Origin of the sequence: Streptomyces sp. NPDC002476, from assembly GCF_042889785.1 — a bacterium.
Lineage (GTDB): Bacteria > Actinomycetota > Actinomycetes > Streptomycetales > Streptomycetaceae > Streptomyces.
Genome location: NZ_JBIARH010000032.1, coordinates 1 through 57,186 on the forward strand (window position 1 = coordinate 1; position 57,186 = coordinate 57,186).

The window sequence follows — 57,186 nt, forward strand, 5'->3', positions numbered from 1 at the left end:
AGTGCAGACCCGTGCACACAGCTGAGCTCAGAGCAGTTCTCAGATTCGCTTCACCACCGGGATGAAGCCCGGTGCACTGCGAATAAACCCGGTAGCGCCCGCCGTGGCAGACGCTCCGGCCCCGGCGCGGCCCGGCATGCCCCTGCGCGTCCCGGCTGTGCGCCACCTCGGCGCTGTGCCACTTCGGCCCGGGGCCACCCGGGAGCCCCACTCGCCGATGCGCGGGGAGAGCAGGGACAAGGGCGGGCAGGGCGGCTCCGGTGGCCAGCGGCGAGATCACCTTGAGCCGGTCCAGCGGCCGGTGATGGTTCTCCCGGGTGGTCGTGGGGGCGGGACGGGCCGGGGCGGGTAGGCAGGAGAGCGGTGGGTCGTCCGTCCCTTCCCGCGCCCGTCCCGTACCCGACCCCTTCGAGGAGCCGCCGTGAAATTCGGGGTATCGACCTTCATCACCGACCAGGGCATCAGCCCCACCTCGCTCGGGACCGCCCTTGAGGAGCGCTCGTTCGATTCGCTGTTCATCGCCGAACACAGCCACATCCCGGTGAGACGCGAGACGCCCTATCCCGGCGGGGGAGAGCTGCCGGACATCTACTACCGGACCCTCGACCCCTTCGTCGCCCTCACCGCCGCCGGGGTGGTGACCGAACGGCTGCTGCTGGGTACCGGCATCGCACTGATCCCGCAGCGCGACCCGATCATCACGGCCAAGGAAGTGGCCTCGCTCGACCTGGTCTCCGGCGGCCGGGTGATCCTCGGCGTCGGCATCGGCTGGAACCGCGAGGAGATGAGGAACCACGGCACCGATCCCACCACCCGCGGTCGACTCACCGATGAGCGGCTGCATGCCATGCGGGACCTGTGGACCGAGGAACAGGCCGAATTCCACGGTGAGTTCGTGAACTTCGACCCGGTCTTCTGCTGGCCCAAGCCCGTGCAGCGCCCTCATCCGCCGATCTACGTCGGTGGCGGCGAGGGTGCGTTCCGTCGGGTGGCGCGGTTCGGAGACGCCTGGCTGGCCCTCGGCGAGTCGCCCGAGAAGCTCGGTCCGCAGATCGAGCGGCTGCGGGACCTCGCCGACCGGGAGGTGCCGGTGGCGGTGTACGGCGTGCCCGACGACCCCGAGCAGGTCGAGGGGTACGGCCGTCTGGGGGTCGAGCGGCTGTTGTTCTACGTGCCGACGATGCCCGAACGGGAGACTCTGGAGCACCTGGACCGGCTGGCCGGGCTCGTCGCGCGGTACAGCTGAGGAACGGGGCTGCGCCCGCGTTGCGTGAGTGCTGTCCCGCGTTGCGCGTGCTGTCCGCACATGTTGTGCGTGCTGTGTTCGGGTGCCGTGTGCGCTGGGCTCGCGTGTCGTTCGTCCGTGCCGTGCCCAGATACCGCGTGTGCCCTGACTGCTCTGCGCGCGTGCCGTGACCGCTGGAAGGGGTGCGATGCCCGCTCTGACGAGCGCCGAGGCACGGGAGCTGTTCGCCGCGGCGCGTGTCGCCCGCCTGGCGACGGCCGACGCGTCGGCCCGCCCGCATCTGGTGCCGGTGGTGTTCGCCCTGGACGGCGATGTGGTGGTGCTGGCCGTGGACCACAAGCCGAAGCGGACGACGCGGTTGAAACGCCTGGCGAACATCAGGGCCAATCCGCCGGTCTGCCTCCTCGTCGACCATTACGAGGACGACTGGGAACGCCTGTGGTGGGTCCGGGCCGACGGGGAAGCCCGTGTGCTTCCGCGGCCGGACCGGTCCGACGAGGCGGCCCGGCGCGTCGGGGTGCTCGTGGCGAAGTACCCCCAATACGCGGACCGGCCACCGGAGGGGCCCGTCATCGAGGTCGCGGTCATGCGCTGGAGCGGTTGGCGCGCGGCGTGACAGGACAGCACCCGACAGCCGCTCCCTCACCGCACCCGCTTATCGCCCCCGCCGTGTCGAGGGCGCTCATCGGACGACGTTCGTTCGCGGCAGCGTGTTTCACGTGCTCGGAGCCCGACCGGTGCGACCGTGCCCGGGGACTGGAGCGCGGTGGCCGGTGCGCGGTGCTCTCGGTGCGGGGGTGTCGGGTGCACTCGTTCGGTGAGATGCTCACAACTCGCTTGTGAATCAAGTGTCTTGATGTGGAAACAATCCCGGCCTGAGTCCTTCGGGCCGGACGCGTGGCCGTAGCATCGACGCGGTGCCGTGGGGAGACGGTGCCGGGGGAGACGATTCCGGGGGACGGAGGTGTCCTGTCGTGTCATGGTCCGGTTCCGGGGCGAAGGCCAGGTACGGAGTCCTGGTGGCGGCCCCGCTGCTGGTGCTGCTGGCGGCGTGCTCCGGTGGCGGGGAGAATGCCGACGCAGCAGCGACGAGCGCCCGCCCGGCCGATGGTGCCGCAACGTCCCCGGCCGACGATGCGGGAACGGCCGACGATGCGGGAATGGTCGACGATGCGGGAACGGTCGGTGATGCGGGAACGGCCGAGGGTGCGGGAACGGTGGGCGGTGCGGGGGCATCCCCGACCATCGACGCGGACCCGGCCCGGCTGCCGGCCACGCGTGGCGCCGCGCTCGACCTCATCCGGCGCGTCATCGCGGACCCCGAGAGCTTCGGGCCCGGAGTGGTGCGGCGCAGCCCGTACGAGAGCGGCCCCGACACCTGGCCCGTGCTCGGGGCCGACTGCGTCTGGCGCCAGGAGAAGCCCGCGCCCGGCGTCCTCGCCACCCTCACCCGCTCCTTCGAGGTGCCCGCCGCCCGGGGGAAGGGGCCGCTGCGGCTGGCCGCGGTCGTGACCGTGCACCGGACACGGGAGGACGCCCGGTGGGAGATGGCCGAGTCCGTCGAGGAGACGATGCGCTGCCCGACACAACAGTTGCGGAAGGGCGAGCAGATCGGCTCCATGGTCGCTGGCCCATTGGCGCGGGGGGAGGCCACCCAGGACACCTCCGAGGACGCGCTGATGGAGATGGGCGAGTACCGGAGCACCGCGCTCGGCGGCCCCCATCCGTATCTGTGGGACCAGGCGCAGATTCTGCAGTTCACCGTGGCGGTGACGGGCAAGGGGGCCAAGGGGTGGTCCGCGGACGACATCGGCGACTTCATGTCCCCGGCCCTGGGCGCGATGGAGGTGCGGCTCGAATCCGCCGTGAAGAAGCAGGGTTGAGGAAGGCGGACGGCTGATGGACGCGTTGACGGCTTCGGACCCGTCTTGGATCGGCGGGCACCGGTTGCTGGGGCGACTGGGTGCGGGCGGGATGGGGGTGGTCTACCTCGGCCGCGCGGACTCCGGGGCGCTCGCCGCGATCAAGGTGATCCTGCCCGAGTACGCCGAGGACGACGACTTCCGGGCCCGCTTCCGCCGTGAGGCGGAGGCCGCCCGCCGGGTGGACAGCCCCTGGGCGGTGGCGGTCACCGATGCCGACACCGGGGGCGAACGTCCCTGGCTGGCCACGGAGTTCGTGGCGGGCCCCGCGCTGTCGGAGGCGGTGGCCCGGTGCGGACCGCTGCCCGCGCGGAGCGTCCGGGTGCTCGGGCGGCTGCTCTCCCGCGCGCTGGCCGCCGTGCACGCGGCCGGACTCGTCCACCGCGACGTCAAACCGGGCAACGTCCTGCTGACGGCCGACGGACCGCGCCTGATCGACTTCGGCATCGCGCGTGCCGTCGACGCCACGGCGCTGACCGCGACGGACCTGGTGGTGGGCACCCCCGGCTTCCTCTCCCCGGAGCAGGCCACCGGGGGCGGCACGGCCGCCGGACCCGCGAGCGACATGTTCTCGCTGGGGTGCCTCCTGGCGTACGCGGCGACCGGGCGGCCCCCGTTCGGCAGCGGTGCCGTCGAGGCCCTGCTCTACCGCACCGTCCACGACGAACCCGACCTCGACGGGATCGACGAACCGGAACTGCGCGCACTGCTCGGCGCGCTGCTGGCCAAGGACCCCGCGGCGCGGCCCGAGGCCGCCCGGCTCGACGAGCTGATCGTCGAGGACGCGCCCGACGGCTCCATCGACTGGCTGCCCGAGGACGTCGTACGGCTGATCGCCGTCCGGTCCACCGCGGTGCTCGCACTGCCCGACATCGACGCCACGGTCGCCGAGGAACCCACGGCGGCCGCACCCGCGCCGGGGCGACGGAGGCTTCTCCTGCTGGCGGGCGCCGGAGCCGTGGTCGCGGCGGGCGGCGGCGCGTTCGCCGTCCGGGAGTGGCTGGGCGGCGGCTCGCACGACCCCGGTGCGGCCGGCACGGACGGACCGGCCTGGACCATCGGCGTACAGGCCGATCTGTCCGGCCCCAGGAGCGCCGACGGGCGGGCGCAGGAGCGAGGCGTGCGCCTTGCCGTGGAACGGTTCAACTCCCGCGGGAACACACCGTTCACGCTTCGGGTGAAGGCGCTCGACGACCGGGGGGGAGGCGAGCAGGGCCGTGCGGGTCGCCGAGCGGTTCGCCCGCGACCGCGACGTGCTCGCCGTCATCGGTCCGACCGGCGACCCCGCCACCGAGGCCGTCCTCGGCGCGTACGACGAGGCGATGCTGCCGGTCGTCACCGTTTCGTCGTTGCTGATCGCCTACGCCGCCAGGTCCCGGAAGTCCTTCTTCCAGGCCGCCCCGTTCGATGCCGCGCTGTCCGTGCCGATCATCAGGCGGCTGCTGCTCCGGCCCGACGTCGAACGGCTCGGGGTGCTGCTCGACCGGTCCGGTGGCCAGGCCGCCTACCAGGCGGGCTACGCCACCCAGATGAACGCCGGTGTGCTCACCACCGGGACGGCGTATCCGAGAGTGGTGCCGACCGGGACACGGGACTTCGCGCCCGTGGTCGCGGACATGCTCGCGCACGCCAGCGACGCCTTCTTCTACGCGGGTGACGCGGCCGGAGCCGTCCACATGGCGCGCGCCCTCGCCGCCACGTCCTTCAAGGGGCCGCGGATGGCCATGCACACGGCCGAGTGCTCCTGGGCGCCGCCCGGGCTGTCCGCCCTGATCGCCGAACGCGCGAGCGCCGCCCTCGCCCTTCCCACCCCCGAACCGCCCACGGCCGTGACCGATCCCGGCCCGGGCCGCGACCCGGGTCCGCCCCGCCCCGCGCGGCGACGCTTCCTCACCGCCGCGGCAGCCGCCGCCGTCCTCCTGGCGGGCGGCGGAACCGCGGTCCGGGTGATGGGCCGACAGCGGGGCGGGGAAACCGCCGCACGCACACTCCCCACGCACACGGTCGGTCTGCACGCGGACCTGACCGGCCCGGGCAGAGCGGTCGGCCTGGCACACGAGCGCGGCATCCGGATCGCCGTCGCCGGCCACAACGCCCGCGCCGCAGCTGCCGGATTCCGGCTCTCCCTGCGCATCGAGGACGACGGCGGGGACGCGGCCCGCGCCCTTCGCGTCGCCGACCGGCTGGCCGCCGATCCGAAGGTGCTCGCGGTCATCGGCCCCACCGGGGACATCGCCGAGAACGCCATCGTCAGCCGCTACGAAAGGGCACGCCTCGCCCAGGTCGTCGTCGCGGCACGGTCCACCACCGCGCAATTGTCGGGTACCAAGTCCCTTTGCGTGACACGGAACTTCGACGACGTACTGCCGAACGCCCTGATCCGCTACGCGGCCGTCCGCCGGGTGCAACGTCTGGTCGTCGTCGAGGACCGCGCCGATCCCCAGGCCGGCTGGTCGGTCGCGAACCACTTCCAGGACACCCCGTTCCGGGAGACCGAGGTGACCGTGCGCCCGGTGGCGGCGGACTCCGCCTCCTTCGCCCCGGCCGCCCGCGCGGCGGTCGCGGCGGGAGCGGACGCCGTCGTCTACGCCGGATCGTCACCCGTCCGGGGCGCCCGCTGCGCCCTCGCCCTGGCCGACGCCGGATTCACCGGGACCGGCATGTCCGTCGGACCGGTCCTGGCGCCCGCCTTCCTCCGGGACGCGGGGAGAGCGGCCGAGGGATGGGTGTTCGCGGAGGCGTACACCGACCCGTCCGGGCTCCCCGCCGCGAAGGCGTTCACCGCCGCGTACCGGAGACGGTTCGGGTCCGCCCCGGCCCGCTGGGCCGCCGAGGCGTACGACGCGGTGGGGCTGATCGCCCGGGCGGTCCGGGCCATGAGCGCGCAGGACGCGGAACGCGGCGGCGTCGTACAGCGGCTGTTCCTCACCCGCCACCCGGGCATCACCCGGACGCTGTCCTTCCGGGCCAACCGTCAGGTGACGTACGAGACGGGGATGTTCCTCTACCGGATCGACGGCGGGCGGGCGCGCTTCCTGGGGCCGTACGAAGACGTGTGAAGCGCGTGAGACGTATGGAACGCATGGAACGTGTGCGGCGGGGGCGGTGGGATCGGCGGGACCGACGGGGCACGGGCTCCGGGCGCGGCGGGCTCGTTCCCGGGCCGTAGAGCGGGGCATGAAGCGGAGCTGCGGGCGCGCTTAAGAAATCCTCGATGGACCCCGGGCGCGGGGTGCGGCAGATTTTCCCCGGGACGGCGCAGGATGGTGCGCGGCAGCCGATCGACACGCTGCCATGCCGTCCCTCATCTACGTCCCCGGGCCCGCGGATTCCCCCACGAATGCGCCGGTCCGGGGCACTCGACGTCGTACAGCGCAGGGAGCCACCGCCGTGAAGGCACTCGTGAAGCAGAAGGCCGAGCCCGGACTCTGGCTGATGGACGTGCCGGAGCCGGAGATCGGTCCCTCGGACGTACTGATCAAGGTGCTCCGCACCGGCATCTGCGGCACCGACCTGCACATCCGGAACTACGACGGCTGGGCCCAGCAGGCCGTCCGCACCCCGCTCGTCCTCGGGCACGAGTTCGTCGGCGAGGTCGCCAAGACCGGCGCCGACGTCGTCGACATCGAGGTCGGTGACACGGTCAGCGGCGAGGGCCACCTGGTGTGCGGGAAGTGCCGCAACTGCCTGGCCGGACGCCGTCACCTGTGCCGCTCGACCGTCGGGCTCGGCGTCGGCCGGGACGGGGCGTTCGCGGAGTACGTCGCCCTGCCCGCGTCCAACGTCTGGGTGCACCGGGTCCCCGTGGACCTGGACGTGGCCGCGATCTTCGACCCGTTCGGCAACGCCGTGCACACCGCGCTGTCGTTCCCGCTGGTCGGCGAGGACGTGCTGATCACCGGCGCCGGGCCGATCGGCATCATGGCCGCCGCCGTCGCCAGGCACGCGGGCGCCCGCAACGTCGTCATCACCGATGTCAGCGAGGCCCGTCTGGAGCTGGCGCGGAAGGTCGGCGTCAGCCTCGCCCTGAACGTCGCCGAGGAGACCATCGCGGACGGGCAGCGACGGCTCGGCCTGCGCGAGGGCTTCGACATCGGTCTGGAGATGTCCGGGCGGCCCGAGGCGATGCGCGACATGATCGCGAACATGACGCACGGCGGCCGGATCGCCATGCTCGGACTGCCGTCCGAGGAGTTCCCCGTCGACTGGGCCCACGTCGTCACCTCCATGATCACCATCAAGGGGATCTACGGCCGTGAGATGTACGAGACCTGGTACGCCATGTCCGTGCTGCTGGAGGGCGGCCTCGACCTCGCCCCCGTGATCACCGGACGGTACGGGTACCGGGACTTCGAGGCGGCCTTCGACGACGCGGCGAGCGGCCGGGGCGGCAAGGTCATCCTCGACTGGACTTCCTGACCCGCCACCGCCGTCCTCGAAGCCACCGACCGCCGGCCGAAGCTCAGGACCCGCCCGCCGAAACCCGGGGCCCGCCCGCAGGAGCTTGCGGCCCGCCCGAAGCCGCGCCCGACCGTCCTGCACCCGACGCCCAACACCCCACGCCCGTACACGGCGAACCCTCGCGACCAGCTGGGAGACACCCCTCATGTTCGACTCCGTACGCGACGACCTGCGCACCACCCTCGACGAGATCCAGGCCGCCGGACTCCACAAGCCCGAGCGCGTGATCGGCACCCCGCAGTCCGCGAGCGTCGCCGTCACCTCGGGCGGCCGTCCCGGCGAGGTGCTCAACTTCTGCGCCAACAACTACCTCGGCCTCGCCGACCACCCCGACGTCGTCGCCGCCGCCCACGAGGCCCTGGACCGCTGGGGCTACGGCATGGCCTCGGTCCGCTTCATCTGCGGCACCCAGGAGGTCCACAAGGAGCTGGAGCGACGGCTCTCCGCGTTCCTCGGCCAGGAGGACACGATCCTCTACTCCTCCTGCTTCGACGCCAACGGCGGCGTCTTCGAGACCCTCCTCGGCCCGGAGGACGCGGTCATCTCCGACGCCCTCAACCACGCCTCCATCATCGACGGCATCCGGCTGTCCAAGGCCCGGCGCTTCCGCTACGCCAACCGCGACATGGCCGACCTGGAGGCCCAGCTCAAGGAGGCGTCCGGGGCCCGGCGCCGCCTCGTCGTCACCGACGGCGTCTTCTCCATGGACGGGTACGTCGCCCCACTGCGCGAGATCTGCGACCTGGCCGAGCGCCACGACGCCATGGTCATGGTCGACGACTCGCACGCCGTCGGCTTCGTCGGCCCCGGCGGCCGGGGCACCCCCGAGCTGCACGACGTGATGGACCGCGTCGACATCATCACCGGCACCCTCGGCAAGGCCCTCGGCGGCGCGTCCGGCGGCTACGTCGCGGCCCGCGCCGAGATCGTCGCCCTGCTGCGCCAGCGCTCGCGCCCGTACCTCTTCTCCAACTCCCTCGCCCCGGTCATCGCGGCGGCCTCGCTCAAGGTCCTCGACCTGCTGGAGGGCGCCGACGACCTGCGTGAACGGCTCACCGCCAACACCAAGCTCTTCCGTACCCGGATGACCGAGGAGGGCTTCGACGTCCTGCCCGGCGACCATGCCATCGCCCCCGTCATGATCGGGGACGCGGCGAAGGCGGGCCGGATGGCGGAACTGCTCCTGGAGCGCGGGGTGTACGTGATCGGGTTCTCGTACCCGGTCGTCCCGCAGGGCGCCGCCCGCATCCGGGTCCAGCTCTCCGCCGCGCACTCCACCGAGGACGTGAACCGCGCCGTGGACGCGTTCGTCGACGCGCGGGCGGCGCTGGGGGAGTAGCCCACGCCTCCCGGAGCCGGGAACTTCCTCCCCCGGAGTCAGGACCTTGCTTCTCCCGGAGTACAGGACCTTGCTCTCCCGGAGTCAGGACCTTCTTCGTGACCTGGGACAATGAGGAACATGATCGATGCACGGCGGCTGCGCATTCTCCGTGCGGTGGCGGACCACCGCACGGTGACCGCCGCGGCCGCCGCGCTCTACCTCACGCCCTCCGCGGTCTCCCAGCAACTGGCCGCGCTGGAGCAGGAGACCGGGCACCGCCTCGTCGAACGCCATGCGCGCGGCGCCCGGCTCACCCCCGCCGGGGACATCCTGCTGACCCATGCCAACGCGGTGCTGGCCCAGCTGGAGCGGGCCGAGGCGGAACTGGCCGCCTACAGCGCGGGGGACGCCGGTACGGTCACGGTCGCCGCGTTCGCCACCGGCATCGGCCTGGTTCTCGCCCCCGCGATCGCCGGACTGGCCCGCACCGCACCCGGCATCCGGGTCCGCGTCCAGGACGCCGAGGGCGACGCGAGCGTGCCGATGGTGCTGGACCGTCAGGTGGACGTGGCGGTCGCCGTCGAGTACCGGGGCGCGCCGGGCGAGGACGACCGGCGGCTGACCCGGGTCCCGCTCTACTCGGAACCCTTCGACGCGGTGCTGCCGGTGGACCATCGGCTGGCCGGACAGGAAGCGGTGGCGATCGCCGACCTGGAGAAGGACCCGTGGATCGGCCCGTACCCCGGCAACCCGTGCCACGACGTGGTGGTCCTTTCCTGCGAGTTCGCCGGGTTCCAGCCGAGGATGGAGCACTCCTCGGACGACTTCCGCGCCGTCGTCGCACTGGCCGGCGCGGGCGCCGGTGTGGCGCTGGTGCCCCGCTCGGCGCTGCGCGGCATGGAGCTGACGGGCGTGGTGGTACGGCCCGTACGGGGCAGCGCGCCCACCCGCCGCGTCTTCGCCGCGGTACGGCACGGGGCGGAGGGACACCCGCTGATCGCACCGGTGCTGGACGCGCTGGCCGCGGCGGCGGAACGGGAGGCGGCGCTGCCGCTGCCCGCGTCGCCGTGACGCGCGGGCGGCCGGGCACACCGCCTCAGAGCCTGTCGGGCGACCTCTGACCGGGCGGCCACGCCCTGGCACGCACTCCCCCAAGGCCTTAAGGGCCAGGGGGGACCCCCTCCGGCGTTGCCGGGATGGCCTCGTAGCCCCACTACGAGGCCATCCCGGCGCCTTGGAATCGCACGCACCACGCCGTGTCCGCTCTCCGATCGAAGGTCACCCGACAGGCTCTCAGCCGGCCCGTCTCCCGAGGCGGCGTATCCCGGCTCCGCCCGGACGCATCGTGCCGAGTGCGGCCGCCGCCACCACGGCCAGGGCCAGTGCCCCGTAACGGGCCGGGGACAGGTACGGCAGCGAACCGGTCGTCGACACCGCGAAGGCCACCAGCGGCACCGCCGCGACCAGCGTGCCGATCGCCAGGCCGGCCACCGCCACCAGACCCGTCTCCAGGACCAGAGCCCGCCGCACCTGGCGGCGACCCGCGCCGACCATCCGCAGCAGGCGGAACTCCGGGGCGCGCCCCACCGTGATCAGGGACAGCGTGCTGATCACCGCGAGCAGGGCGAAGCCGCCGATCACCCCGACCCCGATGACCACCAGGGCGTCGTCCCGGTCCGAGGACGCCGGAGCGATCCGTACGTCGTCCGCCGTCGCGGCCCGGACCCGTACACCCGCGTACGGGGCGAGCGCGCGTCGTACCGCGGCGGCCGAGTCGGTACCGCCGTCCGCAGTGCGGACCAGGATCCGTGGCGCGCGCGGGGACTCGACGTGACCGGCCAGGGCCTCGCTCGGCAGCATGAACTCACCGAGCCCCACGGACCGTTCGTACAGTGCCACCACGCGGAGGCGTGCCCGCGTGCCGTCGCCGAGGCGGAGCGCCACTGTGTCGCCGGTGCCGATGCCCAGATCGGCGGCCCGGTCCCGGCCGACCGCGACCGTGCCCCGGCCGGTGAGATCCGCGAGGTCGCCCGAGGCGACGCGCGGATCGAGCGTGCCGGGCAGCCCGCCCGCCGTCACCCCCAGCACGGGGATCCGCTCCAGCACCGGATCGCCCAGCTCACGACGGGCGAGGACGACTCCGGAGCGCAGTACGCCGGTCGCGGCCGCCACCCCCGGGGCCTCCCGCACCGCACGGACCGCGCTCTCCGGCAGTCCGGCGGCCGGACCCGTCACCACCAGGTCCGCCCGCAGCGCGGCGGCGGCCTGCCGGCCGGCGGCCCGCTCCAGCGTCGAGGCCGCCGAGAGTTGTACGCAGACGAACGCGACGACCAGCACGATCGGGGTGATCGCCGCGCCGAGGCGCCGATGGTGCGCGCCCGCCGACCTGGCGGCCAGAAATCCGCAGACCCCGCCCAGCCACCGTACCGGCCCGCCGAGCACCCGCAGCGCCACCCGGGCGATCCACGGCCCCAGCAGCGCCACCGCGCCGATCAGCGCGGCCGCGGCCGCCGTCGCCCCGAACACCGCGGCTCAGGCACCGCGATGGGCCCTCAGCGAGCGCCGGGCGAGGAACGCCGAGGCCCGCCGCGCCCCTGAACGCATGTCCTTGTTCCCGGGACCGGACCCGGACCCGGTCCCCGAGCCGGGCACGCTCCCGGTCCGGGCGGCCTCGGCACCGGAACCAGCAGCGGTCACCGTGCCCGATACCGTGTCTGTTCCCGTGCCCGCGCCGGTCCCTGTGCTCGCGCCCGTGTCCGTCTTCGTGCTCGCGCCCGCGCCTGTGCCCGGTCCCGTGCCCGTGCTCGTTTCCGCGTCCGTGTTCCGCCGTTGTGCGTACGGAGTCATCGCAGCCGGCCGCCGTCCATCGTCAGTACGGTGTCCGCCCGGCTCGCCGCCGCCGGATCATGGGTGACCATGACGACCGTGCGGCCGTCGGCCCGGACCGCGTCCCGCAACAGCCCGAGCACCAGGCCCGCCGACTCCGGGTCCAGAGAGGCCGTCGGCTCGTCCGCGAAGATCACCTCGGGTGCGGTCACCAGCGCCCGCGCCACCGCGACCCTCTGCTGCTGGCCGCCCGAGAGCGTCGCAGGGGCCTGCCCGCCCCGGCCCGCCAGGCCGACCCGGGCCAGCAGATCACGGCCGCGGGCCAGCACCCGCTCGTCCGTCGGGCCGGCGCCCGCCAGCACCAGCGGCAGCACCACGTTCTCCTCGATGGTCAGCGAGGGCACCAGATTCAGGGCGTGCGACTGGAACACGAACCCGATCCGGTCCCGGCGCAGCCGGGTGAGCGCGGCCTCGGACAACGAGCCGAGATCGGTCCCCCCGACCCGTACCGTCCCCGAGGTCGGGCGGTCCAGGCCCGCCGCGCACTGCAGGAACGTGCTCTTCCCCGACCCCGAGGGCCCCACCACCGCGGTGAAGCTCCCGGCCGGGACCGTGCAGCTCACCGCGTCGAGCGCGAGCGTCCCCCGGCCGCCGCGCGGCCCATGGCGCCGGGTCACCGACTCCAGAGCGAGCGCGGTCGCCCGTACCCCCGTGACCGTTGTGACCGTGTCCACCCTCGAACCCACCGTTCCTCTTCCATTCCTTGGCTGACCTGCGTAGACGCTAGGAGCGCCGGGATCGGGGAGCGAGGGCGCGCACACCCGGACCGGGGTTCGGTCCGCTACACCGGGAGCCCGGGGGAGACCACCACTCCGGCGACGGGGGACGCCCCGTAACGTGGTGCGGCATGAGCACCACCCCCACCCCACTGGCGATCGCCGTCCGGCGCTCCTGGGACGCCTCGCGCCACCTGCTCATCGGCATGGGGACGGCCCTGGTCTGCTATGTGGGCACCTTCCTGGTGGTGGCCGTCCTGTTGTTCGCGGCGGTGCTCATCGGGCTGCCCGCCCTGCCCGAGGCCGTGAAGCCGCTGCGCCTGCTGGCGGAGTTCGAGCGCCGCAGGGCTGCCGAACGGCTCGGCGTCCCCTACGCCCCGGCCCCCTGGCCCGCCCCGGACGGCGGGGAACTCTCCGAACGCGTGCGCCGTGTCCTCACCGATCCGATGGTCTGGCGCGGAGCGCGCTGGATGCCGTTCCACGCGCTCGCGGGGAACGGCCTCGGATGTCTCGCGATGGTGCTGTGGCCGGTCGGGCTCTTCGTCGACGGGGTCGTGCTGCCGGTCCAGCATCTGCTGGACCGGTGGAGGGCCGACGAGTACGGCACGCCGCCGCCGGTGCGGCACGGCTGGGCCCTGCGCTGGCACGGTGTCCTCGCCGACCTGTCGGCGAGCTGGACCCGGTCCCTGCTCATCCCCTCGCCGTCCGCCGTCCTCGCCGGCCGGATCGATCAGCTGACCGAGAGCCGGGCCGGGGCGGTCGAGGCGCACGGCGCCGAACTGCGCCGCATCGAACGGGACCTGCACGACGGCGCCCAGGCCAGGATCGTCGCCCTGTCGATGCGTATCGGCCTAGCCAAACAGCTCCTCGACCGTGATCCGGACGCCGCGCGCAGGCGCCTCGACGAGGCCCAGGACGGGGCGGAGGAGGCGCTGGCGGAGCTGCGGCACGTGGTGCGCGGCATCCACCCGCCGGTCCTGACGGACCGCGGACTCGCGGGCGCGGTACGGGCGTTGGCCGCCGGCGTCGGCGTGCCCGTCACCACGGACGTGGACGGTGTGGACGACGGGCGGCGGCTTTTGGCCGCGATCGAGGCCGCTGCGTACTTCGTGGTCGCCGAGGCCCTCACCAACATCGGCAAGCACAGCGGCGCCACGGCCGCGACCGTGCGGATCGACCGGCCCCCCGGCATCCTGCGCGTGGTCGTCGGAGACGATGGTCGTGGCGGCGCGGACGAAGGCGCCGGCAGCGGGCTGGTCGGCATCAGACGGCGGATCGCCGCCCTCGACGGCACCACCCGCGTCAGCAGCCCCACCGGAGGGCCTACGGAGATCGAAGTGGAGCTGCCGTGCGGATCGTGATCGCGGAGGACAACGCGCTGCTGCGGGAGGGCCTGATCCTGCTGCTCACCAGCTCGGGCCACGAGGTGGTGGCGGCCGCGGCGGCCGGGCCCGAGGTGCTGCCCGCCCTGCTGGAGCACCGCCCGGACGCCGCCGTGCTCGACGTGCGGCTCCCGCCCACCTTCCGGGACGAGGGCCTGCGCGCCGCGCTCGCCGCCCGCGACCGGCTGCCGGACCTGCCGATCCTGGTCCTTTCGCAGTACGTCGAGGAGACGTACGCCGCCGAACTGCTCGCCCGGGGCGCCCAGGGCATCGGCTACCTGCTGAAGGACCGGGTGGGCCGGGTCGACCAGTTCCTCCAGGCGCTCGAACGGGTCGCGGGCGGGGGTACGGCGCTCGATCCCGAGGTGGTGACGCAGTTGCTGACCCGCAAGTCGTCGGCCGAGCCCCTGCAGAACCTCACCCCGCGCGAGCGCCAGGTGCTGGAACTGATGGCACAGGGCAAGGCGAACGGCACCATCGCCGACGAACTGGTGGTGACCGAACGCGCCGTGAGCAAGCACATCGGGTCGATCTTCCTCAAGCTCGGGCTGGAACCGGACGACGGCACGGTGCACCGGCGGGTGCTCGCGGTGCTGGCCTACCTGGAGGGCAAGGGCGCGCGCTGATTCCGGTCCGGAACCGGACCGCGCCGCACGGGGCGGCGGCGTGGGCGCCCCCTACCGGCCGACGGGCGCGGTCCACGGTGCGCGGGACGCGCGTGCCGTGGGCACCACGACGGGGGGCGCCGTCGCCAGGCGCGTCCATGATGTCCGCCTCGACCCCGTACAACTCCCGGACGAGGGCGGCGTCCACCACGTCACGGGCCGTGCCCCGGGCGACGATCCGGCCCCCGTTCATGGCCACGATGATGTCCGCGTACCGGGCGGCGCCCGCCAGTTCGTGCAGCACCATCACGACGGCGCGGCCGGCCGCCGCCACCTCCCTGACCAGTTCGAGGACCTCGACCGCGTGCCCCAGGTCGTTACGGGCATGATGCCGTACACCGTGTCATGTCTCGTCTTGACGTCCCGCGCCTGCCAGGAGGTCCGCATGCCCAGCCCGAACCAGCCCGTGCCCTTCACCGCCGACGACTACCGGGCACGGATGGCGCGCGCGGCCGACGCCGCCGCCGAGGCGGGGCTCGCGGGGGTGCTGGTCGCCCCCGGCCCCGACCTCGTCCACCTCACCGGCTATCAGCCCGTGAGCACCGAACGCCTCACGCTCCTCGTCCTCACACCCGGTCAGGACCCCGTCCTCGTCGTCCCGACCCTGGAGGCCCCCGACGCGGCGGAGGCCGTCGGAGGACCGGCCCTCACCCTGAGGGACTGGACCGACGGCAAGGACCCGTACGCCATCGCCGCCCCGCTCCTCCGGGACCGGGGGCGGTACGGGATCAGCGACAACGCCTGGGCCATGCATCTGCTCGGGCTGCGGCGCGCGCTCCCGGACACCTCGTACATCTCCCTCACCGAGGCCCTGCCGATGCTCCGCGCGGTCAAGGACGCCCCCGAGCTGGAGCGGCTCGCGGCGGCCGGGGCCGCCGCCGACGCCACCTACGAGGAGATCCTCAAAGTGCGGTTCTCGGGGCGCAAGGAGACCGATATCGCCGCCGAACTGTCCGACCTGCTCAAGCGGTTCGGGCACTCCCAGGTCGACTTCACCGTCGTCGGCTCCGGCCCGAACGGCGCCAACCCGCACCACGAGGCGGGCGACCGCACCATCGAGCAGGGCGACATGGTGGTGCTCGACTTCGGTGGTCTGAAGCACGGTTACGGCTCCGACACCTCCCGCACGGTCCACGTCGGCGAACCCACCGCCGAGGAGCAGCGGGTCCACGACATCGTGCGGCAGGCGCAGGAGGCGGGTTGCGCCGCGGTCCGGCCGGGGGTCGCCTGCCAGGAGATCGACCGGGCGGCCCGCGCCGTCATCACCGAGTTCGGCTACGGCGAGCGCTTCATCCACCGCACCGGCCACGGCATCGGCGTCACCACCCACGAGCCGCCGTACATGATCGAGGGCGAGGAACGGCCGCTGGTGCCCGGGATGTGCTTCTCGGTGGAGCCGGGCATCTATCTGCCGGGGCGGTTCGGTGTACGGATCGAGGACATCGTGACCGTGACCGAGGACGGCGGCCGACGCCTCAACAACACGGCGCGCGAACTGGCGATCGTCGAGTAGCCGGGCCGTTCCGGGCAGGCCTTCCGCCGCGGTCGGGGCGCCCACCGCGGCGGAAGGCAAGGTCGTGTCTCAGTCGTCGGCCAGCAGCGCGCACGACTCCGGCGGCAAGTGCAGCAGCCCGTCGCTCCCCGGCGCCTCGACGGGCTCCCACGCCGCCACCACCCGGCCGAAGCCGCCCCCGCGCCGCCCGTCGCCCAGCGGGATCGTGGCCGGTCCGCCGTCGAGGTTGACGGCGATGCGCAGATCGCCCCGCCGGTACGCCAGCCAGCGCGCGTGCTCGTCGAAGGCGGTGCGCACCGACGCCAGATCGGGGTCGGCGAGGTCGGGCAGCGTGCGGCGCAGCGCGATCAGCCGCCGGTACCAGGCCAGCAGGCGGGCGTGCGGCTCCCGGTCCGGTTCGCTCCAGTCCAGGCAGGAGCGGTCACGGGTGGCCGGGTCCTGCGGGTCGGGGACGTCGTCGGCGGCCCAGCCGTGCGACGCGAACTCGCGTCGCCTGCCGGTGCGGACCGCTTCGGCCAGGACCGGATCCGTGTGGTCGGTGAAGTACTGCCAGGGGGAGCGGGTGCCCCATTCCTCGCCCATGAACAGCATCGGGGTGAAGGGGCCGGTCAGCACGAGCGCGGCGGCGCAGGCCAGCAGGCCGGGGGAGAGCGTGGCGGCGAGCCGGTCGCCCCGTGCCCGGTTGCCGATCTGGTCGTGGGTCTGGGCGTAGCCGACGAATCGGTGGGCCGGGGTGCGGGCGGTGTCGACCGGTCGGCCGTGGGTCCGGCCGCGGAAGGCGGAGTACGTACCGTTGTGGAAGAACCCGCTGGTCACCGTCTTGGCGACGGCGGCCAGCGGGGCGGCGGCGAAGTCCGCGTAGTACCCCTGGGACTCGCCGGTCAGCGCGGTGTGCAGGGCGTGGTGGAAGTCGTCGTTCCACTGGGCGTGCAGCCCGATGCCGCCGGCCTCGCGCGGTGTGGTCGTCCGGGGATCGCAGCGGTCGGACTCGGCGATCAGCGGGAGCGGGCGGCCCAGCTCGGCGGAGAGCGCGTCGGCCGCCGCGGACAGCTCCTCCAGAAAGGTCAGCGCCCGGGAGTCGGCCAGCGCGTGGACCGCGTCCAGCCGCAGCCCGTCGAGCCGGTAGTCCCGCAGCCAGGCGAGCGCGCTGCCCAGCAGATAGGCCCGCACCTCGTCCGAGCCGGGGGCGTCGAGGTTGACCGCCGCGCCCCACGGGGTGTGATGGGTGTCGGTGAAGTACGGGCCGAAGGCCGGGAGGTGGTTGCCCGACGGGCCGAGGTGGTTGTGCACCACGTCCAGGACCACCGCGAGCCCCAGTCCGTGCGCCGTGTCGACGAAGCGCTTCAGGCCCGACGGGCCGCCGTACGGCTCGTGCACGGCCCACGGCGCCACCCCGTCGTACCCCCAGCCGCGGGTGCCGGGGAAGGGGCACACCGGCATCAGCGACACATGGGTGACGCCCAGTGCGGTGAGATGGCCGAGCCGGGCCGCCGCGGCGTCGAAGGTGCCCTCCGGCGTGAACGTACCGATGTGCAGCTCGTACAGGACGGCGCCCGGCAGCCCCCGCCCCGCCCATGCGTTGCGCCAGGCGTACGCCGAGTGGTCGACGACGGCGCTCGGCCCGTCCGGCCCGTCCGGCTGGCGGCGCGAACGGGGGTCGGGCAGCACACGTACCCGATCGGCCTCGCCCCCGCCACCACTTCGGTCCCCGCCCGCGCCTCGGTCCCCGTCCCCGTTCCGTTCCCCGTCCGCGCCCCCGTTCAGGACGAATCCGTAACGGTCCCCGTCGGACGCCTCGGCCTCCACCGTCCACCAGCCGGCCCGCCCGTCGTCGCGCGCCATCGCCCGTCGCGCGCCCGCCAGCCACAGGTCGACCGCGTCCGCGTCCGGTGCCCATACCTCGAACAGCATGCAACGCTCCTCGTCTTCTCGCGCACCCGTGCCCCGTCGTCGGCAGCAGCCGCGACGGCTGGCTCACGACACTGGATCGAGCCCGTTACTGGCGATTAAGGTCTGGTCCTGATCATTGCCCTGCCCGCTTTCGCTCAATACGCACTCCCTCTTACGGCTGTGGAGGCCGACATGAACGTGCCGCGGTCGAATGTGCCGATGCCGAACGCACCAGTGCCCGCCGCGCCGGCGCCGAACGGGTCCGGGACGAGCGGGTCCGCGACGACCGCGGCCGCGTCCGCCGTGCCCGTGTTCCCGCCCGGTTTCCTCTGGGGGGCATCCGCATCCGCGTTCCAGACGGAGGGGGCGGCCGACACCGACGGCAAGGGGCCCTCCGGCTGGGACGCCTTCGCCGCCCAGCCCGGACGCATCAAGGACGGCACCGACGTCGGTCGCGGCACCGGATTCCACCAGCACTACCGCGAGGACGTCGCCCTCCTGGCCGGGCTCGGCGCCGACGCCTTCCGGTTCTCCATCAGCTGGCCGCGCGTGGTGCCCGGGGGCAGCGGCGCCGTCAATCCGCAGGGCCTCGACTTCTACGACCGCCTCGTCGACGAACTGTGCGCCCACGGCATCACCCCCGCCCCCACCCTCTACCACTGGGACACCCCGCTGCCGCTGGACGAGGCGGGCGGCTGGCTCAACCGGGACACCGCCTACCGCTTCGCGGAGTACGCGGGCATCGTCGCCGAACGCCTCGCCGACCGCGTACCGATGTGGATCACCATCAACGAACCTGCCGAGGTGACCCTGCTCGGCTACGCCCTCGGCCGGCACGCACCGGGCCACACCCTCCTCTTCGACGCCCTGCCCGCCGCCCACCACCAGCTCCTCGCCCACGGACTGGCCGTGCGCGCGCTGCGCGGCGCGGGCGCCGACAACATCGGCGTCGCCGTCTCGCACACCCCCGTCTGGCCCGCGGGCGACCGCGACGAGGACCGCTCCGGGGCGGAGCTGTACGACACGATCACCAACTGGCTGTTCGCCGACCCCATCCTCACCGGCCGCTACCCCGACGAGAACTTCGCCGCGCTGATGCCCGGTCCGGTCGCGGACGACCTCGCGACCATCTCCACCCCGCTCGACTGGTACGGCGTCAACTACTACAACCCCACCCTCGTCGGCGCCCCCGACGCACAGGCCCTCGACTCCTTCTCCGGCTTCGAGATGCCCGCCGAACTCCCCTTCGGCATCCGGGAGATAGAGGGTTACGAGAAGACCGACTTCGGCTGGCCCGTCGTCCCCGACGGACTGCGCGAGACCCTCGTGCAACTGCACGCCCGCTTCGGCGACCGCCTCCCGCCGCTCTACATCACCGAGAACGGCTGCGCCGTCGACGAACCCGCCCGCGACACCCGCCGGATCGCCTACCTCGAAGGACATCTGAAGGCCCTGCACGCCGCGATCGGCGCGGGCGTCGACGTCCGCGGCTACTTCACCTGGTCGCTGACCGACAACGTCGAGTGGATCGAGGGAGCCAGCAAGCGCTTCGGACTGGTGCACATCGACTACGAGACGCTGCGCCGCACCCCCAAGGACTCCTACGCCTGGTACCGCGACCTGATCCACGCCCAGAAGAACGGACACGCGGCGGCCGGGGGCGCCTGACGGCGTCCCGCGCCCGGGTCCCTCACAGCCGTCCCTTCACGGCCGCCCGCTCCTTCTCCCACCCCCCATGTGACGGTCGGTCTTACGAACCGCCCCGTGCGTGATCAATACTTCGCGCCCTGGTCGCTTCGTGGTGGTCCCGGGCCCGACCGGGGATCTCCGTGCACGGGACGCCCGCCTCCGTGCCGGCTGCTGCTCGGCGTGGGGCCGCGCGGCGAGGACGCGACGATCCCCGCCGAACAGCGCCTGCGCCTGGGGCGGTCGGCGGAACTCGCCCGCCGGGGCGCTCAGTCCCAGACCATGTCGAAGGAGCGCCCGAAGTCCGCATAGCCGAGGCGGGCGAAGGACGCGGCCATCGGGGCGTTGCCGAGATCGGTCGCGGCCCGGATCCGGTCCACTCCGTCCTGCGCGGCCAGCAGCCGGGTTCCCTCGGCGAGGATGCCGTCCACGTACCCGTGGCCGCGCCGGGCGGGAAGGACGCCGATGTACGCGATGATCGGGTTGTAGTCGTTGCGCGCCGGGATCACGAACCCGACCGGCTCGCCGCCCGGCAGTTCGGCGATGCGCCACCACTCGCGCGGGGTGGCGTACCGGGCCAACTCCTCGTCGTAGTGCTTCTCGGCCGCCTCCCGGGCGCTGAGCCCGGACGCCAGATCGGCCCGGCCGTGGGCGTCCAGGGTGCCCTCCATCACCGCCGTCATCAGCGCGAGCAGATCTCCCCGGCCTTCCACCGGGCGGAACCGCAGCCGTCCGTCGTCCGGCGGCACCGGCGTACCGGCGCGCCACTCCAGGCGCAGCCGCTCCACCAGCATCCGCGCCCCGGAGCGCTCCATCACCCGGATCCGCGCCTCGACGCTCTCACGGGTGGCCGGGTCCTCGCGCCAGTCCGGTGGCACGTAGCGGCCGTACTCGGGGCGTTGCGCGCCGGCCGGTACGACCGCCGCCGTCGCCGTCTCCAGCAGCCGCAGGCCCGCCTCCTCGCGTTCGGGCCGTGGCAGGGCGTCGTCCAGGTCGAAGACGTCGAGGAGCAGAGGGGCGTCCCCGTCCCGGCTCCACCAGGCGATCCGGGCCACCACGTGCTCGCCGCGCAGCGCCACCCACATCCACCCGGGACGCCGGCGCCCGCTCTCCAGGTCCTCGGCGAGCTCGTCGTCGAGGAGGTAGGACAGACGGAGAAAGAGCCCGAGTTCGTCCGCGCCGGTCAGCGGACGGATGGTCAGTTCCTGTGATGTCGTTTCCGGTGAAGCTGGGGGCACGAGGTCTCCTCGACGGCTGGGGAAGGCAGCCCGGGGGACCACGGGCGGCGCGAGACGGGAGACGGTAGCAACCGCTCCCCGGCACTGCTCGCGGTTTTCGCGGCGGCGCGCGGCCCGGACGGGAGCGCGCCCGTGCGGGCCGGGGTTCTTCTGGACACTCCGGGGCGGTCGGGCCGACAATTGGGCGCGTGACGTCCCCCTTTGAGTCCCACACGTACCCCGCGCGGCCGTCGGACGCCCAGCGCGACCGTGTGATCGGCGTGCTCAGAGACGGCGCCGCACAGGGAAAGCTGTCGCACGACACGTTCATGCGCCGCATGGAACTGGCTCTCGTCGCCCGGAGCCCGGACGAACTGTCCGCCCTCACCGCCGACCTGGCGGGGAGCGAGGGGCGCTGGTCGCGGCGGGTGCTGAAGGTCGTGGGCGGGGTGTCCGGCTTCCCCGGCCGGGTGCGCCGGGTCTGGCGGACCGAACGGCTGCCGAGGCTCCTGCTTCCCGTCCCCGGTCCGTACCCCCTGCTGATCGGTCGCGATCCCGGCAACGGACTGCGGCTCAGCCACGAGTCCGTCTCCCGGCTCCATGCCGAACTCACCACGCGGGACGGCCGCTGGATGCTCCGCGATCTCGGCTCGACCAACGGCACCTGCGTCAACGGGCAGCGCGTCGTCGGAGTGGTCCCGGTCCGCGAGGGGGACCAGGTGAGCTTCGGGGGAATGAGTTTCCGGCTCACCGCGCCCGTCCCCGAACCTCCCGCCTGACGGCGAGCCCCGCCGCCCGGCGCGCGCCCGGTCCGCGATCCGGTCCGCGATCCGGTCACCGAGGTGATCGGGACCGCGCTGCGGCGGTCGGTGGCCTACTGGGTCCTGACGGGCGACCGGGTCCCTTGTTCCCGGGCCCACAGGGGCTCGCGTGCCCGGCCGGAGCCTTGCGCGGGACAAGGGAACGACCACGGGTTCCGCCGGACGGCCCTCAGCCGGTCCCGGCCCGGGCGAGCAGCGCCACCGGCCGTTCGGCGAACAGCTCGGCGACCGCGACCGAGGGCCCGGTGAACTTCCGGCCCGGCGTCAGCAGATCGGTCCACGGCCCGTCGTCCGGGAGCACCAGCTCCGTGTCGTGCCAGCCGCCCGACTCGGCCAGCCGCAGCGACAGCCGGGTCACCGCCGTGACCACCCCTCCCGAGCGGCTGAACGCCAGACAGTGCGCGGCCGCCGGACCGCGCGCGCTCAGCGGGACGTACGTACCGGACTCCCCGAACACCCCGGGCCGCTCGCGCCGCAGCCGCAGCACCACCGACGTGAGTTCCGCCTTCTCCTCGCAGGGGCCGTCCTCGGGCGGTAGGCGGAAGGGCCGCCGGTTGTCCGGGTCGACGAGCGCCACGTACTCACGTTCCGTGCCCTGGTACAGGTCCGGCACTCCCGGCATCGTCAGGTGCACCAGCGCCGCGCCGAGCACATTGGCCCGCGCGTACGGGGCGAGCGTGGCCGTGAACCGGTCCAGCGTCTCGCGCACCCGACCGCCGTCCGCCGCCGGTCCGGCCGCGACGAAGTCCGTCACTGCCCGCTCGTACCCCGGATCGCGCTCGGTCCACGTGGTGGACAGCCCCGCCTCGCGCACCGCCTTCAGCAGTGCCGGTTCCAGCCGTCCCGCCGCCTCCCCGGCCGGCAGTCGCGCGCAGCCCGCGGCCGTCTGCCACGCCTGCCAGGCGAACTGCTCGTCGGGCGCGGTCGCGGGAGTCGTCCGCGCCAGCTCCACCACCAGCCAGGACCACTGCTCCGGGCACTCCGTCAGCACCGCGACGCGGGCCCGTACATCGGCGCTCCGCTTGGTGTCGTGCGTGGTCAGGACCGTGCCCGTGGCGGGCCGGTCCCGGGCCAGCCGGGCACAGAACGCGTGGAACTCGTCCGGCGTCACGGCCGGCCGCCCGGGGTCACCGCCCACCTCGTTCGCCGAGAGCAGCGGGACGTACCGGTAGAACGCCGTGTCCTCGACCGACTTGGCACGCAGCGCCGACGCGGTCTGCGCGAACCGGGCGCAGAACGCGGCCCGGTCGGGCCCCCCGCCCAGCCGTCCCAGCGCCAGGTCCCGCACCACGTCCACCGCCGACGCCTCCTCCGGCACGGCGAACGCAGCCTTCGCGTCGCGTACGACCACGTCCGGCAGCGTCTCCGGGGGCGTCCCGGGCTCCACGTCCGGGGGAGCCCCCGGGCCCACCGCGGAGGCCGGCCTCGGGCACGGACCGCCCGCCGTCACATACGCGCGGTAGACCGGCATACGCACCAGCAGCTCGCGAACGGCGGTGTGCAGGGCCCACGGCGCGTGGTCGCGCAGCACGGGGTCCTCGGCGCAGACGCGTGCGGCGAGCCTGGTGAGCAGGCCGGTCTCGGCGGCCAGCTCATGCGTCACGACCTCGTGCGCGGCGCGCCGGACGGTCGCCTTCCACGACCCGCCGCGGTCCATGGCCGGTCCCGCGTGTTCCCGGTAACGTCCGATCAGTTCCGCGGCCCCCATCGGGTCGACGAAGAGGCCGTCGATCCGATGCAGCGCGTCGTACCCGGTCGTACCCGCGACGGGCCAGTCGGCGGGGAGCGGCTCGTCACCGGTGAGGATCTTCTCCACGACCGTCCACCGCCCGTCGGCCGCGGCCGCGAGTCGCTCCAGATACGCCCCGGGATCGGCGAGCCCGTCCGGGTGGTCGACGCGCAGCCCGTCGATCACCCCGTCCCGGACCAGTTCGAGAATCTTGCCGTGGGTGGCGTCGAAGATCTCCGGGTCCTCGACGCGTACCCCGATGAGACCGGAGACGGTGAAGAACCGGCGGTAGTTCAGTTCGGTACGGGCCAGCCGCCACCAGCAGAGCCGGTAGTGCTGGGCGTCCAGCAGTTCCGGCAGCGGCAGGTGCGCGGTGCCGGCCCGGAGCGGGAACTCCTGCTCGCCGTGGCGGAGCACCTCCCCCTCGACCCGCAACGCGTCCAGCTCGTCGCCGATCCGCTCGCCGAGCACCGGCAGCAGCACCCTGCCGCCGCCCGCCTCCCAGTCGATGTCGAACCAGCGCGCGTACGGTGACGCGGCGCCCTCGCGCAGCACCTCCCACAGCGGGCGGTTGAGGCGCGGCACGGCCGCCATGTGGTTCGGCACGATGTCCACGACCAGCCCGAGGCCGTGTTCCCGGGCCGTACGGGCCAGCCGCCGCAGCCCCTCCTCGCCGCCGAGCTCGGCGCGCACCCGCCCGTGGTCGACCACGTCGTAGCCGTGCCGGGAGCCCGGCACGGCCTCCAGGACCGGGGAGAGATGCAGATGCGAGACCCCGAGTGCGGCGAGGTAGGGCACGGCGTCCTCGGCGGCCGGGAACGGGAAGTCGGGCTGGAGCTGGAGCCGGTAGGTGGCGGTGGGCGTCATGCGCCGTTACGTACCCGGCCCGCGCGCCCCTGTGTCACGGAACGCCGCAAAGGGCCCGACCGGCGGTGTCGCGGCCCGCCCCGCGATGCGCCGGGGCGTGCACGCCTGGAACCCGCGCCCGATGCCCGCGCCGGGCGTGCATGCCGCGTGCGGACACCGCTCACGCCCGGCGCCGCGCGTACGCCGGACACCGTTCACGCCCCGCGCGTACGCCGGACACCCTCGCGCCCCACGTCCCCGCGTCCCGCCGCGCACCTACGCGCGGGCATGCGAGACGTCCGCACCGGGCAGCCGCGCGCCCGCCGGGGATTGCGGGACAGCCCTTAGGCCGGGCGCTGGAGCACCGCCATGCTCCGCCCGACCAGCGTCACCCGTTCGCCTGCCGACACCTTCGGCCCGCAGCCCGGCAGGACCCCGGCCGGGCGCGCCGTGTCGACGACCACCATCCACTGCCGCCCGTGATGCACCGGCACACGGAACTCGAGGGTCTCGGCGCTCGCGTTGAACATCAGCAGGAAGGAGTCGTCGGAGATCCGCTCGCCGCGCGGCCCCGGCTCCGAGATCGCGTGGCCGTTGAGGAAGACCGTCAGCGCCTTGGCGTGCGCCGCCTGCCAGTCCCGCTGCGTCATCTCCCGGCCCCCGGGCGTGAACCACGCGATGTCCGACAGCTCGTCGTGCGTGCCCTCGACCGGACGGCCGTGGAAGAACCGGCGGCGGCGGAAGACCGGATGGTCGCGGCGGAGCCAGACCATCGCCCGGGTGAACTCCAGCAGGCTGCTGCCCAGACCGTCCGCCTCGCCCGCACCGTCCTCCCCCGCACCGTCCTCCCCCTCGCCGTCCTCCGCCCCGGACTCGCCGTCCATGACGCCGCCCTGCGGTCCGCTCCGCGCGGCGTCGGCCGGGTCCGGCCAGTGCACCCACGACAACTCGTTGTCCTGGCAGTACGCGTTGTTGTTGCCGCGCTGGGTGCGCCCGAACTCGTCGCCGTGGCTCAGCATCGGCACGCCCTGGGACACCATCAGCGTGGCGACGAAGTTCCGCATCTGCCGCATCCGGAGCTCCAGGACCTCCGGGTCCTCCGCCTCGCCCTCCACCCCGCAGTTCCAGGACCGGTTGTAGCTCTCGCCGTCCCGGTTGCCCTCGCCGTTGGCCTCGTTGTGCTTGTCGTTGTACGCGACCAGGTCGTGCAGCGTGAACCCGTCGTGGCAGGTGGCGAAGTTGATCGAGGCGAGCGGGCGCCTCCCGTCGTCCTGGTACAGATCGGACGAGCCCGTCAGCCGCCCGGCGAACTCGGCGAGCGTCCGCGGCTCGCCCCGCCACAGGTCCCGCACGGTGTCCCGGTACTTGCCGTTCCACTCGGTCCACAGCGGCGGGAAGTTGCCGACCTGGTAGCCGCCCTCGCCCACGTCCCACGGCTCGGCGATCAGCTTCACCTGGCTGACCACCGGATCCTGCTGCACCAGGTCGAAGAACGACGACAGCCGGTCCACCTCGTGGAACTGCCGGGCCAGCGTGGCCGCCAGATCGAACCGGAAGCCGTCGACGTGCATCTCCGTGACCCAGTACCGCAGCGAGTCCATGATCAGCTGGAGCACGTGCGGCGACCGCATCAGCAGGGAGTTCCCCGTCCCCGTGGTGTCCATGTAGTACCGCTGGTCGTCCGCGAGCCGGTAGTACGAGGCGTTGTCCAGGCCCCGGAAGGAGAGCGTCGGCCCCAGGTGGTTGCCCTCGGCGGTGTGGTTGTAGACCACGTCGAGGATCACCTCGATGCCCGCCTGGTGCAGCGCCCGCACCGCCTGCTTGAACTCCAGCACCTGCTCGCCGCGGTCGCCCCAGGACGCGTAGTCGTTGTGCGGGGCGAAGAACCCGATCGTGTTGTAGCCCCAGTAGTTGGCCAGCCCCGCGTCCACCAAGCGGTGGTCCTGGACGAACTGGTGAATGGGCATCAGTTCGATCGCGGTGACGCCGAGTTCGGTCAGATGGGCGATCACCTCCGGATGCGCCAGTCCCGCGTACGTCCCGCGCAGCTCCTTCGGGAGCCCCGGATGGAGCATCGTCAGGCCCTTCACATGGGCCTCGTAGATCACCGTGCGGTGGTAGTCGGTACGCGGCCGCCGGTCGTCGCCCCAGTCGAAGTACGGGTTCACCACGACCGAGGTCATGGTGTGCGGCGCCGAGTCGAGGTCGTTGCGCGCGTCGGGCCGGCCGAACGGATAGCCGTACACCGCCTCGCCCCACCGGACCTGCCCGGCCACGGCCCTGGCGTACGGATCGAGCAGCAGCTTCGCGGAATTGCAGCGGACCCCGCGCTCGGGCTCGTACGGCCCGTGCACCCTGAAGCCGTACCGCTGTCCGGGCATCACCCCGGGCAGATAGGCGTGGCGGACGAAGGCGTCGGTCTCCCTGAGCTCCACCGCCGTCTCGGAACCGTCGTCGTGCAACAGGCACAACTCGATTCGGTGGGCGGCCTCCGAGAAGACCGCGAAGTTGGTCCCGGCGCCGTCGTACGTGGCTCCGAGGGGATACGCCTGTCCCGGCCAGACCTGCATAGCTTCGACTCTTCCACTTCTGATCCGGGTGCCTGGTGGTTATGGGTCGTTCGAGCACGGTCTCTCATGAATATTCCGTATCTTCCCGATCTTCTCGAATCTTCCCCGAAACGGGTGCGGCTTCCTAGGACGTCGCACGGGCCGGTCAACATCGGTCCGCTCCGTGTCGCCCCCGGGGCCGGAATCCCGGGCCCCGAAATCTCTCCGGCCCCGGAACGAAGCCTCGGGCAGGGGTCCAATCGCTATGAATCCGCTCACTACGGCGGATCTCGCCTGGGGGAACGCGCTTTCCCCGTTGGGGAGTTGATGAAAGCAGCCTGTGCATCCGGCTGCACCGGATCGCGCTCGCGGAGTACCCTTCCTTGATCGTTGGTGGGGGAGTGGAAGGCGGTGCACGGGTGAGCTCGGAAGGCTTCGAGCTGCCCCCGGGTGACACAGGTCACGAGGGGGAATCCGCCGATGCCCCACCAGGGGCGGTCTCGCTTGCCCGGCCCGTGGAGATCGGCGCGGAACTGGACTGGGGAGCGGACGCCTGGAGTGAGGTGCGCACCCGCGCCCAGCGGGCCGGACGCGCCTACATCTGGCTGAACCTCGTGGAGCAGCGGCTGCGGGCCGTGGTCGCGGCGGTGCTGCGGCCCATCTACGAGCCGGTCCACGGCGAGGAGTGGGTGGTGGCCGCCGCCGGGCCCGCCGGGCAGGAGTGGGTGCAGCGTGCCGTCGCCGTGCGCGAGGTCTCCCGGCGCAAGGGCTATCTGCTCGACCCGGCCGACGACAACGTGCTCAGCTTTCTCACCCTGCCCCAGCTGCGGGAGCTGCTGGTCCAGCACTGGCCGTGCTTCGAGCCCTACTTCGACGACCGCCGCGAGGTCGAACTGGCGCTCGACGAGCTGGAGGTCGCGCGCAACGTGGTCTCCCGCAACCGCGCGCTGAACGAGGCGGTCCTCGCCCAGGCCGAGCGCGCCTCCGCCCGGCTCCTGGAGATCCTGGGCGGCGGCGCCTCGGTCCCGTCGGCCGACCGGCTCCCGGTCGACGCCGTCGAGGAACTGGTCGGCGACCGGTACGCGGACGTGGTGTCGGTCCATCCCGACCGGGTGCGGCTCCAGCGCCAGCTCCCCGCCGAGGACCTGTTCGGCGGCTCACGGCGCCTCGACGCGATCGGCATCGGACTCAACCTGCTGGTGCAGAACTTCTCCGGCCGCAGGCTGATCCGGCTGGCCGAGTCCGGCTGCCGGGTCAGGCTGCTGTTCATCAACCCGGCGAGCAGCGCGGTCAAGCGGCGCGAGCGGGAACTGGGCCTCAAGAAGGGCGAACTGAGCCGGTCCGTGGAGATGAACATCCTCCACATGCGCCGCGTCCGTTCCAAGCTCCGCGACCCCGGGGCGTTCGAGATCCACGTCTTCGACGAGACACCGCGCTTCACGGCCTACCTCGTGGACGGCGACGGGACGGACGCGGTCGGGGTGGTGCAGCCGTATCTGCGGCGCGCACGCGGCATGGAGTCGCCCGTGCTGGTGCTGCGGGGCGGCGGGCGCGCGGTGGTGCGGGCCGGGCAGGACAGCGAGCACGGCTTGTTCGAGACGTACCGCGAGGAGTTCGAGTCCGTGTGGACGGACTCCCGGCCCGTCTCCTGAGGGGCCGTGGGCCCGTTGTCAGTGGTGCGTGCGAGGGTGGTCACCACATGGGGGAGGAACACGAAGGAGGTACCCGATGAGCTGGCACCGGGAGGCGCTGGTCGGCTTCGACCTGGAGACGACGGGCACGGACCCGCTGGAGGCCCGGATCGTGACGGCCGCGGTCGTGGGCGTCGAGACGGGGGACGGGGAGCCGGTGCGGCAGCGCACCTGGCTGGCGGATCCGGGCATCCGGATCCCCGCGCAGGCGTCGGCGATCCACGGCATCAGCAGCGAGCGGGCGGCGGCGGAGGGGCGGCCGGTGCGCGAGGTGGCCGACGAGATCGCCGACACGCTCACCGGCCACTGGCGCCGGGGCGTCCCCGTCGTCGCGTACAACGCGGCCTTCGACCTGACGCTGCTGACGGCCGAGCTGCACCGGCACGGGCTGCCGTCCCTGAGCGACCGGCTCGACGGCGCCGGGATCGGACCGGTCGTCGACCCGTACACCATCGACCGGGCCGTCGACCGCTACCGGAAGGGGAAGCGGACCCTCGAAGCGGTCTGCGTCGAGTACGGGGTGGTGCACGGCGGCGCCCATGACGCGGCGGCGGACGCGCTTGCCGCGGTCCGGGTGGCGTACGCGATAGCCGAGCGGCACGGCTCGGTGGCCGGGCTCACCGCCGCCGAACTGCACGAGCGCCAGGTGGAGTGGTACGCGCGATGGGCGGCCGACTTCCAGGAGTTCCTGCGCCGCAAGGGCACCGCGGACGCCGTGGTGGACGGCCACTGGCCGCTGCGGGAGCCCGCCCGGGTGACCGGCTGAGGGCGGGAGTGCCCCGGCCCGCCGGGGCTCACCGGCCGGCCTCCGCTCCGCCGGGATCGCACGACGGCCGCAGGCCCCGCCGGGAAGCCCGGGACGGTGTCTCAGAACGGATACCACCGCACGGTCGTGTCCCCGTCGCGCAGCGACGCCACCCTGCGGCGGAACTCCACGAGCGCCTTGGGGTTGGTCGGCGCGTGCTGAGACACCCACGCGCAGCTCGCCGTCTCCCGGGCGCCGCGCAGTACCGCGCAGCCGTCCCACTCGCGGACGTCCCAGCCGTACGCGGCGGTGAAGGCGTCGTACGCCTCGGCGGGCAGACCGTACCGGTCCCGCGACAGCGCGAGCACCACCAGGTCGTGCTCCCGCAGGTCCGCCGAGAAGGTCTCCAGATCGACCAGCACCGGCCCGTCCGGGCCGATGTGCACGTTGCGGGGGAGGGCGTCACCATGGATCGGACCGGGGGCCAGACGCGGGATCAGCGTCGCCGCGGCCGCGGCGAAGCCGTCACGGCGCTCCCGCAGATAGTCGGCGTCGGACGGATCGATCGCGTCGCCCGCGAGCCGTAGCCAGCGCTCGACGCCGCCCAGCAGCTCCCGGGGCGGAAGCGTGAACCCGTCCGGGGCGGGCAGGGTGTGGACCAGCCTGAGCAGCCCCGCCAGATCGCGTGGCTCGGCGGGGCGCACGGCCATCGGCAGCCGGTGCCAGAACGTCAGCGGATGACCCTCCACCAGCCGTACCCCGGGCTCCGCCGCCCGTACGGCGGGGACGCCGGAGGCGGCCAGCCACCGCGCCACCGCCACTTCGCGCTCGGCCCGGTCCCGCAGCTCCGGGCTGCGCACCGCGTCCCGGCCGACCTTGACCACCAGATCGTCCACGGCGAACACCGCGTTCTCGCCCAGCGCGAGCAGCTCCGCGCCGCCGGACAGTCCGGCAGCGACCAATACCTCACGCGCACGCATTTCGTTCATGGATCCGATTTTCGCACTTTTGTCGGCCGGGTTTGGTAAACCGACGGCCCCTCAGCGCGATGACGAGGATCACCTGAGCGTTCAGGGCGGTAAGAACCCGATCAAATGACGTAAAGGGGCCCATTCTTGACATCAGTCAGCGCGGGCGTGCGAACCGGGTGAAAGGGCCGTATCGGTGGCTTCCAGGGCCTGAACGCCAGGCTCCTGGAGGCATCCGGCGTCCGCGTGCCGACCCCTGCCCGTCCCTGGAGCTGGGGCGAGTTCCGCCGCGCGGCCAGGAAAATGACAGGCGAGGGCAGGTGCGGGGTCGCCCGGCCGCTCAAGGGACCGGTCTCCCTCACCCTCAACCTCGGGCTCTCCGCGGGCGGCAGGCTCTTCCGCCGCGGTCCCGACGGCAGGGTGGCCCTTTGGGCCGAGCCCGGCGACCGGGGCGTCCCCGGATTCGTCCACGACCAGACCGCCGTCGACTGCGGTGCCGACCCCACCGCGCTCGGCATGAGCGGTTCCGGCACCCTCCCCAGCTTCTTCGGCGCACCGTCGGGCCCCGGGTGCCGGGACGGCGTCGACGGCCGGGGGCGTAAACAAGCCGAGTCCTCGTCGGTGCGCGCGGCCCGGCGCGCTCCGCCTTCCCTCGTGCGAAGCGTACGGGCCCTCCTGGCGGGGGCGTCGGGGCCGTGCGAATGGTCCATCTTGCGGCGCCCGCGCCCGACTTGGGCCCGCCTGGCCGAATTTTTATTACAAAACTTTGTTGCGTAAGTCACAGCCGTAAGAAGGTCTTGATCTGAGCGCGTCAATCGGCAAGGGTTTCGAGCCAACCCCCGGAGATCTTCCAGCCGGGGGTCAATCCCCCCACAAAGAATGACGAGGAGACCCCTCTTCATGGCTATTCACAAGCGCGCACGCCGGATCAAGCTCACCGCCGCGATAACCGCTGTGGCGGCGGCCGCCGGAGTCACCCTGCTGAACACGCCCGTGGCCGGAGCCGCGTCCGCTCCCGCGATGGGTGTCGTCTACGGCGCCGGCGCGGCGGATGCCGTCCAGGGCAGCTACATCGTGATGCTGGACCACAAGGCCGACAAGTCGAAGCTGGCCAAGAAGTACGGCGGCAAGCTCGACCGGAACTTCAAGTCCGCCGTCAACGGCTTCTCCGCCAGCGGCCTCTCGCTCACCGAGGCCAAGCGACTCGCGGCCGACCCGGCCGTCTCCAAGGTGGTCCAGAACAAGAAGTTCCACATCGACGCCACGCAGGAGAACCCGCCGTCCTGGGGGCTGGACCGGATCGACCAGACCGAGACGGCCGGTGACGACGCGTACACCTACCCGGACAGCGCGGGCGAGGGCGTCACCGCCTACGTCATCGACACCGGTGTCCGCACCACGCACGACGAGTTCGAGGGCCGGGCCACCTCCGGATACGACGCGGTGGACGACGACGACAGCGCGGACGACGGCAACGGCCACGGCACGCACGTGGCCGGGACCATCGCCGGTGCCACCTACGGTGTCGCCAAGAAGGCGAAGATCGTGGCCGTCCGGGTCCTCGACGACTCCGGCTCCGGCACCACCGAGCAGGTCGTCGCGGGCATCGACTGGGTCACCGCCAACCACAAGGGCCCCTCCGTCGCCAACATGAGCCTCGGCGGCGGCGCGGACGAGGCGCTCGACGCCGCGGTACAGAAGGCCATCGCCTCCGGGGTCACGTTCGCCGTGGCCGCGGGGAACGAGTCCTCCGACGCGAGCCAGACCTCGCCGGCGCGCGTCCCCGAGGCGATCACCGTCGCCTCGTCCACGGTGGACGACGAGCAGTCGTCCTTCTCCAACTACGGCTCGATCGTGGACATCTACGCACCCGGCTCGGACATCACCTCGTCCTGGAACGACAGCGACGACGGCTCCAACACCATCTCCGGCACCTCCATGGCGACCCCGCACGTCGTCGGTGCCGCCGCCGTCTACCTCGCCGGACACCCGGACGCCACCCCGGACGAGGTCGCCACGGCGCTGACCGAGGGCGCCACCCCCGACGCGATCTCCAACCCGACCGAGGGCACGCCCAACAAGCTGCTCAAGATCGTCGAGTAGTCGCCCCCCGGGCGTGACCGGTGTCCGGACACCGGTCACGCCCGGGGCCCACGGCCGCCGTGCCCTCCCCCACGGGGCGCGGCGGCCGCTCCGTGCGGGCGTGTCGTCCTCAGGGCTGTCCCGTAATCCCTGGTGGATCGGCGTGCGGCGTCGGATGTGGTGCATCGCAAGGCGGAGGGGCGTCCGCATACCGGATGTATGCGGACGTTCCGACAATGCGGCGAGGTGCCGCAGCCGTCGTCGCGCGCCCGCGATGGATTACGGGACAGCCCTTAGGGTGTGCCCATGACGATGTACGCGGCGCTGTTGCGCGGGATCAATGTGAGCGGCCACAAGAGGGTGCCGATGGCCGAACTCCGCACGCTGCTCACCGAACTGGGCCACGGAGACGTCCGTACCCATCTGCAGAGCGGCAACGCCGTCTTCAGCAGCCCGTCGGACGACGAGGACCTGCTCGCCGCCGACCTGGAGCGGGCCATCGAGAAGCGGTTCGGGTTCGCCGTCCCCTGCCTGGTCCGCGACGGCGCGTACCTCGCGGCGGTCGCCGCGGCCTGCCCCTTCCCGGCCGCCGAGCTGGAGGGCAGGCAGTTGCACGTCACCTACTTCGGGCAGCCCGTGGACGCGGCGCGCTTCGAACGGATCGAGGCGGCGGACCACCTCCCCGAGGAGTTCCGGCTCGGGGACCGCGCGCTGTACCTCTACGCACCCGACGGGTTGGGCCGGTCCAGGCTCGCCGACGCGCTGTCCCGCCCCTCCCTCGCCCCGGGTATCACCGCCACCTCCCGCAACTGGAACACCGTGCTCAAGCTGGTGGAGTTGACGGCGGCCGGGGAGACCACGCACCACGGAGCCGGCGCATGACCGGGACGCCACCCGGCGTGGCCGCGGCGGTGGAGGGCGAACTGCGCCTTCTCGACCCGGCGGTACGCGCCTGCGCCTACGACCTCGCCCAGGTGCTGCACCCGGACTACCGCGAGATCGATTCCACCGGCCGGATCTGGGACCGCGACGCGATGATCGCCTCGCTCACCGGTCAGGGCGCCCCGCGCCCCGGCCCCCTCACCGCGTCGCGGATGCGCGGCGTTCAGCTGGACGGCGGACTGGTCCACCTCACCTACGACACCGAACGCAAGGGGCGCCTCGCCCACCGCAGTTCGCTGTGGCTGTTCACCGGGACGGGCTGGGCGCTCTACTTCCACCAGGCCACACCGTTCGCCGCGACGGCCACGGACATCGTTCCCCACGCCGACGACTGAGCCCGCGCGGCGGCGCGTCACGGGCCGCGAGCCGTGGCGTACGGACCCTGCGCGGGCGACCGCCGCGCTCGTCGGCGGGTGGTCACGGTCGTCGGTGGACGGCCGCGGACAGACGGGGACGGTCGCGCGGTCAGGGGCGGACCCGCTCGTTCAGCGGCGTGCGGCCCGGTGGGCCCGCGCCGTCCACCGGCCGTCCGTACGGGAGATCCGCACCGGATGTCCGAAGGTCGCTGACCAGGCCGGTGGTCAGCACCTCGTCCGCGTCGCCCGACGCCACATGGCGTCCGCCGCGCAGCAGAATCGCGTGCGTGGTGGACGCCGGCAACTCCTCCAGATGGTGCGTGACCAGGACGGTGGCCGGCTCCGGATGCTCCTCGCGCAGCGCGTCCAGACTGTCCAGCAACTGCTCGCGGGCCGCGAGATCCAGGCCCGTGGCCGGCTCGTCGAGCAGCAGCAGGCGCGGCTCGGGCATCAGCGCGCGGGCGATGAGCGTACGGCCCCGCTCGCCCTGCGAGAGCGCGGGCCAGCGCGACTCCGTCTTCCCGCCCATGCCGAGGGTCTCCAGCAGGGTCTGGCGGCCCGGTTTCGCTGCGCCCGGGTCGGGGACCAGCGAGGCACCGGCTCGATCGAGTTGGTCAGACCGGTCAGCACCACCTCGCGCACCGACAGCGGGGAACGCAGCGGATGCCGTGCGGTGAGGCCCGAGCCTCGGGCGGCCGTCGTCCGCCGGGGAATGGGCGGCCGGGGGTGGGTAACCACTCAGCGAGAGAGCGGGAGGCGCTGTGCAGTGTCCCAGATGCGGCAAGCAGATGAGCCGTAACGTCGGTGGCTGGTGGACCTGTTGGAGCTGCGGCAACACCCAGCCCGGATACGGGGCGCCCTCGGTGTCCCGGCCGGCCGCGCCGGTCACGGGCGCGGGCGTGTCGATGTGCCGCGTGCTCATATGAGACCGGCTACGGTACCCGCTGCGGGACCGGTTCCGGTACCCGCAGCGGGGCCGGCGAGATCCCTGCCGCCTGCATCGATCTCCCGCTTCCCGCCGTCCGGAGCCGTCCAAGTGCCCTATGGTGGTGCGGTGTCGACAGGAAACACCGTGGTCGCGCGCAACATGCGCTTCCTCAGAGAGCAGCGTGGGTTGTCGCTGGCCGAACTCGCCCGCCAGGCCGGGCTGGCCAAGCAGACGCTCTCCAAGGTCGAGCTGGGCACCGGAAATCCCACGGTGGAGACGCTGTTCGCGGTCGCGGCCGCCCTCGGCGTGCCGGTGACGCGACTGGTGGCCGAACGCGAGCAGGTCATGACCGTGCGTCGGGGCCGGGACGCGTCCTGGCAGGAGCGCTCCGGCTACGAGGTCCGTAGCCTCGACCATGTCTACGGCTCGGGCGTCATCGAGAACTACGTGCTGCGGATCCGGGGCGAGGGGCACTCGCAGCCCCACCCGGTGGGCACGCTCGAACATCTCTACGTCATCAGCGGCCGGGTCAGGGTGGGCCCGGAGGACAGTCCGGTGGAGCTGTCCGCCGGTGACTTCGTACGTTTCCCCGGCGATCGCCCCCATCTGTACGCGTCCCTCGACGAGGAGAGCGTGGTGCACATCGTGGTGAGCGTGCCGCGGGTCCAGCCGGGCACCGGCGGGGTGCACGGCGGTGTGCGCCGCGAAAACGGTGTGGCCACCGAGGACTGACACCCGACGGGCGAGCGACGCTGTCGGCGTTCAGGCGTTCAGGCGTTCAGGCGTTCAGGCGTTCAGGCGTTCAGGCGCCCCGGCGGCACGTCGTTGCGCGACGGTGCGCGACGGTGCCGGGGGCCGGGCCGGGCGGGGCGGCGAGGCTCAGGCGGCCGCGGGCTCCGCCGACGCCGGGCGGCGACGGCCGCGCGGGCGGGCCGCGGCGCCCAGCTCCCTGGCCGCCTCGAAGGCGACCCGGCGCAGCTCCGGCGCGACCCGGGCGGGTTCGAAGCGGTGCAGTGCGCCGGAGACCGAGATCGCGGCGACCGGGCGGCCGGCCGCGCCCATGACCGGCACCGCCACGCACGTGACGCCCGGCAGGATCTCCTCGCGCTCGTACGCGATTCCCTCGCGCCGGACCCGGGCCAGTTCGGCCCGGAACTCCGCCGGATCGGTCACCGAGTGCTCCGTCGGCGCGGACAGCCCCTGGGCGATGGCCAGCTCCGCCGCGTCGTGGTCGAAGGCGAGCAGCGCCTTGCCGACCGCGGTGCAGGACGCGGGCAGCCGCGAACCGATCCGGGTGGGCGTACGGGCCCGGCGGTGGCCGTGCAGCTTGTTGACGTACATGACGTCCGTGCGGTGCAGCACCGCCAGGTGCACGGTCTCGTGGGTGAGGACGTACAGCTCGGTGAGGAAGGGGAGCAGCCGTTCCTGGAGCATCAGCGGCGTCGGCCCGTAGGCCCGGCGCCCGATGTCGAAGAGCTGGGGGCCGAGCCGGTAGCTGCTCCCGACGCGCTCGACCACGGCGTTGCGCTGGAGGATGCCCAGCAGCCGGAACGCGGTCGACTTGGTGAGCCGGGTGCGGCGGGCGAGTTCGCTGACGCCGACCTCGCGGTCCTCCTCGGCCAGCGACATCAGCAGGGTCAACGCCTTGTCCACGGCGGTCTGCTGATCCTGCGAGGGGCCGGTGCCGGACGCGCTCCCGGCATCGGTGGTCGAGATGGGGTCGAGCATGTCCGCCTCCGCAACATTCTACGGCGACCACTTCAATGGACGCATGTCCACTTTAGATGACCGTCTCGGCACCGTGAAGAGCAAAGGCTCCGCAAAATGGAGAAAGCGGTGCCTCGCATGTCACATCTGAGGGGCCGGGTGACCGGGCGGACACCCTCCGTGTCCGGACGGTGTGCGAGACGCCTCAGCCGCGGAACCGGGCCGGACGGGCGTAGCGCTCGCCGTCGTCCGGCCCGTGCCCGGGGGTGCGGACCAGGTCAGGGGCGGACGATCACCTTCCCCGTGACCTCACCGTCGATCATGGCGCGGAAGCCGTCGTGGATCGCGGTCAGCGGGATCTCCCGGTCGATCCGGGGCCGCACCCCGGCACTCTCCATGAACCGCAGCAGCGACACGAACTCCTGGCGCGTCCCGCCGGTGGAGCCCAGCACCCTCTGCTGGAGGTAGAAGACCCGGTTCAGGTCGGCCGGCGGGTTGGCCCCGCTGGTCGCGCCGGCCACCACCACCGTGCCGCCGGCCCGCAGCGAGCGCAGCGAGTGGGACCAGGTGGCCTCGCCGACCGTCTCCACGACCACGTCGACCTTCTCCGGAAGCCGTTCCCCGGTGGGCAGCGCCACATGGGCCCCCATCTCCAGGGCCGCGTCCCGCTTCGCCTCCGACCGGCTGGTCGCGTACACCCGGGCTCCGGCCGCCCGCGCCAGCGTGATGGCCGCCGAGGCCACACCGCCCCCCGCGCCCTGCACCAGCACTCGGTCGCCGGGACGTGTCCGTGCCTGGGTGAACAGCATCCGGTACGCGGTCAGCCAGGCCACCGGCAGACAGGCGGCCTCCGCGAAGGACAGCGCGGCCGGCTTGGGGATCAGATTCCGCCGCGGTACGCACAGGAACTCGGCGAACGCCCCGTCGTGCCGCTCCGACAGCAGCGCCCGGCCGGGGTCCAGGGTCTCGTCGCCGCCCCCGGCCTGCGGGTCGCCGATGACCGGATGGACGACGACCTCGTTCCCGTCCTCGTCGTACCCGGCCGCGTCACAGCCCAGCACCATGGGCAGCCGGTCCGCCGGGTGGCCTACCCCGCGCAGCGTCCAGATGTCGTGGTGGTTCAGCGCGGCCGCGACCACGCGGACCACCGCCCAGCCGGGCGGGGCCACCGGAGCGGCGACCTCGCGCAGCTCCAGCCCGCCGAGCGGATCGGCGGGGTCCTGGCGTACGGCGACGGCGGCGAGCATCGGTCCTCCTGGGGGCGGGGCGTCATCGGGATCGGCGCACGGGCGCCTGCCGGCGCACCGCGCGAACCCCCGACCCTTCCCGGACCGGGCGTCCGGCGGCCAGCGGCCGTGCCGGAAAGCGGCACGAACGTCCGGCGGGCCCGCCGGACCCGGCCCGAACCGGCGGACGCAGGACGCAGGACGCGGGCGCGGCCGGTGACCGGGCGCCGGGCGGCGTGACCCGGACGCGTTCCACAGGGCGGCACAACGCGTGGCAGCGCCGCCCGGGACGTCGTCTGCTGGGTGCTGCCCGTACGGACCGACAGCCCGTCCGGCCCCGCCCGTACCCCCTGACCAGACCTGAAGGGACGGCCCGTCATGCAACTCAGCGGACTGGGATACTTCGGACTCCGCACCCGGCACGTCGACCGATGGCGCGCCTTCGCCGAGGACGTGCTCGGACTGTCGGCACGGACCACCGATGACGGGCTGCGGCTGCGTGCGGACGACCGGGCCTGGCGCATCGCCCTGCACGAGGCCGACACCGAGGAATTCGGCTACGTCGGCTGGGAAGTGCCCGGCCCCGCCGAACTGGCCGCCGCGGCGGCGGAGCTGGCCGCCGCCGGTGTCGAAGTGACACACGCCGACGAGCGGTTGCTGCGCGAGCGCGATGTGCTCGGCCTCTTCCACGTCGAGGACCCCGACGGCGTCCGGGTCGAGATCTTCCACGGCGCCCGTACCGCCGTCACGCCGTTCGTCTCGCCGACCGGCGCCCGCTTCGTCACCGGCGAACAGGGCCTGGGCCACGTGGTGTTCTCGGTGCGCGACTACGCCGCGACGCTCCGGTTCTACACGGAACTGCTCGGCTTCCGGATCTCCGACTTCTGCGACCTCGGCCGCAAGCGCATCGCGTTCCTGCACACCAATCCGCGCCACCACTCGCTCGCCTTCGCCGGGCTCGTCATCGAGCCCGAGCGCAAGCCGCGCAAGGACGTCGACCCGGGCGAGCTGTTCCACTTCATGCTGGAGGTCGACGACCTCGACACCGTCGGCCACGCCTACGACCGCTGTCTGGAAGGCGCCGCGCCCGTCGCGCTCACCCTCGGCCGGCACAGCAACGACAAGATGCTCTCCTTCTACGCGATCACGCCCTCCGGCTTCGAGATCGAGTACGGCCACGGGGCGATCACCGTCGCCGACCCGTGGACCGCGACCCGCGTCGACGGCACCAGCCTGTGGGGCCACCACCGCCCGCCCAAGCCCGCCCCCGCCGTGCCCCCGGCCGCCCCGGAAGGAGCCACGGCATGAGCGCCCTGAACCGCACCCCGGCCCCCTCCGTGGACGTCAGCGGGTACTTCGACATCGACCAGGGCCTCGTCGACCGCGGGATCTTCAGCGACAGCGGGCTCTACCAGCAGGAACTGCGCCGCGTCTTCGCGCCCAGCTGGCTGTTCCTCGCCCACGAGTCCCAGTTCAAGAAGCCCGGTGACTTCTTCAGCACGTACATGGGCGAGGACCCGGTCATCGTGACCATGGGCAAGGACCGGCGCATCCGGGCCTTCCTCAACGCCTGCCGGCACCGCGGCATGCGGGTCTGCCGCGCCGACGCCGGAGCCACCAAGGCGTTCACCTGCAACTACCACGGGTGGTCCTTCGACACCTCCGGCAAGCTGATCAACGTCCCCAACCGTGAGGGCTATCCGGCCGACTTCGACGAGAGCCGCTGGGGCCTGATCGAGGTCGCCCAGCTGGACACGTACAAGGGCCTGATCTTCGCGACCTGGAATCCGGACGCCCCCGCGCTGGTCGAGGCGCTCGGCGGCATGACCTGGTACATGGACGCCATGCTCGACCGCGATCCGGAGGGCACCGAGGTCGTCGGCGGGGTCCACAAGTGGGTGCTGGAGGGCAACTGGAAGCTCGCCGCCGAGCAGTTCTCGTCCGACTGGTACCACGTCAACATCTCGCACGCCTCCGCCCTGATGGTCATGTCACCCACCGGCAAGGGGCCAAAGACCGAGATCGTGCAGACGCCCGGCCGCCAGTACACCGACCCGAACGGGCACGGCGCCGGCTTCCCGACCCACCCCAAGAGCCGCTTCGACGACCAGGTGGTGCACGAGTACTACGACTACGACCGGCTGCGCGAACGCCTCGGCAAGGAGCGCGCCGAGGGTCCGATGACGACCGGACACGCCAACGTCTTCCCCAACTTCTCCTACCTGCCCGTGAACGGAAGCATCCGCGTCTGGCACCCCAAGGGTCCGGACCGGATGGAGGTCTGGGCATGGACGATCGTCGACAAGTCGATGCCCGACGAGGTGAAGAACGCCCAGCGGCTCTACAACCTCCGCACGTTCGGACCCACCGGCATCTTCGAGCAGGACGACGGCGAGAACTGGAGCGAGGTCCAGGCCACCGCGCACGGCTTCGTGGCCGGCGGCATGGCGCTCAACTACCAGATGGGCATCGGGACGGGGGCCGAGGACGGCGTCCACCCCGGCACCACCGGACACCTGTACTCCGACGGGGCCGCCCGTGGCTTCTACACCCGCTGGCGCGACCTGATGAACACCCCGGCCTGGCACGAGAAGGCGGCTGAAGAACGATGAACACCACCGGCAACGCGATCCGGGTCGCCGACATCGGCGACATCGAGGAGGGCGAGGCCCTCCAGGTGCCCGCCGAGCGGACCGGCTACCACGACGCCATCGCCGTCTTCCACGACGGTGGCGCCTACTACGCGCTCGACGACACCTGCTCGCACGGCCAGGCGTCGCTCGCCGACGGCTGGATCGAGGACGGCGAGGTCGAATGCCCCCTGCACAGCGCCCGCTTCTGCCTCAGGTCGGGCGAGCCGCAGTGCATGCCCGCCACCATCGCCGCCCGGACCCACAAGGTCGAGGTACGCGAGGACGGGATCTGGCTGCACCCCGGTCAGGAGCCCACGGCATGAAGAGGATCGCCCTGGTGGGCGCGGGTATCTCCGCCGTCTCCACCTGCGACGCGCTGCGCTCCGGCGGATACGACGGCGAGATCGTGCTGCTGAGCGACGAGGAGGGCGTGCCCTACGACCGCCCGCCGCTCAGCAAGGACGTCCTGCTCGGCAGGGCCGCCGTCCGCGACGACGTGGCGCTGCGACCGGCCGACTGGTACGAGAAGCAGCGCATCGACCTGCGGCCCGCGACCGCCGTGACCGCGCTGCGCCCCGACGAGGGCGTACTGGAACTGGCCGACGGCACCGAGTTGACGGCCGACCGGATCGTCCTCGCCACCGGCGGCACTGCCCGCACCCTGCCGGTGCCGGGCGCCGACGACCCCGCCGTGCACACCCTGCGCACGTGGGCCGAGGCCGAACTCCTGCGCTCCCGGCTGACCCCGGGGGCCCGGATCGCCGTCGTGGGGGCCGGGCTGATCGGCGCAGAGACTGCGGCGGTCGCCGCCGGACTGGGCTGCCGGGTCACCCTCGTCGACCCGGTGCCCGTGCCGCTGACCGCCGTCGTCGGGCCCGAGATCGCCCGTGCGCTGCACGACCGGCACCGGACCGCGGGCGTCGACGTCGTCACGGGCGGCGTGGAGCGCATCGACCGGGCGCCCGGCGCCGACGAGGTCACCGTCACCGTCGGCGGCCACGCCTCGCCGATCACCGCCGACACGGTCGTCGTCGGCATCGGGATCCGGCCGGACACCGCGCTCGCCGAGGCCGCCGGGCTCACCGTCGACAACGGCATCGTCGTGGACGCCGCCCAGCGCACCTCGCACCCGAGGGTCCACGCGGTCGGGGACGTCGCCCGTCGCGCGGACCATCCGGTGCGCCACGAGCACTGGGACGCCGCGCAGCGCTCCGGTCAGGCCGCGGCCGCCGGACTGCTGGGGACGGACGCGCCCGGCGAACCGGCCTCCTGGTTCTGGTCCGACCGGTACGGCAGCCGCCTGGAAGCGGTCGGCTCGATGGCCGACGCCGAGGAGACCGTACGCCGCCCGGAGGCCGGGTCCGCCGCGTTCACCGTGTTCGGGCTGCGCGCGGGACGGGTGGTCGCCGCCGCGGCGATCGACCGGCCCAAGGACATCAAGGCAGCCCAGCGGCTGATCGCCCGAGCCGTCGCCGTCACTCCGCAACGGCTCGCCGACGAGTCCGTCGAGCTGCGCGCCCTGCTGCGCGGCTGACCGGCCACGCCCGCCCCCTTGTCGTTCCCCGCCGCCCGGCAGCCGGCCGAGGTCCACCGCCCGGCCCGTGCCGCGGACCGGCACACCCGCTCCCCGCGCCCGCCGCCGTGCGATGGGATGGCCGACGCAGCACGGCCTTCCAAGGGCTGTCCCGTCACCCCTGACGGGCGCCCGACGACAGCCGCGGCACCTCGCCGCGTTGTCGGAACGCCCACATACGTCCGGTATGCGGGCAATCCCTTCGCCTTGCGACGCACCACATCCGACGCCGCGCGCCGATCCGCCACGGATCACGGGACAGCCCTTAGGAGGATCCATGAGCACCCACACCCAGGACTCCGCCGCCCCCACTCGAGGTGCGGCGCTGGACGACCTGCTGCTCCACTTCGAGGTGCAGCGTTTCTACACGCTGGAAGCCCAACTGCTCGACCAGCACCGCTACGCCGACTGGCTGGAACTGCTCGCCGAGGACCTGCACTACTGGGCGCCGGTACGCACCAACCGGCTGCGGCGCCAGCAGTCGCTCGCCGACGGCGCCCCGGGCGAGGTCGCCGTCTTCGACGAGACCAGGGCGAGCCTCGCCTGGCGCATCCGGCGGTTCGACTCCGGCATGGCCTGGGCCGAGGACCCGCCGTCGCGCACCCGGCACCTGATCACCAACGTCGCCGTGCGCGTCGGCGACGAGCCGGGCACGTACGTCGCCGAGTCCGACTTCCTGGTCTACCGCAACCGGCTGGAGCGCGAGGTCGACGTGTACGCGGGCGGCCGCACGGACCTGCTGCGCCGCGGGGAGGACGGGCGGCTGCTGATCGCCCGCCGCCACATCCTCCTCGACCAGAACGTGCTGCTTGCCAAGAACATCAGTACGTTCCTCTGACCGCCCGCCCCTCCTGCCGCACGCCGGGCCTGTTCTCCGACCGCCGCCCGACACGCGACGCCTGGCACGCGCGTGGCGACCGCCCTTCCCGCACCCGCGGCGACGGCCGCCCGCCCCTCCTGCCCCGTACCGACCGGCAGGCCCACCCCGCCGGCCCCGCACCCCCGTGGAGTTCCCGTGACGTCCGTCCGCACACCCGACGCCGTAGAGCCCGAGATCACCGAACACACCGTCCAGACGTCCCTGGGCACGATCTCGGTCAGTGAGGCCGGTCAGGGCCCCGTCCTGGTCATGCTGCACGGCGGCGGCCCGGGCGCCACCGGTCTCGCCAACTACCGGCAGAACCTCGCCGCGCTCGCCCCGCACCACCGGATCCTCCTGCCCGACCAGCCGGGCTTCGGCGGCAGCTACCGGCCGTCCGAGGAGGATCTGGACGCCCGCTCCATCACCGAGATCACCGTGGACGCGCTCCTGCAGGCCCTCGACGCCCTCGGCGTCGAACGGTTCCACCTGCTGGGCAACAGCCTCGGCGGCGCGGCCGCGATCGCCACCGCCCTCGCGGCGCCCGAGCGGGTCGAGAAGCTGGTCCTGATGGCGCCCGGCGGCGGGTGGCTGCCGTTCGGCCCGACCCCCACCGAGGGCCAGAAGGCGATGTTCCGCTACTACAACGGCGAGGGCCCGACCGTGAAGAAGATGCGGGACTTCATCCGCGTCATGACGGCCGAGCCCAAGCGCTGGGAGGACACGGTCCAGGCCCGGTACGAGGCATCCCTCGACGCGAGCCACATCGAGTTCTACCACCGCTACAACGCGGCCTTCGGCAAGCGGCACGGCATGGACCCGCTCTGGCGCGACGTGCACCGGATCAAGGCTCCGACGCTGCTGCTCTGGGGACGTGACGACCGCACCATCACCCTCGACGGCGCCCAGCTCATGCTCAAGCAGATCCGCGACGTCCAGCTGCACGTGTTCGGAGGCTGCGGCCACTGGGTGCAGCTGGAGCGGCAGGCCGAGTTCGAGCGGCTCGTCAACGACTTCCTCCAGGAGCGCTGAGCCATGACCACCCCGGCACACCCCGCCCCCACGGAACCGTCCGCCGGCTGGCTCGACGGCGACGTCGCCCTGATCACCGGTGGCGCCGGCGGCCTCGGGCGCGCCATCGCGCTGCGGTACCTCGCCGAGGGCGCCAGTGTCGCGGTGCTCGACCGGGACGCCGAGCAGCTGAAGGTACTGGCCGAGGCCGCGGGCGAACACGCCGACCGGGTGCTCGCCGTCACCGGTGACGTACGCTCGACGCAGGACCTGCACGCGGCGGTCGCCGCCACCGTCGAGCGGTTCGGGAAGCTCGACGTCCTGGTTCCCAATGCCGGGATCTGGGACTACCACCGCAGTCTCACGCGGCTCACGGGCGAGGAGCTGGCGGAGGCGTTCGACGAGGTCTTCGCCGTCAACGTCAAGGGCTATCTGCTCGCCGTGGAGGCGGCCTGGCGTGAGCTGGTATCGACCCGGGGCAGCATCGTCATGACTCTCTCCAACTCCTCCTTCCACACCAACGGCGGCGGTCCCGTCTACACGGCGAGCAAGCACGCCTGCCTCGGCCTGGTCCGGGAGTTCGCGTACGAACTCGCCCCCAGGGTCCGGGTCAACGGTGTCGCCTGCGGCGGCATGCGCACACAGCTGCGGGGCCCGGAGAGCCTCGGTCTCGACGAGCGCAGGATCGAGGACTCGTTCGCCCGCGCCGAGGCGGCGGGCGAACGCCCGAACGTGCCGCTGTACGAGGCGAGCGTGGAGCCGGAGGACTTCACCGGGACGTACGTCCTTTTGGCTTCCCGCCGCAACAGCGGCAACATCACCGGTGCCGTGGTCCCGGTGGACGGCGGCATCGCCGTACGCGGCTTCCGCACCGCGGCCGGCGGCGCCGGTCTCTGACCGGCCGCCCCCACCCCTTCCCCGACCGCCTCAGCCCCCACCGCCACAGCTCGCCCCACCACCGCCACAGCCGACAGTCACCGAAGGAGCCGCTCGGGTCATGGTCGACATCAGTCCTGCTGCCGCCGTGCAGCGCAGAGCACGGTACGAGTCAGCCGCCCCCGCTCTCGTCTACGAGGGCCGGACCATCACGGCCGGCGCCCTCGCCGCGACCACGGGCAGGCTCGCCGCCGGGCTCGCCGCCCTCGGCGTGCGGCGCGGCGACCGCGTGGCGTTCCTGGGGCTCAACAGCGCGACGCTGCTGGAGACGTTGCTGGCAGCCACCCATATCGGCGCGGTGTTCGTGCCGGTCAACCACCGGCTGGCCGCCGACGAGGTGCGGCACATCCTCGCCGACTCGGGAACGCACACGCTGATCGCAGAGGAGAGCCACCGGTCCCTGGCGGAGTCGATCCTCGCCGAGGTCCCGGTCCGTCGGCCGGTCCTCGTCGACACCGACCCGTCCTGCCCCGCGGCGCCCGCCCCGCCCGCGGTGTGGACCCCGCTGTCCGAGGTGCTCTCCACCGACACGACGCCGCAGACCGCGGTCCCGGTGCGGGACGACGACCTGGCCGCACTGATGTACACGTCGGGGACCACCGGCCGGCCCAAGGGGGTCATGCTCACCCACGGCAATCTGTGGTGGAACGCGGTGAACGTCGACACCATGGTCGACACCCGGCCCGACGACGTGAACCTGGCCGTGGCCCCGCTCTTCCACATCGGCGGGCTCAACGCCCTCACGCTGCGCACGCTCACCCGCGGCGGTGTCGTCGTCGTACGCCGCCACTTCGATCCCGAGCAGTGCCTGGCCGACCTGGTGGCGCACCGGGTCACCAGCGTCTTCGCGGTCCCGGCCATGTTCGCGGCGCTCACCCGCGCACCGGGGTTCAAGGAGGCCGATCTGTCCGCGCTGCGCGCGGTGATCGTGGCGGGCGCCGCCGTGCCGCCCCAGCTCATCCGGGACTACGCGGAGTCGCACGGGGTGCTGCTGCAGCAGGCCTGGGGCCTGACCGAGACGGCGCCGTTCGCCACGTATCTGCCCGCCGCGCGCACCCTGGAGAAGACCGGGTCGGCCGGTCTGCCCATGCCGTACACCGATGTCTGCCTGATGGTCCCGGGCCGGGGCACCGTCATCGAGGAGCCGCATGTGCGCGGCGAGATCTGCGTGCGCGGTCCGAACGTCGTGGCCGGCTACTGGAACAACCACCGGGCGACCCGGGAGGCGTTCGACGACGCGGGCTGGTTCCACAGCGGCGATGTCGGATACCGCGACGAGGACGGCCACTACTACGTCGTCGACCGGCTCAAGGACATGATCATCAGCGGTGGCGAGAACGTCTATCCCGCCGAGGTCGAGCGGGTGCTGAGCGCCTTCCCCGGAGTCCACGAGGTGGCAGTCGTCGGCATCCCCCACCCGAAGTGGGGCGAGACCGTCGTCGCCGTCCTCACCTGCGAGCCGGGGGTCGAACCGACCCTCCAGGAGGTGCGCGACTTCGGTTCCGGCCGGCTCGCCCGCTACAAGCTGCCCACCCGCCTGGTCCTCGCCCCCGAACTGCCGCGCAACGCGAGCGGCAAGCTGATCAAGAGCCGGGTGCGCGATGTCGTCACCGACACCGGGCCGACCACCGGCTGACCGGCCGGCCGCCCCGGACGCCCGTCCTCCCGGTCCGACGGCCGTCCCCACCGGCCGAGGGCCGGGCGGCCGTTCCCCGGCCCGGCCCGCCGCACGCTCCGGTCCCCGGACCGATCGCAGTACTCGTCCCACCGCCTGCCGGGATCCCCACCACGAAGGGTCGCCGCCCATGACGCCCACCACCGTCGGCCACCACCCGCTGCCCGTCCCGGCCCTTCCCGGCCACGTCCCCGGATGGACCCTGCGCCCTGCCGGGTCCGCTCCCGCCGCCGGGGCCACCGTCCCGTTCGGCGCGGCTCCGGCGGGCGCCGTCCGCACCTGCACGGCGACCAGCGGCCACGACAACGGACCGGTCGTCCGCGTGACGATCCACCGGGTGCTGCACCATCCGCTGCGGGGCTGCTACCCGGTCGGCGCGCACGATCTGCTGCTGGAGCTCGACATCACGGAGCCGCGGAACCCGGTGACCGGCGACGGCCGGGACACCGCGGGGCTGCTCCGCTCCCTGGTCGCGGCCCTCTTCGCGGCCGATCCGTCCTGCCGCCGCATCACGGCGGCCCCGCCCGTCGAGGACACCGCCGCCCGGGAGCGTTACGCCGCCGGAGGCTTCCGCCCGGTGGCCGAGGCCGATGTGCGGGAGGGAACCGTGGTGCTGATGGTGGTCGAGCCCGCACAGGTCACCACCATCGACACGGCCCTCTCCGCCATGCCGCACTGACATGCCGCGCAGCCTGTGAGACGTGCTCGCCGGGTCGTAGGACCGTCCGTCCGCCGGGCGGTGTGGGGGTGCGTGCGGATGCCGTCCGGCCGGGCCGACGGTGCCCGGGCGCGAGCCGGTCCGGCCGGTCCGGGAGCGCCCGGGTGCGGAGACCGTCCCGGAACGGGTTACGCGCTGAGCGTGGCCGTCCGCGCGAACCCGGCCGCGTGCCCGACCGGCGCCGTCGCTCGCGCGACCGGTGCGCGGGCCTCGTCGTACCGGTGCAGCAGCAGGCGGGCCAGCTCCTCCGCCGGGCCCAGGACGTCGGCCAGCACGTCCGCTCCGGTCGCGCCCGTCGCTATCCGGTCGGGGAGACGGCCGGGGGCGACGACGTACGGGGCCACCGCCACCCGCCGCACCCCCTCGGCCCGCAGGGCCCGCACCGCGTCCTCGGTGCGGGGGAACCCTGCGGGAGATGTGGCGGAGGCGAACGCAGGCCGCACGGCGCACCAACCGGTGTGCCGCAGCTCCCGCGCGATTTCAGCGATCACTGCGATCGCCTCCGGGTCCGTGGAGCCCGCCGAGGCCAGGACGAGCCCGGTCGAGGCGCGGTCGCCGGGGCGGACCCCGGCCTCGCGCAGCCGACGTTCCAGCGCCGCGTTCAGCAGCGGCGACGGGCCGAGCACCTCGGCCCGACGGACGCGCAGCCGGGGCAGCCGGGTCCGTGCCTCGTACAGCACCGCGGGGATGTCGGACTTGGCGTGGAAGGCCCGGGTCAGCAGCAGCGGCAGCGCGACGACATCGACGGTGTCACCGGCGTTCTCGGCGCCCTGCGCCGCCAGGCGTTCCAGCACCCCGGGTACGGACGGGGCGTTGAAGTCCAGGAAGCCGGTCTCCACACGCAGCCCCGGCCGCAGCGACCGCACCCGCGCGGTGAGCGCATGCACGGTTGCCGCGTGCCGCGGATCGCGGCTGCCGTGGGCGATGACGAGGAGTACCGGGGCGGACACGGCGTGGCTCAGTTCTTGACGAGGAGACCGCGGCCGCGCAGCACCCGCCGCTCCAGCGGACTGAAGACCAGCAGGTCGATCGCGATGCCGACGAACAGGATCAGGACGATGGCGAGGAAGATGCCGGGCATGTCCGCGTTGTTGCGGCCGTTCTCCAGCAACTGCCCGAGTCCCAGGCCAAGATCGGGCGAGGAGGCGATGATCTCGGCGGCCATCAGCGAGCGCCAGGAGAACGCCCAGCCCTGCTTGAGACCGGCGAGGTAACCCGGCAGCGCCGCGGGCAGCACGATGTGCCGGGTCCCGCGCAGTCCCGTCGCGCCGAGCGTGCGGCCCGCCCTGAGGAACAGCGGCGGCACCTGGTCGACGCCCGACACCAGACCGTTGGCGACCGAGGGCACCGCGCCCAGCAGGATCACCGCGTACATCATCCGGTCGTTCAGGCCGAGCCAGATCACGGCGGGCGCCACCCAGGCCACCGATGGCAGGGACTGCAGCCCGGACAGGATCGGGCCGATCGCCGCCCGCACGGGCTTGACCCGGGCCACCAGCAGGCCCAGCGGCGTACCGATCGCCACGGCCAGCAGGAAGCCGAGCAGACCGCGCGAGACGCTGGTCCAGATGACGTCCAGGAGCGTTCCCTGGAGCCACATGCCGGTCGCGCTCCGCCAGACCGCTGCCGGTGACGGCAGCTTGTAGTCGTCGGTGACCCGGGCCCGGACGAGGAGCTGCCAGACGACGAGCACCAGGGCCACGGCCAGCAGCGGCGGCAGGACCTTGCGCAGCAGCACCTCGCGCACGGGCGTGCGGTGCTCCCGCACGGCGTCCAGGGCGTCGAGTCCGGCCTCCAGGCCCGCCAGGTCGTCGGGCTCGGTGTCAGTGCCGGCCATGGCGGCGGATCTCCCCACGCAGTTGTTCGGTGATCTCGACGGACAGTTCCGCGACCGCGCTGTCCTCGATGCGGCGCGGCTGCTCGATGCCGACGGTCCACTCGCGGGCGATCCGGCCGGGGCGGGAGGACAGCAGGACGACCCGCTGGGCCAGCCGTACCGCCTCGCGCACGTTGTGGGTGACGAAGAGGACCGAGACGTTCGTCTCCCGCCAGATCCGGGTCAGTTCGTCGTGCAGCACGTCCCTGGTGATGGCGTCGAGCGCGGCGAACGGCTCGTCCATCAGCAGCAGTTGACTGTCCTGGGCGAGGGCGCGGGCCATCGCCACGCGCTGTCGCATGCCGCCCGAGAGCTCGTGCACGCGCTTCTTGTACGCCCCGCCGAGCCGGACGAGGCCGAGCAGCCGATCCGCCTCCGCGCGCCGCTTTGACCTGGGCACGCCGCGCAGGCGCAGCGCGAGTTCGATGTTGCGGCCCGCGGTCAGCCACGGGAACAGGGCGTGTTCCTGGAACATCAGGGCCGGCCGCCCGCCGGGGGTCTCGATGGAACCGGTCGTCGGACGGTCGAGCCCGGCCACCAGGTTGAGCAGCGTCGACTTTCCGCACCCGGAGGCCCCCAGGAGGGTGATGAACTCGCCGGGCGCGACATCGAGCGAGACGTCGTCCAGGACGAGTTGCGGGCCCTCCGGTCCGCCGAAGGACTTGGACACGTGCGAGATACGGGCGGCGTGGCCGACCGCGGTGCGGTCCTCGGCCCTGGTGAGCGTGGTCGCCATGGTCGTCACCTCCTGGGGGTCTGAGTCCGGGTCCCGGGGACGGGATCCGGGTTCGGGTTCGGGCGGGGCTGCTTGACGCCGAGACCGGCGTCGGAGACCTCGGGTCTGCCTGCGGCCTTCAGGACCTTGTTCAGCGGCTTCAGGTCGTAGATGCCGTTCAGGTCGGGCTTCTCCAGCAGCCCGGCCTTCACCGCGTGCTCCGCCTGCGCGTCGAGCGTGGCGGCCAGCGGGTCGTCGGTGATCCGGATGGACGTCCACGCCGGGTCGAGGATCTCGGCGGGCAGCGGCTCGCCGGTCAGCTTCTCCAGCGCGGCGTTCGCGGACGCCTTCGCCCTGTCCGGGTCGGCGCCGATCCACTCGTTGGTCTTCACCGAGCCGCGCAGCACCGCCTCGACGACGTCCGGGTGCTCGGCGAGGAAATTCTGCGACACGATGATGTTGGTGATCACGAACTTGTCGTCCGGCCACAGCGACGACTCGTCGAGCAGCTCCTTCGCGCCCTCGGCGACGAGCTTGGACGCGGTGGGCTCGGGGACCCACGCGCCGTCGATGGACCCGGACTTGAAGGCGTCCGGGGTCACCTTGTTGTCCGTGCGGACCACGGACACGTCGCCCTTGCCGCTCTGGGCGTCGACCTTCCAGCCCTTCTCGGAGATCCAGTCGAGGAAGGCCACGTCCTGGGTGTTGCCGAGTTGCGGGGTGGCGATCTTCTTGCCCTTGAGGTCGTCCAGGGTCCTGATCTTCTTCGGGTCGACGACCAGCTTGACCCCGCCGGAGGCCGAACCGCCGATGATCCGCAGGGACTTGCCCCTGGACCTGGTGTATCCGTTGATGGACGGTGAGGGGCCGATGAAGCCGATGTCGATCGAACCGGCGTTCAGCGCCTCGATCTCGGACGGGCCCGCGTCGAACTGCGAGGTCCTGAGCGCGGTGCCGCCCAGTTCCTTCTGGAACAGGCCCTCCTGGTCGCCCACCAGGGCGGTGGCGTGCGTGAGGTTGGGGAAGTAGCCGATGCGCACGGTGTCCACGGAGAGCTTCTTCGCCCCGGCGGCGACGGCCGGCTTCTTCGTGTCGTCGTCCTTCGCCGCGGAGCCGTAGCCGCAGCCGGTGAGCGCGACGGCGAGCAGCGGCAGGGCGGTGACGGCGGCCAGTCGGCGGCGTGCGGTGGTACGGAGGGCAGGCACGGGAGGTGTTCCTCTCGTTGGCCCGGCGCTCACGTCCCTCGGAATCCAGGGGGACGCGGCCGGGAGTCGGCGGGTCTTCGTCCGAGCCGGCTGAACCGGATGAACCGGCCGTACGCGCGGACGAACCGGCGGTGCGTACGGTGCGCGCGGCGCGCGTGCGGGCACGGTCGGTGGGCGCGGGGGCGCGAGTGGTGGGCGTACGTCATCGGGTGCACCGCGCACACCGCTCGCACCGCGCACATCGTGCGACCCCGCCCTGACCGCTGCCGAGGGCGCCGCTGCCGACGCGGCCGCCCTCCTTCGCGAACGTGGCGTAGACGTCCGCGAACACGGAGCGGACGTCCCCGGACGCGGAGCGGACGTCGATGCCCATCAGAAGTCCCATTCGGCGTCGTCGGCGGTGCCCTCGGCCCCGGCACCGGACGCGGCGGCGAACGAGGCCCCCGCCATCCCGGCCGTCAGCGTCGTGCCGTCGGCCGGGTCGATCAGCAGGAAGGAGCCGGTGCGCCGGGAGTCCGCGTACGCGTCGAGGGCGAGCGGCTCCGCCGTGCGGATCACGACGCGGCCGATGTCGTTGGCGACGAGGCTGCCCGGCGCCGGGTGCTGGGCGAGGTCGTCCAGGGCCAGGCGCGAGGGGATGTCCTTGACGATCGCCTTCACCGTGCGGGTGGTGTGCTTGAGCAGCACCCGCTGTCCGACGGCGAGCGGCCGGTCCGCGACGTGGCAGACGGTCGCCTCGACGTCCTGGGTCACCGCGGGGGCGTCGGCCGACGGGGCGATCAGGTCGCCGCGCGAGATGTCGATGTCGTCGGCCAGCCGCAGCGTCACGGACTGCGGCTCCCAGGCGATGTCCACGCTCTCGCCGAGCGCGTCGATGGCGCTGACGGTCGACGTACGGCCCGAGGGCAGCACGGTCACGGCCTCGCCGACACGGAACGCGCCCGCCGCTATCCGGCCCGCGTAGCCCCGGTAGTCGGGGTGCTCGGCGGTCTGCGGCCGGATGACGTACTGCACCGGGAAGCGGGCGTGGCAGGCCGTGAGGTCATGGCCGGCCGGCACCGTCTCCAGGTGCTCCAGCACGGTCGGCCCGCCGTACCAGTCCATGTGCGCGGACGGCTCCACCACGTTGTCACCGGCCAGCGCGGAGATCGGGATCGCGGTGATCTCCGGCACGCCCAGCGACGCGGCGTAGGCGGTGAACTCCTCGGCGATCGCGGCGAACACCGGCTCCGCGTACTGCACCAGGTCCATCTTGTTGACGGCCAGCACCACGTGCGGCACCCGCAGCAGCGCGGCGACCGCGGCGTGGCGGCGGGTCTGCTCGACGACCCCGTTGCGGGCGTCGACCAGGACGACGGCCAGTTCGGCCGTCGAGGCGCCCGTCACCATGTTCCGGGTGTACTGCACATGCCCCGGGGTGTCGGCCAGGATGAACCGGCGGCGCGGCGTCGCGAAGTAGCGGTACGCCACGTCGATGGTGATGCCCTGCTCGCGCTCGGCCCGCAGCCCGTCGGTCAGCAGTGCCAGGTCGGGGGCCTGTCGGCCGCGGTTGCGGGAGGCGTGCTCGACGGCCTCCAGCTGGTCGGCCAGCACCGACTTGGAGTCGTGCAGCAGACGTCCCACGAGGGTGGACTTGCCGTCGTCGACGGACCCGGCGGTGGCGAACCGCAGCAGGGTGGTGGCCGACAACTGCTCCGTGTTCCGGGTGGACGTGGTCATCTAGAAGTACCCTTCGCGCTTGCGGTCTTCCATCGCGGCCTCGGACAGTTTGTCGTCGGCGCGCGTCGCGCCCCGTTCGGTGAGCCGGGAGGCGGCGATCTCTGCGATCACGGCGTCGAGCGTGGTGGCGTCGGAGTCCACCGCGCCGGTGCACGACATGTCGCCGACCGTGCGGTAGCGGACCCGACGGGTCTCGACCCGTTCGCCCTCCTTGGGGCCGCCCCAGTCGCCCGCGGTCAGCCACATCCCGGACCGGCTGAAGACCTCGCGCTCATGGGCGAAGTAGATCTCCGGCAGCTCGATGCCCTCCCGGGCGATGTACTGCCAGACGTCCAGCTCGGTCCAGTTGGAGAGCGGGAAGACCCGGACGTGCTCGCCGGGGGCGTGCCGGCCGTTGTACAGCTGCCACAGCTCCGGGCGCTGGCGGCGCGGATCCCACTGGGAGAACTCGTCGCGCAGCGAGAACACCCGCTCCTTCGCGCGCGCCTTCTCCTCGTCGCGGCGCCCGCCGCCGAACACCGCGTCGAAACGGTTCTGCTGGATGGCCTCGGTCAGTGGCACCGTCTGGAGCGGGTTGCGGGTGCCGTCCGGACGCTCGCGCAGCTTCCCGGCGTCGATGTACTCCTGCACCGAGGCGACGTGCAGCCGCAGCCCGTGCCGGGCCACGGTGCGGTCGCGGTACTCCAGCACCTCGGGGAAGTTGTGCCCGGTGTCGACGTGCAGTAGCGCGAACGGCACCGGCGCGGGCGCGAACGCCTTGAGCGCCAGGTGCAGCATCACGATGGAGTCCTTGCCGCCGGAGAACAGGACCACCGGCCGCTCGAACTCGCCCGCCACCTCGCGGAAGATGTGCACCGCCTCCGACTCCAAGGAGTCCAGGTGGCTGAGCGCGTACGGGCTGTCGGTGCCCTCCGACACGTTCGCCACGGCTCTCATGCCGCACCTCTCTCGCTCAGCAGCGCGTACAGCCGCGCCGCGGACTCCTGCACGGTCTGCCGGTGCGACTCGATCCGCAGGTCCGGCGACTCGGGCTCCTCGTACGGGTCGTCGACCCCCGTCAGACCGCTGATCTCGCCCGCCGCCTGCTTGGCGTAGAGGCCCTTCACGTCGCGCTTCGAGCAGACCTCGACCGGCGTCGCGACGTGCACCTCCAGGTACGCGGTGCCCTCCGCCCGGTGCCGCTTCCGCACCGCGTCCCGGCTGTCCGCGTACGGGGCGATGACCGGGACCAGCACCTTCACCCCGTTGGCCGCCAGCAACTCCGCGACGAAGCCGATCCGCTGCACGTTGGTGTGGCGGTCCTCGCGGGAGAAGCCGAGACCGGCGGAGAGGAACTCCCGGATCTCGTCCCCGTCGAGGACCTCCACACGGTGGCCCTCGCCGCGCAGCCGCCCGGCCAGCTCGTACGCGATGGTGGTCTTGCCCGCGCTCGGCAGACCGGTGAGCCAGATGGTGGCTCCCGTCTCCGTCACGCTCATCGAAGTCTCCCGGTCAGTCGTCATCAGTCTTTCCTCGGCCGGCCGTCCCGCGGCCGTCGTCCGTCGCCCCTCGGCGGGTCCTTCGCCGCCCGTCATCAGCCGTGCAGCCCGCACTCGGTCTTGTCCCGGCCGGCCCAGCGCCCGGCTCGGGCGTCCTCGCCCGCCGGCACCCTGCGCGTGCAGGGCGCGCAGCCGACGGAGGCGTAGCCGTCCATCAGCAACGGGTTGGTGAGGACGCCGTGCTCCGCCACGTACGCGTCGACGTCGTCCTGCGTCCAGCGGGCGATCGGGGAGATCTTGACCTTCCGCCGCTTCTCGTCCCAGCCGACCACCGGGGTGTTCGCCCGGGTGGGGGACTCGTCGCGGCGCAGCCCGGTCGCCCAGGCCGTGTATCCGGTCAGGCCCTCCTGGAGGGGCTGGACCTTGCGCAGCCGGCAGCACAGGTCGGGGTCGCGGTCGTGCAGCCCCGGCCCGTACGCGGCGTCCTGCTCGGCCACCGTTCGGCGCGGGGTGAGCGTGATGACGTTGACGTCCATCACCGCCTCGACCGCGTCGCGGGTGCCGATGGTCTCGGGGAAGTGGTAGCCCGTGTCGAGGAACACCACGTCGACGCCGGGACGGACGCGCGAGGCGAGGTGGGCGACGACCGCGTCCTCCATCGAGGAGGTGACGCAGAACCTCTCGCCGAAGGTGTCGGCGGCCCACTTCAGGATCTCCGGCGCGGAGGCGTCCTCCAGCTCCCGGCCCGCCCGCTCGGCCAGGAGCCTGAGGGCGTCGGTCCCGGAGTGACCGTTCCCGGCGTCCTGGACATCGGCGGAGCCTCCGGCCTCAAGCCCCGCGCGCGACTGGCTGCTCGTCATGTCGCCTCCCCTTCACCGTCGTTGCTCTGAAGACCCCGGGTCAGCAGGCCCAGAAACCTGAGCTGGAACGCGCGGTTGCAGGAGGCGCATTCCCAGGCGCCGTGCCCGGCCTCGTGCGGGCGCAGGTCCTCGTCGCCGCAGTACGGGCAGTGGAACGGGGCGGCGCGCCCGCTCATGACAGCGACTCCGCGCTCGCCCGCGCCGCCCAGGCGGCGAACCGCTCGCCTTCCTCGCGCTCCTCCCGGAAACGGACGAGCACGCGCTCGACGTAGTCGGGCAGTTCGTCCGAAGTGACCTTCAGGCCGCGGACCTTGCGGCCGAACCCGGCCTCCAGGCCGAGGGTGCCGCCGAGGTGCACCTGGTAGCCCTCCACCTGGTTGCCGTCGGCGTCCAGCACCAGCTGGCCCTTGAGACCGATGTCCGCGGTCTGGATGCGGGCGCAGGCGTTGGGGCAGCCGTTGATGTTGATGGTGAGCGGTTCGTCGAAGTCCGGTAGCCTGCGCTCCAGTTCGTCGATCAGCGAGGCGCCGCGCGCCTTCGTCTCGACGATCGCCAGCTTGCAGAACTCGATGCCGGTGCAGGCCATCGTGCCGCGCCGGAACGGTGACGGCTTCACCTGGAAGTCCAGCGCCTCCAGACCGGCGACCAGCGATTCCAGCCGGTCCTCGGCCACGTCGAGGACGATCATCTTCTGCTCGACGGTGGTACGCAGCCGGTCCGAACCGTGGGCGGCGGCCAGGTCCGCGATCTCGGCCAGGGCGGAACCGTCCACGCGGCCGACCCGGGGGGCGAATCCGACGTAGAAGCGGCCGTCCCGCTGCCGGTGCACCCCGACGTGGTCGCGCCAGCGGCTGCTGGGCTGCTCGGGCGCGGGCCCGTCGATCAGCGGACGCTTCAGGTACTCGTCCTCCAGCACCTGGCGGAACTTCGCGGGGCCCCAGTCCGCCATCAGGAACTTCAGCCGGGCGCGGTTGCGCAGCCGCCGGTAGCCGTAGTCGCGGAAGATGCCGACGACCCCGGCCCAGACGTCGGCGACCTCGTCGAGCGGCACCCAGGCGCCCAGCCGTTCGGCGAGCCGGGGGTTGGTGGAGAGCCCGCCGCCGACCCACACGTCGAAGCCCGGCCCGTGCTCGGGATGGACCACACCGACGAACGCGATGTCGTTGATCTCGTGCACCACGTCCTGCACCGGCGAACCGGAGATCGCGGTCTTGAACTTGCGCGGCAGGTTGGAGAATTCCTTGTCGCCGATGTAGCGGTCGTGGATCTCGTCGACCGCCGGGGTGCCGTCGATGATCTCGTCGTCGGCGATGCCCGCCACGGGGGAACCGATGATCACGCGGGGGCAGTCGCCGCACGCCTCGGTGGTGGAGAGCCCCACGGCCTCCAGCTTCTCCCAGATCGCGGGGACGTCCTCGATGCGGATCCAGTGCAGCTGGATGTTCTGCCGGTCGGTGATGTCCGCGGTGTCGCGGGCGTACTCCTGCGAGATCTCACCGATCACCCGCAGCTGAGCGGTGGTCAGCCGGCCGCCGTCGATCCTGACCCGCAGCATGAAGTACCGGTCGTCCAGCTCCTCCGGCTCCAGGATCGCCGTCTTGCCGCCGTCGATCCCGGGCTTGCGCTGGGTGTACAGACCCCACCAACGCATGCGCCCGCGCAGGTCGTCGGGGTCGATCGAGTCGAATCCGCGCTTGGCGTAGACCGTCTCAATGCGTGTCCGCACATTGAGACCGTCGTCGTCCTTCTTGAACTGCTCGTTGCCGTTGAGCGGCGTGTGATGCCCCACGGCCCACTGACCCTCGCCACGGTGGCGTCCGGCCTTGCGGCGGGGCGTGGTGGTCGCGGGCTGATCCGGGGTGGCGGCCATGACAGTACGTCCTTCGGGACTGCGGGAGGGCGGCTCTGAACCGCACACCCGCATCGAGGCGCGGCGGTGCGCGGGGAATCGCAGAGGAGAAGAAAGAGGGGGAGAACGGGGAGAACGCGGCGGCGGTGCTGGGACTCTCAGCTCGCCGGACAGATGGCGCTGGACACACGGCCGAGGTCGACGTGGCGTCGACTCACCAAGGCGATTCCAGTTCCGGGCATGACGGAAGCCTGGCACGCCCTTCTCCGGCCAGTCCACTACGGTCCATGATGCGGACGTGAAAGTCCTGCAATACGAGACGGCGTGCTCTCCGGCATGGCGCGCACGCGAGGCGTATGGCCGTGGTGGCCGTAGGGCGTGTTTCGAAAGTTCCGCCCGGCCCGCGACGCCTGGCACGGCGCCTCGCCACGTTGTCGGGGTCGTCCGCGTACGCCCCGTGCGAGGACGACCATCCGCCTTGCGACGCACCGCACCGGACGCCGCGGGCCCCGCCCGTCGGGCGGACGGCGCTACTCTCGAAACACGCCCCGATCGCCCACCCGCGCGGGCCCCGTGCCGTCGCG

Annotated in this window: 46 protein-coding genes and 5 pseudogenes; 28 read left to right on the forward strand and 23 right to left on the reverse strand. The window is 72.8% G+C overall.

The features are described from left to right. The first annotated feature begins 421 nt into the window (after positions 1–421). The 7 genes and pseudogenes from ACFYXM_RS28215 to ACFYXM_RS28245 all read left to right on the forward strand — a co-directional run bounded on the left by ACFYXM_RS28215 (position 422) and on the right by ACFYXM_RS28245 (position 10,021). Positions 422–1,246, forward strand: a complete 825-nt coding sequence (locus ACFYXM_RS28215) for an LLM class F420-dependent oxidoreductase (protein WP_389293486.1) — start codon at positions 422–424, stop codon at positions 1,244–1,246. A gap of 187 nt (positions 1,247–1,433) precedes the next feature. Beyond that, a complete protein-coding gene (locus ACFYXM_RS28220) occupies positions 1,434–1,862 on the forward strand; it encodes a TIGR03668 family PPOX class F420-dependent oxidoreductase (protein ID WP_389293487.1) in 429 nt (142 codons plus the stop codon). A gap of 358 nt (positions 1,863–2,220) precedes the next feature. Then, positions 2,221–3,129 (forward strand): hypothetical protein, encoded by a 909-nt coding sequence (locus ACFYXM_RS28225; RefSeq protein WP_389293489.1) that lies wholly within the window; start codon positions 2,221–2,223, stop codon positions 3,127–3,129. Between the two features lie 16 nt (positions 3,130–3,145). Beyond that, positions 3,146–6,227, forward strand: a pseudogene (locus ACFYXM_RS28230) (bifunctional serine/threonine-protein kinase/ABC transporter substrate-binding protein). A gap of 331 nt (positions 6,228–6,558) precedes the next feature. Beyond that, positions 6,559–7,587: an L-threonine 3-dehydrogenase gene (tdh, locus tag ACFYXM_RS28235; RefSeq protein ID WP_389293491.1), complete on the forward strand. Its 1,029-nt coding sequence runs from the start codon at positions 6,559–6,561 to the stop codon at positions 7,585–7,587. A 187-nt stretch (positions 7,588–7,774) separates the two neighbouring features. Further along, a complete protein-coding gene (locus tag ACFYXM_RS28240; RefSeq protein WP_389293493.1) occupies positions 7,775–8,968 on the forward strand; it encodes a glycine C-acetyltransferase in 1,194 nt (397 codons plus the stop codon). A 120-nt stretch (positions 8,969–9,088) separates the two neighbouring features. Next, the gene (locus ACFYXM_RS28245; protein ID WP_389293495.1) at positions 9,089–10,021 is read left to right on the forward strand and encodes a LysR family transcriptional regulator; all 933 of its coding nucleotides are present in this window, start codon (positions 9,089–9,091) and stop codon (positions 10,019–10,021) included. 222 nt (positions 10,022–10,243) lie between these two features. On the opposite strand, the gene ACFYXM_RS28250 is transcribed toward ACFYXM_RS28245, so the two are convergent. Both ACFYXM_RS28250 and ACFYXM_RS28255 read right to left on the reverse strand, forming a co-directional pair. Beyond that, positions 10,244–11,476 (reverse strand): FtsX-like permease family protein, encoded by a 1,233-nt coding sequence (locus tag ACFYXM_RS28250; protein ID WP_389293497.1) that lies wholly within the window; start codon positions 11,474–11,476, stop codon positions 10,244–10,246. 317 nt (positions 11,477–11,793) lie between these two features. Further along, positions 11,794–12,510, reverse strand: a complete 717-nt coding sequence (locus ACFYXM_RS28255; protein WP_362025040.1) for an ABC transporter ATP-binding protein — start codon at positions 12,508–12,510, stop codon at positions 11,794–11,796. 173 nt (positions 12,511–12,683) lie between these two features. Here ACFYXM_RS28255 and ACFYXM_RS28260 point away from each other — a divergent pair, with 173 nt between their 5' ends. Next, positions 12,684–13,913, forward strand: coding sequence for a sensor histidine kinase (locus ACFYXM_RS28260; protein WP_389293499.1), 1,230 nt, complete (start codon positions 12,684–12,686; stop codon positions 13,911–13,913). Further along, positions 13,901–14,560 (forward strand): response regulator transcription factor, encoded by a 660-nt coding sequence (locus tag ACFYXM_RS28265; protein WP_073785186.1) that lies wholly within the window; start codon positions 13,901–13,903, stop codon positions 14,558–14,560. Before ACFYXM_RS28260 ends, ACFYXM_RS28265 begins: the two co-directional genes overlap by 13 nt. Before the next feature lie 51 nt (positions 14,561–14,611). On the opposite strand, the pseudogene fecE reads toward ACFYXM_RS28265, so the two are convergent. Continuing rightward, positions 14,612–14,915, reverse strand: a pseudogene (fecE, locus tag ACFYXM_RS28270) (Fe(3+) dicitrate ABC transporter ATP-binding protein FecE); the annotation flags it as partial. A gap of 69 nt (positions 14,916–14,984) precedes the next feature. On the opposite strand from fecE, the gene ACFYXM_RS28275 reads away from it, so the two are divergent. Then, complete coding sequence (locus ACFYXM_RS28275; protein WP_389293501.1) at positions 14,985–16,112, forward strand: aminopeptidase P family protein; 1,128 nt, start codon at positions 14,985–14,987, stop codon at positions 16,110–16,112. A 69-nt stretch (positions 16,113–16,181) separates the two neighbouring features. Here the strand turns inward: ACFYXM_RS28275 and treZ are convergent, their stop codons facing one another. Beyond that, complete coding sequence (treZ, locus tag ACFYXM_RS28280; RefSeq protein WP_389293503.1) at positions 16,182–18,023, reverse strand: malto-oligosyltrehalose trehalohydrolase; 1,842 nt, start codon at positions 18,021–18,023, stop codon at positions 16,182–16,184. A gap of 198 nt (positions 18,024–18,221) precedes the next feature. Between treZ and ACFYXM_RS28285 the strand changes: the two genes are divergently transcribed. Further along, on the forward strand, positions 18,222–19,670 hold the full coding sequence (locus ACFYXM_RS28285; RefSeq protein ID WP_389293504.1) for a GH1 family beta-glucosidase: 1,449 nt from the start codon (positions 18,222–18,224) through the stop codon (positions 19,668–19,670). Positions 19,671–19,957: 287 nt separating this feature from the next. On the opposite strand, the gene ACFYXM_RS28290 is transcribed toward ACFYXM_RS28285, so the two are convergent. Then, on the reverse strand, positions 19,958–20,926 hold the full coding sequence (locus tag ACFYXM_RS28290) for a GNAT family N-acetyltransferase (protein WP_389293506.1): 969 nt from the start codon (positions 20,924–20,926) through the stop codon (positions 19,958–19,960). A 188-nt stretch (positions 20,927–21,114) separates the two neighbouring features. On the opposite strand from ACFYXM_RS28290, the gene ACFYXM_RS28295 reads away from it, so the two are divergent. Then, a complete protein-coding gene (locus ACFYXM_RS28295; RefSeq protein WP_389293507.1) occupies positions 21,115–21,684 on the forward strand; it encodes a DUF1707 and FHA domain-containing protein in 570 nt (189 codons plus the stop codon). Between the two features lie 211 nt (positions 21,685–21,895). Here ACFYXM_RS28295 and treY read toward each other — a convergent pair whose 3' ends face one another. Further along, positions 21,896–24,322, reverse strand: a complete 2,427-nt coding sequence (treY, locus tag ACFYXM_RS28300; RefSeq protein WP_389293509.1) for a malto-oligosyltrehalose synthase — start codon at positions 24,320–24,322, stop codon at positions 21,896–21,898. A gap of 323 nt (positions 24,323–24,645) precedes the next feature. Then, positions 24,646–26,871: a glycogen debranching protein GlgX gene (gene glgX, locus ACFYXM_RS28305; RefSeq protein ID WP_389293510.1), complete on the reverse strand. Its 2,226-nt coding sequence runs from the start codon at positions 26,869–26,871 to the stop codon at positions 24,646–24,648. Between the two features lie 398 nt (positions 26,872–27,269). Here glgX and ACFYXM_RS28310 point away from each other — a divergent pair, with 398 nt between their 5' ends. Together ACFYXM_RS28310 and ACFYXM_RS28315 are read left to right on the forward strand one after the other, a co-directional pair. Next, complete coding sequence (locus ACFYXM_RS28310) at positions 27,270–28,502, forward strand: SAV2148 family HEPN domain-containing protein (RefSeq protein ID WP_389293512.1); 1,233 nt, start codon at positions 27,270–27,272, stop codon at positions 28,500–28,502. Between the two features lie 76 nt (positions 28,503–28,578). Continuing rightward, positions 28,579–29,307, forward strand: a complete 729-nt coding sequence (locus ACFYXM_RS28315; RefSeq protein WP_389293513.1) for a 3'-5' exonuclease — start codon at positions 28,579–28,581, stop codon at positions 29,305–29,307. A gap of 101 nt (positions 29,308–29,408) precedes the next feature. Here the strand turns inward: ACFYXM_RS28315 and ACFYXM_RS28320 are convergent, their stop codons facing one another. Beyond that, entirely contained in the window at positions 29,409–30,275 is an 867-nt protein-coding gene (locus tag ACFYXM_RS28320) for a phosphotransferase enzyme family protein (RefSeq protein ID WP_389293515.1), read from the reverse strand. Positions 30,276–30,467: 192 nt separating this feature from the next. Between ACFYXM_RS28320 and ACFYXM_RS28325 the strand changes: the two are divergent. The 4 genes and pseudogenes from ACFYXM_RS28325 to ACFYXM_RS28340 form a co-directional block, all read left to right on the forward strand. Beyond that, a pseudogene (locus ACFYXM_RS28325) lies at positions 30,468–30,806 on the forward strand (sugar ABC transporter substrate-binding protein); the annotation flags it as partial. 348 nt (positions 30,807–31,154) lie between these two features. Beyond that, positions 31,155–32,357, forward strand: a complete 1,203-nt coding sequence (locus ACFYXM_RS28330; RefSeq protein ID WP_389293516.1) for a S8 family serine peptidase — start codon at positions 31,155–31,157, stop codon at positions 32,355–32,357. Positions 32,358–32,642: 285 nt separating this feature from the next. Then, entirely contained in the window at positions 32,643–33,218 is a 576-nt protein-coding gene (locus ACFYXM_RS28335) for a DUF1697 domain-containing protein (RefSeq protein ID WP_389293518.1), read from the forward strand. Then, on the forward strand, positions 33,215–33,613 hold the full coding sequence (locus ACFYXM_RS28340; RefSeq protein WP_389293519.1) for a DUF4440 domain-containing protein: 399 nt from the start codon (positions 33,215–33,217) through the stop codon (positions 33,611–33,613). The genes ACFYXM_RS28335 and ACFYXM_RS28340 overlap by 4 nt, the downstream gene beginning before the upstream one ends. 150 nt (positions 33,614–33,763) lie before the next feature. Here the strand turns inward: ACFYXM_RS28340 and ACFYXM_RS28345 are convergent. Continuing rightward, a pseudogene (locus ACFYXM_RS28345) lies at positions 33,764–34,303 on the reverse strand (ABC transporter ATP-binding protein); the annotation flags it as partial. A gap of 385 nt (positions 34,304–34,688) precedes the next feature. On the opposite strand from ACFYXM_RS28345, the gene ACFYXM_RS28350 reads away from it, so the two are divergent. After that, positions 34,689–35,294 carry a helix-turn-helix domain-containing protein gene (locus ACFYXM_RS28350; protein WP_389293521.1) on the forward strand — a complete coding sequence of 202 codons (606 nt, stop codon included), beginning with the start codon at positions 34,689–34,691 and terminating at the stop codon, positions 35,292–35,294. Between the two features lie 147 nt (positions 35,295–35,441). On the opposite strand, the gene ACFYXM_RS28355 is transcribed toward ACFYXM_RS28350, so the two are convergent. Then, entirely contained in the window at positions 35,442–36,290 is an 849-nt protein-coding gene (locus ACFYXM_RS28355; protein ID WP_389293523.1) for an IclR family transcriptional regulator, read from the reverse strand. 257 nt (positions 36,291–36,547) lie between these two features. Then, a complete protein-coding gene (locus ACFYXM_RS28360; RefSeq protein WP_388650990.1) occupies positions 36,548–37,516 on the reverse strand; it encodes a zinc-binding dehydrogenase in 969 nt (322 codons plus the stop codon). Positions 37,517–37,873: 357 nt separating this feature from the next. On the opposite strand from ACFYXM_RS28360, the gene ACFYXM_RS28365 reads away from it, so the two are divergent. The 9 genes from ACFYXM_RS28365 to ACFYXM_RS28405 all read left to right on the forward strand — a co-directional run bounded on the left by ACFYXM_RS28365 (position 37,874) and on the right by ACFYXM_RS28405 (position 46,861). Then, positions 37,874–38,803 (forward strand): VOC family protein, encoded by a 930-nt coding sequence (locus ACFYXM_RS28365; protein ID WP_389293525.1) that lies wholly within the window; start codon positions 37,874–37,876, stop codon positions 38,801–38,803. Continuing rightward, positions 38,800–40,107, forward strand: coding sequence for an aromatic ring-hydroxylating dioxygenase subunit alpha (locus ACFYXM_RS28370; protein WP_389293527.1), 1,308 nt, complete (start codon positions 38,800–38,802; stop codon positions 40,105–40,107). Before ACFYXM_RS28365 ends, ACFYXM_RS28370 begins: the two co-directional genes overlap by 4 nt. Then, positions 40,104–40,451, forward strand: coding sequence for a bifunctional 3-phenylpropionate/cinnamic acid dioxygenase ferredoxin subunit (locus ACFYXM_RS28375; RefSeq protein ID WP_389293528.1), 348 nt, complete (start codon positions 40,104–40,106; stop codon positions 40,449–40,451). The genes ACFYXM_RS28370 and ACFYXM_RS28375 overlap by 4 nt, the downstream gene beginning before the upstream one ends. Further along, positions 40,448–41,662 carry an NAD(P)/FAD-dependent oxidoreductase gene (locus ACFYXM_RS28380; protein ID WP_389293529.1) on the forward strand — a complete coding sequence of 405 codons (1,215 nt, stop codon included), beginning with the start codon at positions 40,448–40,450 and terminating at the stop codon, positions 41,660–41,662. Before ACFYXM_RS28375 ends, ACFYXM_RS28380 begins: the two co-directional genes overlap by 4 nt. A gap of 316 nt (positions 41,663–41,978) precedes the next feature. Beyond that, entirely contained in the window at positions 41,979–42,539 is a 561-nt protein-coding gene (locus tag ACFYXM_RS28385) for a 3-phenylpropionate/cinnamic acid dioxygenase subunit beta (protein WP_389293531.1), read from the forward strand. A gap of 177 nt (positions 42,540–42,716) precedes the next feature. Beyond that, positions 42,717–43,592: an alpha/beta fold hydrolase gene (locus tag ACFYXM_RS28390; protein WP_389293533.1), complete on the forward strand. Its 876-nt coding sequence runs from the start codon at positions 42,717–42,719 to the stop codon at positions 43,590–43,592. 3 nt (positions 43,593–43,595) lie between these two features. Then, positions 43,596–44,468, forward strand: coding sequence for a 3-(cis-5,6-dihydroxycyclohexa-1,3-dien-1-yl)propanoate dehydrogenase (gene hcaB / locus ACFYXM_RS28395; protein WP_389293535.1), 873 nt, complete (start codon positions 43,596–43,598; stop codon positions 44,466–44,468). Between the two features lie 100 nt (positions 44,469–44,568). Further along, positions 44,569–46,143, forward strand: coding sequence for a long-chain fatty acid--CoA ligase (locus ACFYXM_RS28400; RefSeq protein WP_389293537.1), 1,575 nt, complete (start codon positions 44,569–44,571; stop codon positions 46,141–46,143). 169 nt (positions 46,144–46,312) lie between these two features. Beyond that, a complete protein-coding gene (locus ACFYXM_RS28405) occupies positions 46,313–46,861 on the forward strand; it encodes a GNAT family N-acetyltransferase (protein ID WP_389293539.1) in 549 nt (182 codons plus the stop codon). Positions 46,862–47,028: 167 nt separating this feature from the next. Here ACFYXM_RS28405 and ACFYXM_RS28410 read toward each other — a convergent pair whose 3' ends face one another. The 12 genes and pseudogenes from ACFYXM_RS28410 to ACFYXM_RS28465 all read right to left on the reverse strand — a co-directional run bounded on the left by ACFYXM_RS28410 (position 47,029) and on the right by ACFYXM_RS28465 (position 56,844). Then, positions 47,029–47,850: a sirohydrochlorin chelatase gene (locus tag ACFYXM_RS28410; protein ID WP_389293541.1), complete on the reverse strand. Its 822-nt coding sequence runs from the start codon at positions 47,848–47,850 to the stop codon at positions 47,029–47,031. 8 nt (positions 47,851–47,858) lie between these two features. Further along, positions 47,859–48,737: an ABC transporter permease gene (locus ACFYXM_RS28415; protein WP_389293543.1), complete on the reverse strand. Its 879-nt coding sequence runs from the start codon at positions 48,735–48,737 to the stop codon at positions 47,859–47,861. After that, positions 48,724–49,512: an ABC transporter ATP-binding protein gene (locus ACFYXM_RS28420; protein WP_389293545.1), complete on the reverse strand. Its 789-nt coding sequence runs from the start codon at positions 49,510–49,512 to the stop codon at positions 48,724–48,726. The genes ACFYXM_RS28415 and ACFYXM_RS28420 overlap by 14 nt, the downstream gene beginning before the upstream one ends. Positions 49,513–49,583: 71 nt before the next feature. Continuing rightward, positions 49,584–50,696, reverse strand: a pseudogene (locus ACFYXM_RS28425) (aliphatic sulfonate ABC transporter substrate-binding protein); the annotation flags it as partial. A gap of 202 nt (positions 50,697–50,898) precedes the next feature. Continuing rightward, entirely contained in the window at positions 50,899–51,069 is a 171-nt protein-coding gene (locus tag ACFYXM_RS28430) for a hypothetical protein (RefSeq protein ID WP_389293547.1), read from the reverse strand. Next, positions 51,069–52,415 (reverse strand): sulfate adenylyltransferase subunit 1, encoded by a 1,347-nt coding sequence (locus ACFYXM_RS28435; RefSeq protein ID WP_389293549.1) that lies wholly within the window; start codon positions 52,413–52,415, stop codon positions 51,069–51,071. Before ACFYXM_RS28435 ends, ACFYXM_RS28430 begins: the two co-directional genes overlap by 1 nt. Next, positions 52,416–53,351, reverse strand: a complete 936-nt coding sequence (cysD, locus tag ACFYXM_RS28440) for a sulfate adenylyltransferase subunit CysD (protein WP_389293551.1) — start codon at positions 53,349–53,351, stop codon at positions 52,416–52,418. Beyond that, positions 53,348–53,893: an adenylyl-sulfate kinase gene (cysC, locus tag ACFYXM_RS28445; protein ID WP_389293606.1), complete on the reverse strand. Its 546-nt coding sequence runs from the start codon at positions 53,891–53,893 to the stop codon at positions 53,348–53,350. Before cysC ends, cysD begins: the two co-directional genes overlap by 4 nt. A 95-nt stretch (positions 53,894–53,988) precedes the next feature. After that, positions 53,989–54,753, reverse strand: coding sequence for a phosphoadenylyl-sulfate reductase (locus ACFYXM_RS28450; RefSeq protein ID WP_389293553.1), 765 nt, complete (start codon positions 54,751–54,753; stop codon positions 53,989–53,991). Further along, positions 54,750–54,929: a hypothetical protein gene (locus ACFYXM_RS28455; protein WP_389293554.1), complete on the reverse strand. Its 180-nt coding sequence runs from the start codon at positions 54,927–54,929 to the stop codon at positions 54,750–54,752. The genes ACFYXM_RS28450 and ACFYXM_RS28455 overlap by 4 nt, the downstream gene beginning before the upstream one ends. Continuing rightward, the gene (locus ACFYXM_RS28460; protein ID WP_389293556.1) at positions 54,926–56,623 is read right to left on the reverse strand and encodes a nitrite/sulfite reductase; all 1,698 of its coding nucleotides are present in this window, start codon (positions 56,621–56,623) and stop codon (positions 54,926–54,928) included. Before ACFYXM_RS28460 ends, ACFYXM_RS28455 begins: the two co-directional genes overlap by 4 nt. A gap of 137 nt (positions 56,624–56,760) precedes the next feature. Beyond that, positions 56,761–56,844, reverse strand: coding sequence for a putative leader peptide (locus ACFYXM_RS28465; protein WP_317864749.1), 84 nt, complete (start codon positions 56,842–56,844; stop codon positions 56,761–56,763). Positions 56,845–57,186 lie beyond the last annotated feature (342 nt).

What these genes read in the sequence shown, in the direction of transcription:
- hcaB (WP_389293535.1), top strand. Translation starts at nt 43,596, where the DNA reads ATGACCACCCCGGCACACCCCGCCCCCACGGAACCGTCCGCCGGCTGG.
- ACFYXM_RS28260 (WP_389293499.1), top strand. Translation starts at nt 12,684, where the DNA reads ATGAGCACCACCCCCACCCCACTGGCGATCGCCGTCCGGCGCTCCTGG.
- ACFYXM_RS28360 (WP_388650990.1), bottom strand. Translation starts at nt 37,516, where the DNA reads ATGCTCGCCGCCGTCGCCGTACGCCAGGACCCCGCCGATCCGCTCGGC.
- ACFYXM_RS28435 (WP_389293549.1), bottom strand. Translation starts at nt 52,415, where the DNA reads ATGACCACGTCCACCCGGAACACGGAGCAGTTGTCGGCCACCACCCTG.
- ACFYXM_RS28460 (WP_389293556.1), bottom strand. Translation starts at nt 56,623, where the DNA reads ATGGCCGCCACCCCGGATCAGCCCGCGACCACCACGCCCCGCCGCAAG.
- ACFYXM_RS28380 (WP_389293529.1), top strand. Translation starts at nt 40,448, where the DNA reads ATGAAGAGGATCGCCCTGGTGGGCGCGGGTATCTCCGCCGTCTCCACC.
- ACFYXM_RS28275 (WP_389293501.1), top strand. Translation starts at nt 14,985, where the DNA reads ATGCCCAGCCCGAACCAGCCCGTGCCCTTCACCGCCGACGACTACCGG.
- ACFYXM_RS28240 (WP_389293493.1), top strand. Translation starts at nt 7,775, where the DNA reads ATGTTCGACTCCGTACGCGACGACCTGCGCACCACCCTCGACGAGATC.
- glgX (WP_389293510.1), bottom strand. Translation starts at nt 26,871, where the DNA reads ATGCAGGTCTGGCCGGGACAGGCGTATCCCCTCGGAGCCACGTACGAC.
- ACFYXM_RS28315 (WP_389293513.1), top strand. Translation starts at nt 28,579, where the DNA reads ATGAGCTGGCACCGGGAGGCGCTGGTCGGCTTCGACCTGGAGACGACG.
- ACFYXM_RS28340 (WP_389293519.1), top strand. Translation starts at nt 33,215, where the DNA reads ATGACCGGGACGCCACCCGGCGTGGCCGCGGCGGTGGAGGGCGAACTG.
- ACFYXM_RS28365 (WP_389293525.1), top strand. Translation starts at nt 37,874, where the DNA reads ATGCAACTCAGCGGACTGGGATACTTCGGACTCCGCACCCGGCACGTC.
- ACFYXM_RS28245 (WP_389293495.1), top strand. Translation starts at nt 9,089, where the DNA reads ATGATCGATGCACGGCGGCTGCGCATTCTCCGTGCGGTGGCGGACCAC.
- ACFYXM_RS28430 (WP_389293547.1), bottom strand. Translation starts at nt 51,069, where the DNA reads ATGGGCATCGACGTCCGCTCCGCGTCCGGGGACGTCCGCTCCGTGTTC.
- ACFYXM_RS28330 (WP_389293516.1), top strand. Translation starts at nt 31,155, where the DNA reads ATGGCTATTCACAAGCGCGCACGCCGGATCAAGCTCACCGCCGCGATA.
- ACFYXM_RS28220 (WP_389293487.1), top strand. Translation starts at nt 1,434, where the DNA reads ATGCCCGCTCTGACGAGCGCCGAGGCACGGGAGCTGTTCGCCGCGGCG.
- ACFYXM_RS28375 (WP_389293528.1), top strand. Translation starts at nt 40,104, where the DNA reads ATGAACACCACCGGCAACGCGATCCGGGTCGCCGACATCGGCGACATC.
- cysC (WP_389293606.1), bottom strand. Translation starts at nt 53,893, where the DNA reads ATGAGCGTGACGGAGACGGGAGCCACCATCTGGCTCACCGGTCTGCCG.
- treY (WP_389293509.1), bottom strand. Translation starts at nt 24,322, where the DNA reads ATGACGCCCACCGCCACCTACCGGCTCCAGCTCCAGCCCGACTTCCCG.
- ACFYXM_RS28415 (WP_389293543.1), bottom strand. Translation starts at nt 48,737, where the DNA reads ATGGCCGGCACTGACACCGAGCCCGACGACCTGGCGGGCCTGGAGGCC.
- ACFYXM_RS28455 (WP_389293554.1), bottom strand. Translation starts at nt 54,929, where the DNA reads ATGAGCGGGCGCGCCGCCCCGTTCCACTGCCCGTACTGCGGCGACGAG.
- cysD (WP_389293551.1), bottom strand. Translation starts at nt 53,351, where the DNA reads ATGAGAGCCGTGGCGAACGTGTCGGAGGGCACCGACAGCCCGTACGCG.
- ACFYXM_RS28465 (WP_317864749.1), bottom strand. Translation starts at nt 56,844, where the DNA reads ATGCCCGGAACTGGAATCGCCTTGGTGAGTCGACGCCACGTCGACCTC.
- ACFYXM_RS28370 (WP_389293527.1), top strand. Translation starts at nt 38,800, where the DNA reads ATGAGCGCCCTGAACCGCACCCCGGCCCCCTCCGTGGACGTCAGCGGG.
- ACFYXM_RS28400 (WP_389293537.1), top strand. Translation starts at nt 44,569, where the DNA reads ATGGTCGACATCAGTCCTGCTGCCGCCGTGCAGCGCAGAGCACGGTAC.
- ACFYXM_RS28420 (WP_389293545.1), bottom strand. Translation starts at nt 49,512, where the DNA reads ATGGCGACCACGCTCACCAGGGCCGAGGACCGCACCGCGGTCGGCCAC.
- ACFYXM_RS28285 (WP_389293504.1), top strand. Translation starts at nt 18,222, where the DNA reads ATGCCGAACGCACCAGTGCCCGCCGCGCCGGCGCCGAACGGGTCCGGG.
- ACFYXM_RS28405 (WP_389293539.1), top strand. Translation starts at nt 46,313, where the DNA reads ATGACGCCCACCACCGTCGGCCACCACCCGCTGCCCGTCCCGGCCCTT.
- ACFYXM_RS28320 (WP_389293515.1), bottom strand. Translation starts at nt 30,275, where the DNA reads ATGAACGAAATGCGTGCGCGTGAGGTATTGGTCGCTGCCGGACTGTCC.
- ACFYXM_RS28335 (WP_389293518.1), top strand. Translation starts at nt 32,643, where the DNA reads ATGACGATGTACGCGGCGCTGTTGCGCGGGATCAATGTGAGCGGCCAC.
- ACFYXM_RS28355 (WP_389293523.1), bottom strand. Translation starts at nt 36,290, where the DNA reads ATGCTCGACCCCATCTCGACCACCGATGCCGGGAGCGCGTCCGGCACC.
- treZ (WP_389293503.1), bottom strand. Translation starts at nt 18,023, where the DNA reads ATGCTGTTCGAGGTATGGGCACCGGACGCGGACGCGGTCGACCTGTGG.
- ACFYXM_RS28450 (WP_389293553.1), bottom strand. Translation starts at nt 54,753, where the DNA reads ATGACGAGCAGCCAGTCGCGCGCGGGGCTTGAGGCCGGAGGCTCCGCC.
- ACFYXM_RS28385 (WP_389293531.1), top strand. Translation starts at nt 41,979, where the DNA reads ATGAGCACCCACACCCAGGACTCCGCCGCCCCCACTCGAGGTGCGGCG.